This is a genomic window from Aeromicrobium ginsengisoli (genome assembly GCF_004134905.2).
GTDB lineage: Bacteria > Actinomycetota > Actinomycetes > Propionibacteriales > Nocardioidaceae > Aeromicrobium > Aeromicrobium ginsengisoli.
The window spans coordinates 1292043-1348248 of sequence record NZ_SDPQ02000001.1; the positions used below are offsets into that span (position 1 = coordinate 1292043).

53 protein-coding genes, 1 tRNA gene and 1 pseudogene (2 of these 55 only partly in view) are annotated in these 56206 nt (G+C 69.1%); 9 read left to right on the forward strand and 46 right to left on the reverse strand.

Translation table 11 applies throughout. The features are described 5' to 3' along the window. From ESP70_RS06455 to ESP70_RS06495, 10 genes and pseudogenes are all read right to left on the reverse strand, one after another. Positions 1-702: pseudogene (locus ESP70_RS06455) on the reverse strand (APC family permease) (it extends 684 nt beyond the left edge of the window). Next, positions 645-827: a hypothetical protein gene (locus ESP70_RS20300; RefSeq protein WP_223148617.1), complete on the reverse strand. Its 183-nt coding sequence runs from the start codon at positions 825-827 to the stop codon at positions 645-647. The pseudogene ESP70_RS06455 and the gene ESP70_RS20300 overlap by 58 nt, the downstream one beginning before the upstream one ends. A gap of 149 nt (positions 828-976) precedes the next feature. After that, complete coding sequence (gene mfd / locus ESP70_RS06460) at positions 977-4516, reverse strand: transcription-repair coupling factor (RefSeq protein WP_149688457.1); 3540 nt, start codon at positions 4514-4516, stop codon at positions 977-979. 2 nt (positions 4517-4518) lie between these two features. Further along, positions 4519-5085, reverse strand: a complete 567-nt coding sequence (gene pth / locus ESP70_RS06465; protein ID WP_149688458.1) for an aminoacyl-tRNA hydrolase — start codon at positions 5083-5085, stop codon at positions 4519-4521. Beyond that, complete coding sequence (locus ESP70_RS06470; RefSeq protein WP_149688459.1) at positions 5082-5759, reverse strand: 50S ribosomal protein L25/general stress protein Ctc; 678 nt, start codon at positions 5757-5759, stop codon at positions 5082-5084. Before ESP70_RS06470 ends, pth begins: the two co-directional genes overlap by 4 nt. A 249-nt stretch (positions 5760-6008) precedes the next feature. After that, positions 6009-6977 (reverse strand): ribose-phosphate diphosphokinase, encoded by a 969-nt coding sequence (locus tag ESP70_RS06475; protein WP_425458386.1) that lies wholly within the window; start codon positions 6975-6977, stop codon positions 6009-6011. A gap of 1 nt (position 6978) precedes the next feature. Next, entirely contained in the window at positions 6979-8442 is a 1464-nt protein-coding gene (gene glmU, locus ESP70_RS06480; protein WP_223148618.1) for a bifunctional UDP-N-acetylglucosamine diphosphorylase/glucosamine-1-phosphate N-acetyltransferase GlmU, read from the reverse strand. 26 nt (positions 8443-8468) lie between these two features. Next, a tRNA-Gln gene (locus ESP70_RS06485) sits at positions 8469-8550 on the reverse strand. Positions 8551-8593: 43 nt separating this feature from the next. Continuing rightward, positions 8594-9364, reverse strand: coding sequence for a methyltransferase domain-containing protein (locus ESP70_RS06490; protein ID WP_149688461.1), 771 nt, complete (start codon positions 9362-9364; stop codon positions 8594-8596). A 47-nt stretch (positions 9365-9411) separates the two neighbouring features. Then, on the reverse strand, positions 9412-10752 hold the full coding sequence (locus ESP70_RS06495) for an amidase family protein (protein WP_149688462.1): 1341 nt from the start codon (positions 10750-10752) through the stop codon (positions 9412-9414). Between the two features lie 64 nt (positions 10753-10816). Between ESP70_RS06495 and ESP70_RS06500 the strand changes: the two genes are divergently transcribed. Continuing rightward, on the forward strand, positions 10817-11305 hold the full coding sequence (locus ESP70_RS06500; RefSeq protein ID WP_149688463.1) for a MarR family winged helix-turn-helix transcriptional regulator: 489 nt from the start codon (positions 10817-10819) through the stop codon (positions 11303-11305). Positions 11306-11315: 10 nt separating this feature from the next. On the opposite strand, the gene ESP70_RS06505 is transcribed toward ESP70_RS06500, so the two are convergent. After that, complete coding sequence (locus ESP70_RS06505) at positions 11316-11579, reverse strand: DUF4242 domain-containing protein (RefSeq protein ID WP_149688464.1); 264 nt, start codon at positions 11577-11579, stop codon at positions 11316-11318. Between the two features lie 147 nt (positions 11580-11726). Here ESP70_RS06505 and ESP70_RS06510 point away from each other — a divergent pair, with 147 nt between their 5' ends. Together ESP70_RS06510 and ESP70_RS06515 are read left to right on the forward strand one after the other, a co-directional pair. Next, entirely contained in the window at positions 11727-13511 is a 1785-nt protein-coding gene (locus ESP70_RS06510; RefSeq protein WP_149688465.1) for an ABC-F family ATP-binding cassette domain-containing protein, read from the forward strand. A gap of 220 nt (positions 13512-13731) precedes the next feature. Beyond that, the gene (locus ESP70_RS06515) at positions 13732-14607 is read left to right on the forward strand and encodes a hypothetical protein (protein ID WP_149688466.1); all 876 of its coding nucleotides are present in this window, start codon (positions 13732-13734) and stop codon (positions 14605-14607) included. Between the two features lie 60 nt (positions 14608-14667). Here ESP70_RS06515 and ESP70_RS06520 read toward each other — a convergent pair whose 3' ends face one another. The 17 genes from ESP70_RS06520 to ESP70_RS06600 all read right to left on the reverse strand — a co-directional run bounded on the left by ESP70_RS06520 (position 14668) and on the right by ESP70_RS06600 (position 32232). Further along, positions 14668-15588 carry a 4-(cytidine 5'-diphospho)-2-C-methyl-D-erythritol kinase gene (locus ESP70_RS06520; protein WP_149688467.1) on the reverse strand — a complete coding sequence of 307 codons (921 nt, stop codon included), beginning with the start codon at positions 15586-15588 and terminating at the stop codon, positions 14668-14670. 115 nt (positions 15589-15703) lie between these two features. After that, positions 15704-16411, reverse strand: coding sequence for an aspartate/glutamate racemase family protein (locus ESP70_RS06525; RefSeq protein ID WP_149688468.1), 708 nt, complete (start codon positions 16409-16411; stop codon positions 15704-15706). Continuing rightward, positions 16408-17958, reverse strand: coding sequence for an NCS1 family nucleobase:cation symporter-1 (locus tag ESP70_RS06530; RefSeq protein WP_149688469.1), 1551 nt, complete (start codon positions 17956-17958; stop codon positions 16408-16410). Before ESP70_RS06530 ends, ESP70_RS06525 begins: the two co-directional genes overlap by 4 nt. 112 nt (positions 17959-18070) lie before the next feature. Beyond that, positions 18071-18367, reverse strand: a complete 297-nt coding sequence (locus ESP70_RS06535) for a hypothetical protein (RefSeq protein ID WP_149688470.1) — start codon at positions 18365-18367, stop codon at positions 18071-18073. A gap of 88 nt (positions 18368-18455) precedes the next feature. Then, on the reverse strand, positions 18456-19160 hold the full coding sequence (locus ESP70_RS06540; RefSeq protein ID WP_149688471.1) for a GntR family transcriptional regulator: 705 nt from the start codon (positions 19158-19160) through the stop codon (positions 18456-18458). 3 nt (positions 19161-19163) lie between these two features. Then, positions 19164-19634: a nucleoside deaminase gene (locus ESP70_RS06545; RefSeq protein ID WP_149688472.1), complete on the reverse strand. Its 471-nt coding sequence runs from the start codon at positions 19632-19634 to the stop codon at positions 19164-19166. Then, positions 19631-22339: a molybdopterin-dependent oxidoreductase gene (locus tag ESP70_RS06550; protein ID WP_149688473.1), complete on the reverse strand. Its 2709-nt coding sequence runs from the start codon at positions 22337-22339 to the stop codon at positions 19631-19633. Before ESP70_RS06550 ends, ESP70_RS06545 begins: the two co-directional genes overlap by 4 nt. Next, positions 22336-23136, reverse strand: coding sequence for an FAD binding domain-containing protein (locus ESP70_RS06555; RefSeq protein ID WP_149688474.1), 801 nt, complete (start codon positions 23134-23136; stop codon positions 22336-22338). Before ESP70_RS06555 ends, ESP70_RS06550 begins: the two co-directional genes overlap by 4 nt. 5 nt (positions 23137-23141) lie before the next feature. Continuing rightward, complete coding sequence (locus ESP70_RS06560) at positions 23142-23963, reverse strand: MurR/RpiR family transcriptional regulator (protein ID WP_149688475.1); 822 nt, start codon at positions 23961-23963, stop codon at positions 23142-23144. Positions 23964-23968: 5 nt separating this feature from the next. Then, positions 23969-25198 (reverse strand): allantoate amidohydrolase, encoded by a 1230-nt coding sequence (locus ESP70_RS06565; RefSeq protein WP_149688476.1) that lies wholly within the window; start codon positions 25196-25198, stop codon positions 23969-23971. A gap of 79 nt (positions 25199-25277) precedes the next feature. Continuing rightward, positions 25278-26492 carry a pyridoxal-phosphate-dependent aminotransferase family protein gene (locus ESP70_RS06570; protein ID WP_223148620.1) on the reverse strand — a complete coding sequence of 405 codons (1215 nt, stop codon included), beginning with the start codon at positions 26490-26492 and terminating at the stop codon, positions 25278-25280. Further along, positions 26489-27823 (reverse strand): allantoinase AllB, encoded by a 1335-nt coding sequence (gene allB, locus ESP70_RS06575; protein ID WP_149688477.1) that lies wholly within the window; start codon positions 27821-27823, stop codon positions 26489-26491. The genes ESP70_RS06570 and allB overlap by 4 nt, the downstream gene beginning before the upstream one ends. Then, on the reverse strand, positions 27823-28761 hold the full coding sequence (pucL, locus tag ESP70_RS06580; RefSeq protein WP_246161833.1) for a factor-independent urate hydroxylase: 939 nt from the start codon (positions 28759-28761) through the stop codon (positions 27823-27825). Before pucL ends, allB begins: the two co-directional genes overlap by 1 nt. Further along, positions 28761-29069, reverse strand: a complete 309-nt coding sequence (gene uraH, locus ESP70_RS06585) for a hydroxyisourate hydrolase (RefSeq protein ID WP_149688478.1) — start codon at positions 29067-29069, stop codon at positions 28761-28763. Before uraH ends, pucL begins: the two co-directional genes overlap by 1 nt. Next, positions 29066-29551 (reverse strand): 2-oxo-4-hydroxy-4-carboxy-5-ureidoimidazoline decarboxylase, encoded by a 486-nt coding sequence (uraD, locus tag ESP70_RS06590; RefSeq protein WP_149688479.1) that lies wholly within the window; start codon positions 29549-29551, stop codon positions 29066-29068. Before uraD ends, uraH begins: the two co-directional genes overlap by 4 nt. 120 nt (positions 29552-29671) lie before the next feature. After that, positions 29672-31147: an AtzH-like domain-containing protein gene (locus ESP70_RS06595; RefSeq protein WP_149688480.1), complete on the reverse strand. Its 1476-nt coding sequence runs from the start codon at positions 31145-31147 to the stop codon at positions 29672-29674. Between the two features lie 20 nt (positions 31148-31167). Further along, complete coding sequence (locus tag ESP70_RS06600) at positions 31168-32232, reverse strand: acetamidase/formamidase family protein (RefSeq protein WP_246161835.1); 1065 nt, start codon at positions 32230-32232, stop codon at positions 31168-31170. A 73-nt stretch (positions 32233-32305) separates the two neighbouring features. Between ESP70_RS06600 and ESP70_RS06605 the strand changes: the two genes are divergently transcribed. Continuing rightward, a complete protein-coding gene (locus ESP70_RS06605) occupies positions 32306-33004 on the forward strand; it encodes a YoaK family protein (RefSeq protein ID WP_246161839.1) in 699 nt (232 codons plus the stop codon). Positions 33005-33021: 17 nt separating this feature from the next. Here ESP70_RS06605 and rsmA read toward each other — a convergent pair whose 3' ends face one another. The 6 genes from rsmA to ESP70_RS20055 form a co-directional block, all read right to left on the reverse strand. Further along, positions 33022-33897: a 16S rRNA (adenine(1518)-N(6)/adenine(1519)-N(6))-dimethyltransferase RsmA gene (rsmA, locus tag ESP70_RS06610; protein ID WP_149688596.1), complete on the reverse strand. Its 876-nt coding sequence runs from the start codon at positions 33895-33897 to the stop codon at positions 33022-33024. Continuing rightward, complete coding sequence (locus tag ESP70_RS06615) at positions 33894-35018, reverse strand: resuscitation-promoting factor (RefSeq protein ID WP_188110518.1); 1125 nt, start codon at positions 35016-35018, stop codon at positions 33894-33896. Before ESP70_RS06615 ends, rsmA begins: the two co-directional genes overlap by 4 nt. Positions 35019-35079: 61 nt before the next feature. Further along, positions 35080-35949: a TatD family hydrolase gene (locus tag ESP70_RS06620; protein ID WP_149688484.1), complete on the reverse strand. Its 870-nt coding sequence runs from the start codon at positions 35947-35949 to the stop codon at positions 35080-35082. Continuing rightward, entirely contained in the window at positions 35946-37526 is a 1581-nt protein-coding gene (metG, locus tag ESP70_RS06625; protein ID WP_149688485.1) for a methionine--tRNA ligase, read from the reverse strand. Before metG ends, ESP70_RS06620 begins: the two co-directional genes overlap by 4 nt. A 32-nt stretch (positions 37527-37558) precedes the next feature. Further along, positions 37559-38386: a 16S rRNA (cytidine(1402)-2'-O)-methyltransferase gene (gene rsmI, locus ESP70_RS06630; RefSeq protein WP_149688486.1), complete on the reverse strand. Its 828-nt coding sequence runs from the start codon at positions 38384-38386 to the stop codon at positions 37559-37561. A gap of 142 nt (positions 38387-38528) precedes the next feature. Then, positions 38529-39473: a hypothetical protein gene (locus tag ESP70_RS20055; protein ID WP_188110520.1), complete on the reverse strand. Its 945-nt coding sequence runs from the start codon at positions 39471-39473 to the stop codon at positions 38529-38531. Positions 39474-39662: 189 nt separating this feature from the next. Here ESP70_RS20055 and ESP70_RS20060 point away from each other — a divergent pair, with 189 nt between their 5' ends. The 4 genes from ESP70_RS20060 (at position 39663) to ESP70_RS06650 (ending at position 43850) form a co-directional block, all read left to right on the forward strand. Next, positions 39663-41201: a dolichyl-phosphate-mannose--protein mannosyltransferase gene (locus ESP70_RS20060; RefSeq protein ID WP_188110521.1), complete on the forward strand. Its 1539-nt coding sequence runs from the start codon at positions 39663-39665 to the stop codon at positions 41199-41201. A gap of 114 nt (positions 41202-41315) precedes the next feature. Continuing rightward, positions 41316-42608: a PKD domain-containing protein gene (locus tag ESP70_RS06640; RefSeq protein WP_149688488.1), complete on the forward strand. Its 1293-nt coding sequence runs from the start codon at positions 41316-41318 to the stop codon at positions 42606-42608. Between the two features lie 76 nt (positions 42609-42684). Continuing rightward, positions 42685-43425, forward strand: a complete 741-nt coding sequence (locus ESP70_RS06645) for a MotA/TolQ/ExbB proton channel family protein (protein WP_149688489.1) — start codon at positions 42685-42687, stop codon at positions 43423-43425. Beyond that, on the forward strand, positions 43422-43850 hold the full coding sequence (locus ESP70_RS06650; protein WP_149688490.1) for a DUF2149 domain-containing protein: 429 nt from the start codon (positions 43422-43424) through the stop codon (positions 43848-43850). The genes ESP70_RS06645 and ESP70_RS06650 overlap by 4 nt, the downstream gene beginning before the upstream one ends. 88 nt (positions 43851-43938) lie before the next feature. Here the strand turns inward: ESP70_RS06650 and ESP70_RS06655 are convergent, their stop codons facing one another. From ESP70_RS06655 to ESP70_RS06680, 6 genes are all read right to left on the reverse strand, one after another. After that, on the reverse strand, positions 43939-44529 hold the full coding sequence (locus ESP70_RS06655) for a TetR/AcrR family transcriptional regulator (protein WP_149688491.1): 591 nt from the start codon (positions 44527-44529) through the stop codon (positions 43939-43941). Beyond that, a complete protein-coding gene (locus tag ESP70_RS06660) occupies positions 44526-45704 on the reverse strand; it encodes an NAD(P)/FAD-dependent oxidoreductase (RefSeq protein WP_149688492.1) in 1179 nt (392 codons plus the stop codon). Before ESP70_RS06660 ends, ESP70_RS06655 begins: the two co-directional genes overlap by 4 nt. Continuing rightward, complete coding sequence (locus tag ESP70_RS06665; RefSeq protein ID WP_056212108.1) at positions 45705-45872, reverse strand: rubredoxin; 168 nt, start codon at positions 45870-45872, stop codon at positions 45705-45707. Next, positions 45869-46102, reverse strand: a complete 234-nt coding sequence (locus tag ESP70_RS06670; RefSeq protein WP_149688493.1) for a rubredoxin — start codon at positions 46100-46102, stop codon at positions 45869-45871. Before ESP70_RS06670 ends, ESP70_RS06665 begins: the two co-directional genes overlap by 4 nt. Before the next feature lie 76 nt (positions 46103-46178). Further along, entirely contained in the window at positions 46179-47393 is a 1215-nt protein-coding gene (locus ESP70_RS06675) for an alkane 1-monooxygenase (protein WP_149688494.1), read from the reverse strand. A gap of 81 nt (positions 47394-47474) precedes the next feature. Next, positions 47475-48503 (reverse strand): acyltransferase family protein, encoded by a 1029-nt coding sequence (locus tag ESP70_RS06680; RefSeq protein WP_188110522.1) that lies wholly within the window; start codon positions 48501-48503, stop codon positions 47475-47477. An 87-nt stretch (positions 48504-48590) separates the two neighbouring features. Between ESP70_RS06680 and ESP70_RS06685 the strand changes: the two genes are divergently transcribed. Further along, a complete protein-coding gene (locus ESP70_RS06685; RefSeq protein WP_188110523.1) occupies positions 48591-49889 on the forward strand; it encodes a glycosyltransferase 87 family protein in 1299 nt (432 codons plus the stop codon). On the opposite strand, the gene ESP70_RS06690 is transcribed toward ESP70_RS06685, so the two are convergent. The 6 genes in view from ESP70_RS06690 to ESP70_RS06715 are tightly spaced (at most 58 nt apart) and all read right to left on the reverse strand, a layout consistent with a single transcriptional unit that may run on beyond the window. Continuing rightward, positions 49864-50763 (reverse strand): type II secretion system F family protein, encoded by a 900-nt coding sequence (locus ESP70_RS06690; protein ID WP_149688497.1) that lies wholly within the window; start codon positions 50761-50763, stop codon positions 49864-49866. The genes ESP70_RS06685 and ESP70_RS06690 overlap by 26 nt on opposite strands. Before the next feature lies 1 nt (position 50764). Continuing rightward, entirely contained in the window at positions 50765-51700 is a 936-nt protein-coding gene (locus ESP70_RS06695) for a type II secretion system F family protein (RefSeq protein WP_223148621.1), read from the reverse strand. Between the two features lies 1 nt (position 51701). Beyond that, complete coding sequence (locus tag ESP70_RS06700) at positions 51702-53129, reverse strand: TadA family conjugal transfer-associated ATPase (RefSeq protein ID WP_149688498.1); 1428 nt, start codon at positions 53127-53129, stop codon at positions 51702-51704. Then, positions 53126-54391 (reverse strand): CpaE/TadZ family protein, encoded by a 1266-nt coding sequence (locus tag ESP70_RS06705; RefSeq protein ID WP_149688499.1) that lies wholly within the window; start codon positions 54389-54391, stop codon positions 53126-53128. Before ESP70_RS06705 ends, ESP70_RS06700 begins: the two co-directional genes overlap by 4 nt. Further along, positions 54388-55101, reverse strand: a complete 714-nt coding sequence (gene cpaB / locus ESP70_RS06710) for a Flp pilus assembly protein CpaB (protein ID WP_149688500.1) — start codon at positions 55099-55101, stop codon at positions 54388-54390. Before cpaB ends, ESP70_RS06705 begins: the two co-directional genes overlap by 4 nt. Before the next feature lie 58 nt (positions 55102-55159). Next, positions 55160-56206: the 3' portion of a TadE/TadG family type IV pilus assembly protein gene (locus tag ESP70_RS06715; protein WP_149688501.1), read on the reverse strand. Its footprint extends 66 nt past the window's final position; 1047 of the gene's 1113 nt are visible here — the last part of the coding sequence; the start codon falls outside the window, past its right edge; the stop codon is at positions 55160-55162.

A 56206-nucleotide genomic window follows, 5' to 3' on the forward strand; every position in this document is an offset into this window, starting at 1 on the left:
GGTCTCCTCGCCGAGATTGGCCACGGCCTCGAAGCCGCTGTAGGCGAAGAACACGACCGCGGCGGCGATGAACACGCCGGTCACGCCGTACGCCGTGGGGTCCGCGCCCGAGATCCACTGCCACAGCGGCTGCTTGAGGCCGCTCACGTCCGGACCCTTCTCGGAGTGCGGGACGTACGGCTTCATGTTGGCGACCTTGACGAAGAACACGCCCACCGCGATGACGAACACGCAGACCGAGACCTTCACGACCACCAGCGCATTCGTCACGAGCTTGGACTCGCGGATGCCGATCGCCGCGATCGTGCCGATGACCGCGACGATCGCGACGGCCCCGAGGTTGACGACCGAGTTCTCCTCGCCGAAGTACGCATGCGGCAGCCCGAGCGCGTGCTGCAGGTAGCCGGACCAGCCACGCGCCACGACCGCCGCGCCGAGCGCGAACTAGAGGATCAGGTCCCACGCGATGATCCAGGCGAAGATCTCACCGATCGTCGTATACGCGTACGTGTAGGAGCTGCCGGCCGTCGGCACCGCGGACGCCAGCTCGGCGTAACAGATCGCCGCGAGCACGGCGACGAACCCGGCGATCAGGAACGAGACCATGATCGCGGGGCCGGCGTTGTCCTTCGCCTGGCCGCCGGTCAGGGTGAAGATCCCGTGCCGATCACGATGCCGATGCCGAATCCCATGAGGTCCCACGACGACAGGCGCTTGCTCAACCGGGAGTGATGGTCCTCCGCGGTCGGGTCGTCGTCGTTCTGGTGGATGACGTCGTCGACGTCCTTGGTGCGTACGAGCTGGGCCCACGTCCCCCGAAGTGTCATGCTCCAACGCTAGGCGGGCCGTTGCGATACGCAACCGCAGGGTTGGGGGCGGTGACCTGGTCGCCTGTCCGCGCGAGCGCCGGTGGGCCAGTTGCCTATCAGACCCCGGGATGGGCGACCAGGTCACCGCTCACGGGGTGTGTGCGAGCTCAGCCGACCGGCGCGGGTGCCGGGACCAAGGTGTCGATCACGGTGCGGGTCCACTCGAGCAGCTCGCGCCCGACGAGCGGCTTGCCGCCGACCGGGGCGGTCTTCGGCCGCGGCACCAGAGCCACTTCGGCGGCGACCTTGTAGGTGCTGCGGGGATAGATCCGCTGCAGTCGCATCTGGGCCGAGTCGGGCAGCTTGAGTGGCGCGAAGCGTACGTTCGGGCCTGCGGCGGTGACCTCGGTGAGGCCGGCCTCGCGCACACGTACGCGCAACCGGGCGACGTCGAGCAGCACCTCGACGGCTTCGGGCGGGTTGCCGTAGCGGTCGAGCAGCTCGGCGCGCAGCTCGTCGACGTCGGACAGGGCGCGTACGTCGGCCAGCCGCTTGTACATCTCGAGGCGGAGTCGCTCGCTCTGGACGTACTCGTGGGGCAGGTGCGCCTCGATCGGCAGCTCGATCTTGACCTCGCGCTCGGGCTCGGCATCGCCGCGGAACTCCGCGACCGCCTCGCCCACGAGGCGTACGTAAAGGTCGAAGCCGACGTCGGCGATGTGCCCGGACTGCTCGCCGCCGAGCAGGTTGCCGGCGCCGCGGATCTCGAGGTCCTTCATCGCCACGGCCATGCCGCCGCCGAGCTCGGAGTGCTGCGCGATCGTGGCGAGCCGGTCATGTGCCGTCTCGGTGAGCGGCTTCTCAGGCGGGTAGAGGAAGTACGCATAGGCGCGCTCGCGCGAGCGACCGACGCGACCGCGGAGCTGGTGCAGCTGCGACAGGCCGAGGGTGTCGGCGCGCTCGATGATCATGGTGTTGGCGTTGGACACGTCGAGACCGGACTCGACGATCGTGGTGCAGACCAGGACGTCGTAGCGCTTCTCCCAGAAGTCGACCATGACCTCCTCGAGCTGGTGCTCACCCATCTGACCGTGAGCGGCGGCGACGCGCGCCTCGGGCACGAGCTCCTTGATCTTGGCAACGGCCTTGTCGATGCTCTGCACCCGGTTGTGGATGAAGAACACCTGGCCCTCGCGGAGCAGCTCGCGACGAATCGCGGCAATGACCTGCCGGTCCTCGTAGGGCCCGACGAACGACAGCACGGGGTGACGCTCCTCCGGCGGCGTCGCGATCGTCGACATCTCGCGGATGCCGGTGATCGCCATCTCGAGCGTGCGCGGGATCGGCGTCGCGGACATCGAGAGCACGTCGACGGCGGCGCGCAGCATCTTGAGCGCCTCCTTGTGCTCGACGCCGAAGCGCTGCTCCTCGTCGACGATCACGAGGCCGAGGTCCTTGATGCGTACGCCCGGCTGCAGCAGGCGGTGCGTGCCGATGACCAGGTCGATCGTGCCGTCGGCGAGACCGGCGAGGGTCTCCTTGGACTCCTTGTCGGTCTGGAACCGCGACAACGGGCGGATCTTGACCGGGAACTGGCCGAACCGCTCCGCGAACGTGGCGTAGTGCTGCTGCACGAGCAGCGTCGTCGGGACCAGCAGGATGACCTGCTTGCCGTCCTGGATCGCCTTGAACGCCGCGCGCACCGCGATCTCGGTCTTGCCGTAGCCGACGTCGCCGCAGACCAGGCGGTCCATGGGGACCGTGCGCTCCATGTCGCGCTTGACCTCGTCGATCGTGACCATCTGGTCGGGCGTCTCCACGAACGCGAACGCGTCCTCGAGCTCGGCCTGCCACGGCGTGTCCGACCCGAACGCGTGACCCTTGGTGGCCTGACGTGCGGCGTAGAGCTTGATCAGCTCACCGGCGATCTGGCGTACGGCCTTGCGCGCCTTGTTCTTGCGGGTCGTCCAGTCGGAGCCACCCAGCCGGTCGAGCGAGGGCGACTCGCCGCCGACGTAGCGGCTGATCTGGTCGAGCTGGTCCATCGGCACGAACAGCCGGTCGGCGGGTTGCCCGCGCTTGGACGGGGCGTACTCGATGACGAGGTACTCGCGCGCCGCACCCTGCACGACCCGTTGCATGAGCTCGACGTAGCGGCCGACGCCGTGCTGCTCGTGCACGACGAAGTCGCCGGTCTTGAGCTCGAGCGGATCGACCTGCTTGCGCCGGCGGGCCGGCATCTTGCGCTCCGTACGATCGGCAGCGCGCTGGCCGACGAGATCGTCGTAGGTCAGCACGGCGAGGCCGAGCGGGGGCGAGACGAAGCCGTGATCGAGCTCGCCGCAGCTGACCTGCACGACGCCGGGCGAGGGAGCCGTCACCTCGTCGTCGAGCGCAGCCGCGACGTCGTTCTCGGCGAGCCACTCGATCGTGCGCTGCGCCTGGCCGTGGCCGGGGGCGACGAACACGACGCGCATGCCGGCGGCGACCCACTTCTTGATGTCGCCGAGCGCAGCCGTGGTGTCGCCGCGATAGGCGGCAGCGGCCTCCATGTCGACGGCACGGGTCTGGTCGTCCGTGTCGAGCCCGAACGGCGACACCGTGAACCATGTGTGCCCGAGGCCGAGGGTCTGAAGCTGGACGTCCTCGAGCGTGTGGAACGCCGCGGACCCGAGGTCGATCGGCGCCTCGGCGCCGGTCGCCGCGGCAGCCCACGAGGCCTGGAGGAACTCCTCGCTCGTCGCCACCAGATCCGCAGCGCGAGCGCGTATGCGTTCGGGGTCGCACAGCACGATCGCCGAGCGCTCCGGCAACAGGTCGACGAAGAGCTCCATCTCGTCCACGAGCACGGGCGTCAGTGACTCCATGCCCTCGACGGCGTGGCCCTCGGAGATCTTCGTGAAGATCTCGGCCAGCGACGGGTGCGCCTCGGCGAGCTGCGCGGCCCGGGCCCTGACCTCGTCGTCGAGCAACAGCTCACGACACGGCGGCGCCCACACGTGCGTGACCTCCTCGAGCGTGCGCTGGTCGGCGACGGCGAAGCGGCGGATCTCGTCGACCTCGTCGCCCCAGAACTCGATGCGGAGGGGGTGCTCCTCAGTCGGCGGGAACACGTCGATGATGCCGCCACGCACCGCGAACTCCCCGCGGCGCTCGACCAGGTCGACCCGTGAGTAGGCCGCAGCGGCGAGCTGCCGGACGACCTCGTCGAGGGCGATCTCGTCGCTCTTGTGCAGCTCGACCGGCGTCAGGTCGGCGAGGCCCTTGACCTGCGGCTGGAGCAGTGAGCGTACGGGCGCGACAACGACTCTGAGCGGACCATTGGATGTCGAGCCTGTCGAAGCATCCGTCCTATCGACAGGCTCAAGGACCGGGTGCACCAGTCGCCGCAGCACGGCGAGCCGCCGGCCGACGGTGTCCGAGCGGGGAGAGAGCCGCTCGTGCGGGAGCGTCTCCCACGCCGGGAAGTAGGCGACGGCGTCGGGACCGATCAGCTCGCCGAGCTGCGCCACGAGGTCCTCGCCCTCGCGGGCGGTCGCGGTGACCGCGAGCACGGTCGACTGCTGCGCGAGCGCCTGCGTCAGGAACGGCCGCAGCGGCTCGGGCGCCTGCACGTTGAGCGTGCTGAGCCCGTCGGATCGATCCTGGAGGGCTTGCTTGATGGTGGGTTCGTCGGCGACCAGCGCCGCAAGTCGTGAGAGAGCCATGCTTATCGGTTGAACGCGCTCTGCGTGAGTTCTAGTCCCTGGGTCATGAGGCTCTCGACCGCGTCGGCGGCCTCCTCGACGTACGTCGGCAGGTCCTTGCGCTCTGCCGAGCTGTAGGGCTTGAGCACGAAGTCGTGCACGCTCTGCTGCCCGGGTGGCCGGCCGATGCCGACGCGAACGCGATAGAAGTCGCCGGTGCCCAGCGACTGACGGATCGACTTGAGCCCGTTGTGGCCGTTGTCGCCGCCGCCGAGCTTGACCCGCAGCATGCCGTAGTCGATGTCGAGCTCGTCGTGGATCACCACGAGGTGGTCGGGCTCGACGTCATAGAACTTCGCGAGCGTCGACACCGGGCCGCCGCTCTCGTTCATGTAGGAGCGGCAGCGCCCGAGGATCGCGCGCTCGCCGGCCAGGCGACCTTCGATGACGTCGGCGCGGCCGGACTTGTGCTTCTTCCAGGATCCGCCCGTACGGGCGGCGAGCACGGCGGTCACGAGGTAACCGACATTGTGACGAGTGCTGGCGTACGTCGGGCCCGGATTGCCGAGCCCGACGACCAACCAGGTCACTCTGACTCTGAGCTCTCCGCAGCCTCGCCCTCGGCCGGTGCCTCGGCAGCAGCCTCGGCCTCTTCGGCGTCGGTCGCGTCGTGCTCGATGCCGGCCTCGGCCTCAGCCTCGGCGAGCTCGGCGTCGAGCTGGGCCTCGGTGGGAGCCGCGGTGATGTTGACGATGAGGATGTCCGAGTCGACGGCGAGCGTCGAGCCGGTGGGCAGCTCGAGGTCGCTGGCGTGGATCTGCGCGCCGGCGTCGAGGCCCTCGACCGAGACCTCGAAGGACTCGGGGATGTGGGTCGCCTCGGCCTCGACGGCGATCGTCGAGTTCTCGAGGATGACGAGGTTGCCGCTGATGGCGTCGCCGACGACGTTGATGCGGACGTCGACCGTGACCTTCTCGCCCTTCTTGACGATCAGGAGGTCGGCGTGCTCGATGAAGCCCTTGAGCGGGTCGCGCTGGACCTGCTTGGGGATCGCGAGGTGCTGCTCGGTGCCGAGGTCGATCGTCAGCAGCGCGTTGGAGTTCTTGAGCGCCAGCATGAGCTGGTGGCCCGGCAGGGTCACGTGGACGGGGTCCGAGCCGTGGCCGTAGAGGACGGCGGGCACGTTGTCGGCGCGACGGATGCGGCGGGCGGCGCCCTTGCCGAACTCGGTGCGCGCCTCGGCGGCGATCTTGATCTCAGCCATGGGGAAATGTCTCCTGAAGAGTGTTGCGTGAAAGTCGGCTGTCGCCAGGCGCTCAACACAGCACTCCGCGGAGCGCCCTGTCGATCACGGCCCGAAAGGACCCTCGCCGAGGCAACTTCGCAATCTTATCGCAGCGGCACCTGAGCGAGAAATCCGTTGAGACCGAGCATCTCGGCGGTTGAGGTGCGAGGCCGTCCGCGCACCACAACCAGCTCGACCGGCCGCGCGCTGAGCGCGCTCGGGCCTCGCTCAGTTCTTGAACAGCGAGGTGACGGAGCCTTCTTCGAAGACGGCTGCCGTCGCCTGGGCGAGCAGCGGGGCGATCGACAGCACCGTGAGCTTGTCGAAGCGCTGGTCATCGGCGATCGGCAGCGTGTTGGTCACGATGACCTCGCATGCCGTCGAGTTCTTGAGCCGGTCGACGGCCGGCCCGGAGAACACCGCGTGCGTCGCGACGATCACGACGTCCTCGGCACCGTCGGCCATGAGCGCCTCGGCGGCCTGGACGATCGTGCCGCCAGTGTCGATGAGGTCGTCGACCAGGATGCAGACCCGGCCCTCGACATCACCGACGACGCGGTTGGCCTTGGACTCGTTGGGCTTGCGGGGGTCGCGGGTCTTGTGGATGAACGCCAGCGGGGCCCCGGCCAGCGCAGCGGCCCACGACTCGGCGACCTTGATGCGACCCGCGTCGGGCGACACGACGGCGAGCGGCTTCTTGCCGTACTTCTTCTTGACGTGGCGGGTCAGGATCGGCATCGCCAGGAGGTGGTCGACCGGGCCGTCGAAGAAGCCCTGGATCTGGGCGGTGTGCAGGTCGACCGTCATGAGGCGGTCGGCGCCGGCGGCCAGGAACAGGTCTGCCATGAGGCGCGCCGAGATGGGCTCGCGCCCGAGGTGCTTCTTGTCCTGCCGGGCGTAGCCGTAGAACGGCAGGATCACCGTGATGCGCTTGGCCGAGGCGCGCTTGAGCGCGTCGATCATGATGAGCTGCTCCATGATCGCCTCGTTGATCGGCGCGGCATGGCTCTGCAGCACGAACGCGTCGCAGCCGCGCACGGACTCGTCGAAGCGTACGTAGATCTCGCCGTTGGCGAAGTCGTAGGCCGTCGTCGGGACGACCTCGATCTCGAGGAGGTCGGCCACCTCCTGCGCCAGCGTCGGGTGCGATCGCCCGGAGAACAGCAGCATGTTCCGGGTGGGCGTGCGTTTGGACAGGCTACTCACCGGAGGTCTCCTCTGCCGCGTGGTCCTGCGCCGCGCGGGCGGCACGGGCGGATGCGGTGTCCGGACGTTTGTCGGCCACCCACCCCTCAATGTTCCTCTGTGCACCGGCACTGACGGCCAGCGCCCCCGGTGGTACGTCCTCGCGAATCGTCGAACCGGCTCCCGTGAACGCCCCGTCGCCGACCGTGACCGGGGCGACGAACGTGTTGTTGGAGCTGGTCTTGGCGTGCTTGCCGATCGTGGAGCGGTGCTTGTTGACGCCGTCGTAGTTGGCGAAGATCGTGCCGGCACCGATGTTGGCGCCCTCGCCGATCTCGGCGTCACCGACGTAGGTCAGGTGCGGCACCTTGGCGCCCTCGCCGATCGTCGAGTTCTTGACCTCGACGAACGTGCCGATCTTGCCGCGCGCGCCGAGCTCGGCGCCGGGCCGCAGATAGGCATACGGGCCGACCGTGGCCTCGTCGCCGATCACCGCATCGGAGCCGTGCGTACGTACGACGGTCGCGCCGGTGCCGACCTCGATGTTGCGCAGCGTCGTGTCGGGTCCGATCGTGGCGCCCCGGGCCACGGCGGTGGCGCCGAGGAGCTGTGTGCCGGGCAGGATCGTGACGTCGGGCTCGAGCGTGACGGCCGAGTCGATCCACGTCGTGGCCGGGTCGACGATCGTGACGCCCTCGGCCATCCAGTGCGCCGTGATGCGGCGGTTGAGCTCGGCGCCGAGCCGGGCCAGCTGGGCCCGGTCGTTGACGCCTTCGGTCTGCCAGACGTCCTCGAGGACGTGCGCCCCGACCGGGCGTCCCTCGGCGACCGCCTTGCCGACGATGTCGGTGAGGTAGAGCTCGCCCTGCGCGTTGTCGGTCTCGAGCCGGGCCACCGCCGCGGTGAGGAACCCGCCGTCGACGACGAGGATTCCGCTGTTGATCTCGCGCACCGCCCGCTCGTCGTCGGACGCGTCCTTGTGCTCGCGGATGGCCGTGACCGCGCCGTCGGGACCCCGCAGGATGCGGCCGTAGCCGGTGGGGTCGTCGACCTCGGCGGTCAGGATCGTGACGGTGTGGCCCGCGGCGCGATGGCTGACGAGCAGCTCGGCGAGCGTCTGCGCCGACAGCAGCGGCACGTCGGCGTAGGTGACGATGACCGTGCCGTCGGGCGCGCTGTCGAGGGACTCGAGCGCGACGTGGACCGCGTGGCCCGTGCCGTTCTGCTGCTCCTGCACGGCCTGGACGATCGAGGGGTCGTAGGCCGTGATGGCCTCGGACACCTGCTCGCGGTCGTGGCCGACGACGGCGACCGTCGTGTGCACGCCAGCGCCGGCGACGGCGACCAGGGCGTGCTCGAGCATCGTCCGCCCGGCGATCTCGTGCAGGACCTTGGCACGCGCGGACTTCATCCGCGTGCCCGCTCCTGCTGCCAGCACGATCGCCGTCACTCGATCCTGATTGGGGCTCGTGCTCACCAGACTCCTTCATCGACGGACCTTGCTGGCTCCCCGGGTAGGAGTCGAACCTACGTCGCTTGTCCGCATTCAAAGTGCGGCGGGCCCTGCCGGCAGACCAACCGGGGATTGTCCCGTCACCGGGACTGCAGCAGCCCCAAGGCTACCGGAGTCAGGCTGCGCGACGGGCGACGGCGAACGTACGGCTGAACGGCAGCACCGTGCCCCACGGCTGGGTGGGATAGGCCTCGCGCAGAGCGGCTTTGTACGCGGCCACGAACTCCTCGCGCACACCGTCCGGCAACGCCTGCAGGATCGGCCGCGCTCCGGTGCCGGAGATCCAGTCGAACACCGGATCGGCGCCCTGCAGGACGTGGAGGTAGGTCGTCTCCCACGCATCGGTCGCCCAACCCAGGCTGGTGAACAGGTCGAGGTAGGCCTCAGCGTGCGTCCCGCGGTCGGCGTGGAGCCCTTCGGTGTGCTCGCCGTATGGCGGCCGCGACGAGATCTCGTGCAGCAGGCGGTGGCTCGGGGCGTCGTAGTTGCACGGCACCTGGAGGGCGAACGTGCCGCCCGGGGCGACGAGGTCGGTGAGCCGCCGGATCACGGCGAGCTGGTCGGGCACCCACTGGAAGAGCGCGTTCGACACGATCAGGTCGACGGGCTCCGCGGTGGTCCACGCGGCCACGTCGGCCAGCTCGTACGTCGTCCGGTCGTCACGGTGATCGGCGTCGGCCTTGTCGATCATGTCCGGCGAGGAGTCGACCCCGTGGATCGTCGCCTCGGGCCAGCGTGTGCGGAGCACGGCCGTCAGGTGGCCCGGACCGCAGCCGAGGTCGACGATCGTCGACGGCGTGCCCTGCACGCGGGCGACGAGATCGACGAAGGGCCGGGAGCGGTCGTCGGCGAACTGCAGGTAGCGGTCGGGGTCCCAGGTCGTCATGTCTCCGACCGTACGACGCACTTATCTTGATGTCAAGATACTTGACGTCAAGCGTTGAGGCGCTCCAGCTGGCCCGCCAGGGACATCAGCAGTGCGTCGGCGCCCCGCGTCGCGATGAGCTGCACCGCGAGCGGCAGCCGCTCGTCCGTCACGCCGGCCGGCATCGACACGGCGGGGACGCCGGCGTGGTTCCACTGGGCCGTGTAGGGATAGAACGCGTTCATCGAGAGCACTGTCGCGAGCGCACCCGTGCCGCGCCAGTGCTCGACCTCGATCGCGGGGCCCGACATGACCGGCGTCAGCAACACGTCGACGCCGAGATCCCGGTGGACCTTGTCGCCCCACGAGCGGCCCTGTCGCTTGGCCCAGTCGACCGACCTGCGACCGAACGGGCGGCCCAGGCGCGCGATGCCTTTCGTACGCTGCTCGAGCCGGCCCGGGTCGTCGGAGTCGTCGGCACTGTCACGGATGCCGGCGAGGTAGCGGACCGTCAGGGCCTTGGAGTCGAGCGTGTAGGGGATCTTGACCTCGGTCACGGTGTGTCCCGCGGCCCGCAGCTGTTCGGCCGTACGCTCGACCGCTGCGCGTACACGGGGATCCAGCGGCCTGGCCTTGGTCGCCGCGGCGGCGCTGAACGACATGCCGATGCGCAAGGGCGCCGGATCGGCCGCCGCCGCAACGACGAGTGACGTGCCGAACGTGCCGAACGCGTCGAGGAACAGCGCGCTGTCGGCGACCCTGGCGGCGAGGCAGCCCTGGGTCGACAGGTCGTGCCAGCCGCCCGAGCTCGGCATCGTGCCCTGGGTCGGCTTGAACCCGACGAGCCCGCAACACGCCGCCGGGATGCGGATCGACCCGGCACCGTCCGAGGCGGTCGCGATGCCGACGGCACCCGCAGCGACCAGGGCTGCGGAGCCGCCTGAGGAGCCGCCGGACGTGTGGGCGAGGTTGAGCGGGTTGCGGGTGATGCCGTGGGCCGCGGACTCGGTGAAGCCGAAGATCGCGAGCTCGGGCAGCGCCGACTTGGCGACGACGACCATGCCGGCCGCCTTGAGGGCCGCGACCAGCTCGGCGTCGTGGCCAGCCGGCATCACCATCGCCTTGCTGCCCTTGCCGGTCACCGTGCCGCCGATGTCGAGGTCGTCCTTGACCGCGATCGGTACGCCCAGCAGCGGCCCGCTCTCCCCTGCCGCCCGGCGGCGATCGGCCTCATCGGCCGCGGCGAGGGCCTCGTCGGCGTAGACCGCGACGGCGGCATTGATCGCCGGGTTCTCCCGGTCGATCGCGTCGAGGGTCGCCTGGGTGAGCTGCCGCGAGGTGAGCTCGCCGGACGCAAGGAGCTCGCCCTGTCGTGTCGGTCCGGCAGCAACGGCCCCGGCAGGAGTCATGCCGAGAGCGTAGTCATGATCAACAATCTCTACATCAAGAATCTTGACGAACTAGGATGGGCGTGTGGAAGACGACGTCGATCGGTTGATCGCAGCGTGGCAGCGGGAACGTCCCGACATGGACGTCTCACCCATGCACGTGCTGAGCCGGGTCACCCGGCTCGCGCTTCACCTCGACCGTGCCCGCAAGCAGGCGTTCGCCGACCACGACCTGGAGCCGTCGGAGTTCGACGTGCTCTCGGCCCTGCGCCGTGCCGGCAAGCCCTATCAGCTCTCGCCCGGCCAGCTCGTCCACGAGACGCTCGTGACCAGCGGCACCATGACCAACCGCGTCGACCGGCTGGTGGGCAAGGGCCTGGTCGAGCGGCTCCCGGACCCGGCCGACCGTCGAGGCGTCCAGGTCAGGCTCACCACGTCGGGCAAGAATGCCGTCGACGGAGCGCTCGATGCCTTGCTGGGACACGAGCAGAAGCTCCTCGCCGGGTTGTCGGCCGACGAGGCCACGGCACTGGCCGGTGCCCTGCGTACGCTCTCGGTGCCCTTCGACCGCTGAGCGCCAGAGATCAGTGGCCGGGGATGACGCCTTCCTGGACCGGGATCAGCTGATCGGCGAGCAACCCGTGCGCCTCGCGGTGCACGCGCTCGGCCGACTCGGCATCGGGCGCGTCGACGAGGCAGAACACCTTGCCGGAGTCCTCGTCGAACCAGTACTGCTTGTAGTCGACGCCGTACTGGCCCTGGATCTCGAGATCCTTGGCGTGCGCGCCTGCGACGGCGTCAGCGGTGAGTCCTTCGACCTTGTTGTGGACATCCATGAACAGTGCCATCGGAGTTCTCCTTCGGTGAATGAGTCACCCACCATCGTGCGCCTGCGGCCCGCCCGAGGGACATGGCTCGGAAGAACCAGCCCGTACGTGTGTCCGTGGGCGCGAAGCGTGGTCGGGCGACCGCGCTGCGCCGCCTAGACTTCTCCGGTGGCACATCTCCTCGGCGTCGAGTCCATCGCGCTCGACTTCCCGACCAAGACCGTCTTCGAGTCCGTGACGATCGGCATCGACGAGGGCGACCGGATCGGCATCGTCGGTCGCAACGGCGACGGCAAGTCGACGCTCCTGCGCATCCTCGCCGGCCGCATGGAGCCCGACTCCGGCCGCGTGACGACCCGCGGCGGCGTGCACATCGGGATGCTCGACCAGACCGACACCCTCGACCAGACGCAGACCGTCGGCCACGCGATCGTCGGCGACAAGCCCGACTACGAGTGGGCCGGCGATGCCAAGATCCGCGACGTCATCGCAGGCCTCGTCTCCGACATTCCATGGGACGCCACGGTGGGCAACCTCAGCGGTGGTCAGCGGCGACGGGTGGCGCTCGCCGCGCTGCTGGTCGGCGACGACGACGTGCTGTTCCTCGACGAGCCGACCAACCACCTCGACGTCGAGGGCATCACCTGGCTCGCCGGCCACCTCAAGACGCGCTGGTCCTCGAACGCGGGCGGGCTGCTGGTCGTGACGCACGACCGGTGGTTCCTCGACGAGGTCTGCAATGCCACGTGGGAGGTCCACGACGGCATCGTCGAGCCGTTCGAGGGCGGCTACGCGGCCTACATCCTGCAGCGGGTCGAGCGCGACCGGCATGCCTCGGCGACCGAGTCGAAGCGGCAGAACCTCATGCGCAAGGAGCTGGCGTGGCTGCGTCGCGGCGCCCCTGCGCGTACGTCGAAGCCGAAGTTCCGCATCGACGCCGCCAACGAGCTGATCGCCAACGAGCCGCCGCCGCGTGACCCCATCGTGCTCAAGCAGATGGCGACCTCGCGGCTCGGCAAGGACGTCGTCGACATCCTCGACGTCTCGGTGTCGTACGACCACGAGGTGCTCAAGCACGTCGAGTGGCGCGTGGGACCCGGCGAGCGTACGGGCATCCTGGGCGCCAACGGCGCGGGCAAGTCGACGCTGCTGGGCCTCGTCACGGGTGCCGTGCAGCCGACGTCGGGGCGGGTCAAGCGCGGCAAGACCGTCAAGGTCGTCACGCTGACGCAGGAGCTCGACGAGCTCAAGGACGTCGGGGCCGACCGGGTCAGCGACGTCGTCGGGCGGCAGCGCACGGCGTACGTGTCGGGCGGCAAGGAGATGACGCCGTCGCAGCTGCTCGAGCGGCTCGGCTTCTCCAACGAGCAGATGGCGACGCCGGTGCGCGACCTGTCGGGTGGGCAGAAGCGGCGGCTCCAGCTGCTGCTGATCCTGCTCGACGAGCCCAACGTGCTGGTGCTCGACGAGCCGACCAACGACCTCGACACCGACATGCTGGCGGCGATGGAGGACCTGCTCGACTCGTGGCCCGGCACGCTGCTGGTCGTCTCGCACGACCGCTACCTGCTCGAGCGCATCACGGATCAGCAGTACGCGATCCTCGACGGCCACTTCCGGCACCTGCCCGGAGGCGTCGACCAGTACCTCCGCCTCCGCAAGGAGCAGGACTCCCCCGCCGCGTCGAACCCCTCGACGGCCGGGCACACCGCGAGCACGCCCAAGCTGTCGAGCGCCGAGCTGCGCAACACCAAGAAGGAGATCGGCTCGATCGATCGCAAGATGGAGAAGCTGTCGACCCGCATCGACGCGCTACACGTCGAGATGGCGCAGCACGATCCGACGGATGGCGCCGGGTTGGCGGAGCTGATGAAGGCCGTCGCCGAGCTCGAGCAGCAGGTCGCGGAGCACGAGCACCGCTGGCTCGAGCTGACGGAGCTCGTCGAAGGCTGAGCCGTCTTGGGACGGACGATGAGGGTTTGCGGTTGCTGAAGCTGCCCGTTCCCCTCATCCTCCGTCGGGTGCGGGACCGACGATGAGCGTTCCGGGTAGCCGCGACCACCACTAACCCTCATCCTCCGTCTCTCCACAGGGTGCTCGACCCGTGAACTGTTGTCGACAGGCTTCGCTCCTCGGCTCGACGCCACACCTGCGCGACAACGAGGGTCGGACGATGCGAACTGTCCTACGCACCTCCGAGGCGGTCGCCCTTCACGGCCGCGGCAAGGTGCGGCATGCCATCTCGTCCGGCCGCTGGCAGTCGCCGTGCCGCGGAGTCGTCGTCACCCACAACGGCAGCCTCGCCAAGGACGAGCTCGACCTCGTCGCACTGCATCTGTGTGCTCCAGGCTCAGCGCTCGGCGGCTTGACCAGCCTGACGTACGACGACTTCAACGGATTCAAGCAGCCGGACACCTTCATCGTCCTGCCAGAGGGAGCGGACCGACCCGACAAGCGACCGGGCCTCGTCACTCACTGGAGCACCGAGCTTGGCGACGCCGACGTACATCCACTCCGCGAACCCCGCCGCACTCGACCGGCTCGAAGCCTGATCGACGCCGCCAGCTGGTGCGACAGCGATCGGTTTGCGCGCACAATCGTCATTGCGGGCATGCAGCAGGGTCTTGCGAATGCCCGGCTCATGCACCAGTCCCTGGAACGGCGAGGCACCTGCAAGCGACGTGCCCTCATCGTCGAGTCTGTGCTGGACGCCGACGGCGGGATCCAGTCGTTGCCGGAGCGTGATTTCGACGAGATCCGGATCGGCGCGAAGCTCCCGAGGCCGACCCGACAGGTGCGCGTCAAGGGCCCCGACGGCCACTACTTCCTCGACGCGACATGGGACGAGGTCAATCTCACGGTCGAGGTCCACGGTGCGCCGCATCGCGAGATCAGCCAGTGGGATGCCGATGTTCGCCGCGGCAACGAGGTCGCCATCGACGGTCGCCGACAGCTCGTCTTCACGTCGTACGCGATCCGGCACGAGAAGCCGGTCGTCGCCGATCAGCTCACCCGGATGTTCTGGGCGCGCGGCTGGCGTGCCGCCTGACGGACGATGAGGGTTCGTGGTTGTCTCGACGACCACAAACCCTCATCGTCCGTCCCGGGGTCAGCTCGTGCTGCGAGCTCCGGTGACGGGGCCGCGGGACTGGACGACGTCGGCGCATCCCGCGGCGCTGCTGAGGGCGAACGCGATGTCGAGGCTGTGCTGCTCGTCGGAGGCGAGGAACAGCGCCGTGGGACCCGAGCCCGACAGTATCGCGCCGAGGGCTCCGGCCTCGATGCCGATCTCGAGGGTGTCCTGCAGCTCCGGACGCAGCGACAGCGCCGCCTCGGTCAGATCGTTCGACAGCGCATCGCCGAGCGCCTCGGCGTCACCGGCGCGCAGGGCGGCGAGCAACGCGTCCGGCACGACGGGATCGGGTACGCGTGACCCGTCGTTGAGCCGGTCGAACTCGGCGTAGACCGCCTTGGTCGAGAGCCCTTCGTGCGCCATGGCGAACACCCAGTGGTACGACCCGCGCGCCAGCACGGGGCTGATGGTCTCGCCACGCCCGCCACCGATCGCGTTGCCGCCGTGCAGGAGGAACGGGACGTCGCTGCCGAGCTGCGCGGCGATCTCCTCGAGCTCGGCGCGGGACAGCCCGGTCGCCCATACGTCGTTGCAGGCGACGAGGGCCGCCGCGGCATCCGCCGAACCACCGGCCATGCCACCCGCGACCGGGATGACCTTGCGGATGGCCAGGTCGACGCCGGTCATGACGCCGGTGGTCTCGCGCAGCAGGCGCGCAGCCTTGACCGCGAGGTTGTCATCGTCTTCCGGCACCAGCACCGACTCGGACCTCACGTCGAGCTCGCTGTGCACCGCGACGGTGATCGCGTCGTCATCACGCGATGTCGCCCGGACCTCGTCGTGCAGGTCGACGGCCTGGTAGACCGTGGCCAACGGGTGATAGCCGTCCTCACGGACCGGGCCCACGCCGAGGCACAGGTTGATCTTGGCGGGGACTCGGACGGTGGCGGTGCTCACCCGCCCAACCTAGTGGCACGTGGTGTCCTTCGGCTCGCTGGCGCTCGCCTCCCCCTACTCGCAGAGCTCGTGGGGGGACCCCCACCGGCGCTCCGCGCCTAGGACCTGGATGGCGCTACGCGCGAAGAGGCTTCACCGGTGGCGGGGCGAACTCTCGGTGCGCCGACGTCCGCAGCCCCAGACGTACGAGCGCCTCGGCCTGCACCGTCGCGGCGGCGACGCCGTCCAGCACCGGCACACCGAGCTCAGCCTGGAGCTGCGCGCACAGGTCGGCCATCCCGGCACAGCCCAGGACGATCACATCTGAGCCATCCGTCTCCAGCGCAGCGCGCGACGCCGTGACGACCGACGCGTACGCCGCGGGGTCCGTCTCGAGCTCGAGCACGGGTATGCCCGTCGCGTGCACACCGCGGCAGTGCCGCCCGAGACCGTACGACTCGGCGAGGTCCCACGTGTGCCCGACCGTACGATCGAGGGTCGTCACGACGCTGAAGCCGCGGCCGAGGTAGGCCGCCGTACGCATCGCCGCCTCCGCGATCCCCACGACCGGGCCGGCGGCGACCTCGCGTGCGGCGAGGAGCCCGGGATCCCCGAAGCAGGCGATGACGTAGGCATCGACGCCGGTACGCTCCCCCGCCGCGATCTCGGCCAGCACGCCAGGGACGCTCATCGCGTCGTCGAAGTGGCTCTCGATCGAGACCGGCCCCTCGACAGGACTGACAGCCTCGACGGTGACGCCCGGGCCGGCAACGGCCCGGGCGCACTCGCCGATCGTGGTGGTCATCGTCAACGTCGTGTTGGGGTTGATGACCAGGATCCTCACGAAGCTGTCTCGCCGATCAGCGCCAGCGGACGATCACCGGAACCGGCGACGTTCTGCATGCGCGCCAGCACGATGTAGATGACGTAGCCCGCCGCGCATCCGACGAACCAGCTGTATGCCGGCAGCCACGTCACGACATCGAAGACCTTCGGCACGACGACCGACCCGACAGAGATGATGCCCGACGCGATGACCGCCTGCACCGCGGCGAGGTTGTAGCCCTTGGTGTACCAGTACTCGCCCGACTCCGACATCGTGAACAGGTCGTCGACGACGATCGTCTGCCGGCGGATGGCGTAGAAGTCGGCGATCAGGATCCCGAACAGCGGGCCGATCAGGGCACCGAGGATGCCCAGCGTCCAGAAGATCGCGTCCGAGTTGTCGTACCAGTTCCACGGGGTCACGAGCACCGAGCCGATGGCCGCGATCATGCCGCCCATGCGCCAGGAGATGCGCTGCGGGCTGACGTTCGAGAAGTCGAACGCCGGCGAGATGAAGTTGGCGACGATGTTGATGCCGATCGTGGCCACGACGAACGTGAAGCCGCCGAGCAGGATCGCGAACGTGTTGTCGATCTTCTGCACCGTGACGATCGGGTCGGTGATCAGCTCGCCGTACAGCGGCACCGTCGCCGCGGCCGTCAGGACCGTGAGCAGCGAGAACACGATGAAGTTGATCGGCAGCCCGAAGAGGTTGCCCTTCTTGACGTCCTCGAACGAGGTCGCGTAGCGCGAGAAGTCGCCGAAGTTGAGCATCGGCCCCGAGAAGTACGCGACGACAGACGCCACCGCTCCGGTCAGACCCCAGACGAGGGACCAACCCGACAGGTGGTGCGAGGACAGGTTGAGGTCGATGTTGAAGTCGACCTTGAACAGCATGTAGAGGCAGAGCGCCATCATGACGACGTAGACCGCCGGTCCGGCGAAGTCGATGAACTTGCGGATGACCTCCATGCCGCGCCAGAACAGCGCCGCCTGCAGGACCCAGAGGATCGCGTAGCTGATGTAGCCGAGGTAGGACAGGCCGAGGAATCCGTGCTTGTCGACGTCGGCGAGATCCGCGAGACCGGGCCACAGCTTGAGGAACACGATGTTGAGCGACTCAGCCGCCAGGAACGTCTGCACCCCGTACCAGGCGACGGCGATGAGGCCGCGAATGATCGCCGGGATGTTGGCGCCGAGGACGCCGAACGATGCCCGGCTCGTGACGGGGTAGGGCACCCCGGCCTGCTGGCTCGGCTTGGCGACAAGGTTGCAGAAGAACTGGACGATGCAGATGCCGACGATCAGGCAGATGAAGACCTGCCAGGCATTGAGCCCGATCGCGAAGAGCGTGCCCATCGTGATGTAGCCGCCGACGCTGTGCACGTCGGACATCCAGAACGCGAAGATGTTGTAGCTCTTCCACGTCTGCTCCTCGAGCGGAGCGAGGTCCTCGTTGGTCAGACGCGGGTCGTAGTACGGCTCGGCGGCTCCTTGACCCGGCGGGTAGCCGGCGGCCTCGACGATGTCTCCGGGCAGCGCAGGCCCGGGCTTGATGTCGGTCATGGTGTGCTCCTGGTGTCGGGCGAAGTACTGATGCCCAGACGCTAGGAGCGCCGTGTTTCAAGCGTCTCCATGAACCCGTCAAGCCGGTGTTACGGGACAGATATAGGAAAACTCAGAAGGTCTTGTCCTCGACGACGTCGAGGTTGTAGAACGTCGGCGGCCCGTCGACGAGCTCCATCATCTTCTGCGAGAACTCGTTGGTCTCCGGGAGGTTCGAATTCTCCATGGCCGACTCGTACGAGTCGAAGAAGACGATGACCATGAAGCGGCTCGGGTCGTCACGGTCCTGCGTGCGGATCGACCGGCGCACCGTGAATCGGCCCTGCGTCCGGTCCTCGAGGTCGGCGCTGAGCGCCTCGATCTCGTCGCCGCGGCTGGTGTGTCCCTCGATGATCTGGATGAATGCCATGTCGTGCTCCTTTGCGGAAGTCCCCCACTCGCAAGGTAGGACTGCGACGCGAGCATGGCCATGGCCCGATCAGGCCAATCGCCCAGCGTCAGCCGGTGAGGAACACGTCGGGATCATCGGCGAACACCGCGATCGCCTCGCGCAGGTGGGCGTAGTGCTGCGACGACTCCGCCAACAACAGGTCGGCGTCGCGGGCCACGAAGGCCTCGACCATGCGGTCGTGGTCGTCATAGAACTGCGTACGCCCGACGTCGTCGATGCGAGCCATCGGCCGGGCCGGCTCGGTGATGTTCCACGCCGACTCATACATGCGCAGCAGCCGTTGCATGCCCGAAGGGACGATCAGCGCCATGTGGAAACGGCGGGACTCGGCGTGGTACGCCCGCTCGTCGTGGGTGCGCGTGGCGGTTGCCATGGCCTCGTGGATCTCCCCGACGAGCCGGTCGTCCTCCGGCGTGGCGTGCTGCACCGCTGCCCGCAGAGCCGAGGCCTCGAGCGCCTGACGTACGTCGTACAGCTCCCTGAACTCCTCGAACGTCAGCTTCGCGACGCTGTAGCCGATGTGCGGCCGGTGCTCGACGAGGCCCTCACCGATCAGGATCTTGAGCGACTCGCGCACGGGGTTCTGGCTGACGCCGAAGACCTTCGCCACCGCGTCGATCGGGATCGTCGTGCCGGGCGGCTCGTCACCGTCGAGAATCGCCCGACGCAGGTCGTCCAGCACGTGCGGCTGCTCGCCGTCGCTTGCGGTGTTGACGAGCCTCGAGGCGAAGATCGAGCGACGGCGCGTCATGGCTCAGTACGCCGTGCGGTGGCTGTTGGCGAGCCAGGCGTCGAACGGTGCGGGGGCGTCGTCGGGCCGCACCTCCTCGATCAGCGTCGGCCATGTGGAGCGGTCCCGCGCGAACAGCTCGTAGAACTCGCGGTCGTCGAACCCGCCGCGCGCCGCGTCGTCGCGGTCCGCGGCATAGACCACGCGGTCCAGCCGCGCCCAGAGCGCCGCGGAGACGCACAGCGGGCACGGCTCGCACGAGGTGTAGAGCGTCATGCCGGCCAACGAGAAGTCGCCCGCGGCCCGGCACGCGTTGCGGATCGCCTGCACCTCGGCGTGCGCCGTGGGATCGAGATCGCGAGTCACCCGGTTCTGCCCCGTGGCCACGACCTCGCCGTCGCGCACCACTACGGCGCCGAACGGTCCGCCGCCCTCGGCGACGTTCTGCACGGCCAGGTCGATCGCCCGGGCGAGCCAGGCTTCGTCGGTCGTCATGGGGACTCCTGTCGGTCGTCGTGAAGCAGGCGCCAGATCCGGTCACGGCTCATGGGCAGCTCGTACGGTCGTACGCCCACGGCATCGCGCACCGCATTGGCGAGCGCGGGTGCCACGGGGTTGTAGGGCGCCTCACTCATCGACTTGGCACCCTTGGGCCCCAGCCCGTCGACGGTGCCGGCGAAGAGCACCGTCGTCGGCGGGATGTCGGCCATCTGCGGCACCCGGTAGGTGCGGAACGACCGGGTCAGGACCTCGCCGTCGCGGAGCATCATCTCCTCGTACAGCGCCGACCCGATGCCCTGCGCCGTGCCACCCTCGATCTGGCCGCGCAGCTGCTCGGGGTTGATGACCACGCCGGCGTCGGCGGCCTGGACCGAGTGCAGGATGCGGACCTCCCCGGTCGCCGGGTTCACCGCGACCCGGAAGCCGTGCACGTTGAACGCGACGGATCGCGGCGTGCCGTCGTGGGAGCCGTCAGCCGACAGCGAGTCGACGATGATCTCGTCGAAGCCGAGGACGCGTCCGTCCGGAAGGGCGACCCCGTCGGCGCCGAGCACGCAGGACCCGGTCGCCACGCCCGCCCGGCGAGCTGCCAGCGAGAGCAGCTCGCGGTGGAGGCGTTCGGCGGCGATCTGCACCGCCTTGCCCGCGACGACGGATCCGGTGGACCCGTACGCGCCGGTGTCGTAGCCGGCGGTGCCCGTGTCGGACTGGCGCACGTGCACCCGGTCCGGCGTCGTGCCGACCTCCTGCGCGACGAGCTGGACGTGCACCGTCGTCGTGCCGTTGCCGAACTCCGCCGTGCCGACGTCGACGGCGTACGTCCCGGCCGTGTCGACCGAGACCGTCACGTGCGAGTGGTGCCCGCGCGGCGGGATCGTGGCGATCATCGCGAGCGCCATGCCGGTGCCGGTGGGCCAGCTCTCCGGCGCAGGGGCACCCCCGCCGCCGGCCAGCTCCGCCTCGACGAGGTCGAGGCACTCGTCGAGCCCGTAGGAGCCGTACGTCAGGTCGTCCTCCTCGAGAGCCGCCACGACGAACGGGTCGCCTGGCACGACGACGTTGCGACGCCGCAGCTCCACCGGGTCGATGCCGAGCTCGCGCGCCAGGTCGTCCATCGCCGACTCGATCGCGAAGATGACCTGACCGAGTCCGTAGCCGCGGAACGCGCCCGACGGCAGGTTGTTGGTGTAGACCGCTTCGGCGTCGACCCGCTTGTTGGCGCAGCGGTAGACCGCGACCGACTCGTGACAGCCGTGGAACATCACACCCGGGGCGTGGTTGCCGTATGCGCCGGTGTCGGTCAGCACGTCGACGTGCATCGCCGTCAGCACCCCCTCGGCATCCGCGCCGAGCGCGACCTGCACCCGCATCGGGTGGCGGCACGGCACGACCGTGAACTGTTCCTCGCGGGTCAGCTCCAGCTGCACGGGCCGACCCGTGCGCAGCACCGCCAGCGCGACGAGGTCCTCGACCAGGAGCTCCTGCTTGCCGCCGAACCCGCCGCCGACGCGGCCGACGACGACGCGGACCTTGTCGACGGGCAGGTCGAGCATGCGGGCCAGCTCGGTGCGGACGAGGAACGGCACCTGCGAGCTCGTACGGACGACCAGCGACCCGTCTTCGGCGAGCCAGCCGCGGGCACCGTGGGTCTCGAGCGCGGCGTGTGAGACCCGCGCGGTCTGCCAGGTGCCGGAGACCGTCGCGTGGGCAGCAGCCATCCCGGCCGCGACATCGCCGTACTCGTCGTGCAGCTGCGCCACGACGTTGCGCTCGGGGGCGCTGATCCGCGAGACCAGCGGGTCCTTGTCGCCGTGCAGCTGCGGCGCACCCGGGCTGCGCGCCGCCTCGGGGTCGAACACGGCGGGCAGCTGCTCGTACGTCACGTCGATCAGCCGGCAGGCCGCCTCGGCGATGCCGACGGACTCGGCGATCACGACGGCGACGCGCTGGCCGCGGAACCGGACGACGGGGTCGAGGATGCGGGTGTCGTCGGGGTCGTCGAGCCGGTTCTCGTGTCGGCCGGTCGAGTAGAGCAGCGGCGGCACGTCCTCGTGGGTCAGCACCGCCACGACGCCGTCGAGCGCCTCGGCCAGCGAGACGTCGATCGACGTGATCCGGGCGTGGGCGTGCGGGCTGCCGAGCACCTTGAGGTGCAGCAGGTCGGTCACCGGCTCGTCGAGCGTGTAGCGCTCCCGCCCCGTCACGATGTTGTGGCCGGCCGGAGCGGCGACGGATCGCCCGTACGCCTCGCCGGCGGGCACCTTCTCAGTGTTGGCGGTGCCTGCGATCGCGTCGCGGATCGAGCGATAGCCCGTGCAGCGGCACAGGTTGCCCTTGAGCAGGCGCGGCAGGTCCTCGTCGGCGGGTTCGTCCAGCGTCGACGCCGTGACGACCATCCCGGCGGTGCAGAACCCGCACTGGTACCCGGCCGCGTCGACGAAGCGCTGCTGCACGGGGTGCAGGCGCTCGGGGGTGCCGAGGCCGGCGACCGTGGTCACGTCGGCGCCGACCGCGCGCGCCGCCGGGAAGATGCACGAGTGCGTCGGCACGCCGTCGACCAGCACCGAGCACGCCCCGCAGTCGCCCGCGTCGCAGCCCTTCTTGACCTCGACGTTGCCCTGCTCACGCAGGTAGGTCCGCAGGCACTGGCCACCACGGGGCACGGCCTCGTGGGCGACGCCGTTGATCGACACGGTCATGCGAGCTCCGCGCAGACCTCGGTGGCGAGCTCCAGCGTCACCGCGGCACGCCAGTCGGGCGACCCGTGCGGGTCGGCGTACCACTCGTCGACCGTGTCGAGCGCCAGGCGTACGTCGGCGGTCGTGGGGGTCGTGTCGAACCGGAAGACGTACGGGCGCGGGGTTGCCGCCGAGACCGCCAAGGTGAACCCGCCGTCACCGTCCAGCCGCCCGATGACGACCGCCGACGACCGGCCCATCGGGGTCAGCGCGATCTTGCGGAACGCCGTACGCCCTTGCAGAGCCGCGATCGGGTAGTCGACGGACCGCAGCACCTCGCCCGCCTGCAGGGAGGTCAGGCCTGGACCGCGGACGAAGGCCGCGACCGGCTCCCGGCGCTCGCCCCCGTCCGGCGTCCACACCACGGCCTCGGCATCGAGCGCGGTCGCGAGCGAGATCATCGCGCCCGCCGGCAACGCGAGGCAGAGGTTGCCGCCGACGGTCGCGGTGTTCCAGATCTTGAACGACATGAGGAATGCGTCCGCGCACTGCCGGAACAGCGGGCTGGCGACCCACGCGGGCGGCGCCGGCGGCTCGAGCAGCTGCGCGATCGTGCAGGTCGCCGCGACGCTCAGCCCGTCGGCGGTGATCTCCCAGGGCTGCCAGCCCATGGCGGTCAGGTCGACGAGGCCCGTGACGCCCGGCTGCGGCTCGGAGAACAACCACGAGCCGCCACCCAGCAGCGTCTCGCCGGCCGCCAGGCGGAGGTCGTCGCGCGTGTGGGCGGGCCGCAACGCCTCGACGGTGTGCAGGTCCATGGTCGTCAGCGATTCTCGATCTCGCGCAGTGCCCGGTAGGACGCATCGATCGCGGTCGCCCGCTGCTCGGCGGGGCGGCCGATGAGGTCGAGCACGCGATCAGCCAGCACCGCGACGACGCTCATCGCCACGGCGTAGCTGTCGAACGCGAGGTCGGTCGCCAGCGGACACTCGAGCCAGACCATCGTGCGGCTCGCGAGGCTGCGGGCGGACGGGTCGGCGAGCAGCACGGTCAGCGTACCGGACTCCTCGAGGATGCCCAGCAGCCCTTCGATGTTGTCGGGTCTGCGGCGGAACGCCACGACGACCGCGACGTCCTGCTTGCCGAGCCCGATGAGCTCGTCGGACAGCGACTGCCCGGGCTGCGGCACGAGCGTGACCCCGAGCCGGGCCTGACCCAACGACTGGCGCAGGTGCAGCGCGACGGGATAGCTCGATCGCAGTCCGAGCACCACGACCCGCTGGGCCTCGGCGATGAGCTTCGCCGCGGTGTCGAGGCCGCTCTCCTCCAGGCCGGCGAGGGCCTTCTGCAGGTTGGCGACCTCGTGCTCGAGGTGCGCCGCGAGGCTGGGCGCTCCCTCCAGGGTCACCGGGACGCCGTGGCTGCGGAGCGTACGCAGGTGCTCACGCACCTCGGTGAAGTCGTCGAACCCGAGGTGCCGGAACAACCGGCTCATCGTGGCCTTGGAGACGCCGGCCAGCTCGGCCAGCTCGGCCGCACGATAGATCGCCAGGTCGTCGAGGTGCGCCAGCAGCACGTCGGCGGCGCGGCGCTCCTGCGGCGACAGCTCGGCATACTGCTCGGCGATGCGTTCGTCGATCCTCATGTCGGTCATCCTCTCGTCTGCGCAATCGTGAGAACGGCCGTCTCGAGAGCGTCGAGGCCGCGGGCGACGTCGATCTCCCGCACGCCCTCGTCGGGGTGGTGGCTGATGCCGTCTAAGCAGCGGACGAACAACATGCCGATGTCGGTGACCGCGCCGACCACCATGCCGTCGTGACCGGCCCGGCTCCACAGACCCATCGGCTCGGGATCGCCGGTCGAACGGATGCCCGCGACGATGGCGTCGGTCAGCCAGGACGCACATGGCATCGACGGCGCCGTGTGGGTCTCGACGGCCTGGAACGCCAGACCTCGCGCGCCGCACAGCTCGCGGATCGCGTCGAACATCACGTCGCACATCGCGTCGCGCTCCGCGTCGCTCTCGGCGCGCAGGTCGAGGCTCAGGTCGGCGCGGCCCGGGATGACGTTGACCGCTCCCGGAAGGACCTCGATCCGGCCCACCGTCGCGATGCAGGTCGATGCCTTGGCGAGCCGTTCGATGGCGCTGATCGCCTCCGCGGCGCCGACCAGGGCGTCCCGCCGCCGCTCGTACGGTGTGCCGCCGGCATGCCGCGCCTCGCCGAGGATGCTGAGCGTGAAACGACGGGCGCCGGCGATCGACGTGACATAGCCGAGAGACGCGTCGGCGGCCTCGAGGTAGGGGCCCTGCTCGATGTGTGCCTCGAGGTAGCCGACCAGCTCCTCAGGCGTACGCGCCGCGTCGCCGACGCGGCTGGGATCGAGCCCGAACTCGGTGAACGCCTCGCGCAGCGTCAGTCCGTCCTGGTCGCGCAGGGTCCACCAGTCGTCGTCCCACGTGCCCGACGCGGCGCAGCTGCCGAGAAGCGCCTTGCCGAACCGGGTGCCCTCCTCGTCGCTGAAGCCGACGACCTCGACCGCGAACGGGAAGTCGTCGATCCGGTCGCCGATGCGCTCGACGACCGCGATCGCCATGACGACCCCGAGCATCCCGTCATAGCTGCCGGCGTCGGGCACGGTGTCGAGGTGCGATCCGAGCAGCAGCGCCGGCAGGCCGGGCTCGCGCCCCTCGCGGCGGCCGTACTGGTTGCCCGCGGCGTCCTGCCACGTACGCATGCCGGCCTTCTCCATCCAGTCGGCAGCGGCGGCGTTGGCGGCGGCGTGCTCGGGCGAGAGGTAGACCCGTTCGAGGTGGGACGGGTGCGCCGAGTAGCGGTCGAGCTCCGCACACCGCTGCATGACCTCGTACGCACTGGTCATGCCGCCACCCCCGAGAAGAACCCACGATACGGAGGCGTCGGCATGAGTCCTGTCCAATGATTCGCTCGGCGAGCCTCGCTCATGCGTACACCTCCTGAGCAGCGCCGACGCCACCGCCCGGGGTGACGGGTGCGCCGCCGGCGCGCAGCACCTGCTCCAGCGCTGCGAGAGTCAGCAGCACCGCGTCCTTGCGAGCGTTGAAGCCCATCGTGCCGATGCGCCACACCTTGCCGTGCAGCGGACCGAACGACGTGCCGATCTCGATGCCGTAGTCGACGAGCATCGAGGCCCGTGCCGCGTCGCCGTCGATCCCGTCGGGGATGTGGACCGCGACGACGTTGTTCATCTTGTGGTCGACGTCGCCGAAGACCGTCATGCCCAGCCCCTGCACACCGGCGAGCATCGCGGCGCCGTGCAGCCGGTGCCGCTCGACCGCCGCGTCGATGCCCTCTGCGGCGAGCAGCCGGGCGCACTCGCGAGCGCCGTAGAGCATCGAGGTCGCCTCGGTGTGGTGGTTGAGCCGCTTCTCGCCCCAGTAGTCCATGATCATCGCGAGGTCGAAGTAGTTGGAGCCGATCCGGCGGCCCACCTCCGGGTCGTCGTCCGTGCGGATGCCGGCCTCGATGTGCTTGCGGCCGTTGATGACGCCGGCGGCGCGGTCGGAGATCGTGATCGGAGCGCTGCCGGAGGGCCCGCCGAGACACTTCTGCAGCCCCGCCGTGACGATGTCGATGCCCCAGTCGTCGGTCGCGAGCTCGTTGCCGGCGATCGAGGCCGTGGCGTCGCAGTAGAACAGCACGTCGTGGCGGGCGCAGATCTCACCGAGGTCCGCCAGCGGCTGGCACATCGTCGTGGCGGTGTCGCCCTGCACGATCGCGAGCACCTTGGGGCGTACGTCGAGGATCGCGGCCTCGATCTGCTCGGGCGCGAACACCTGGCCCCACTCGACCTCGACCGTGTGCACCTCGGCCCCGCAGCGCTCCGAGATCTCGGCGAGCAGGTGGCCGAAGCGGCCGAACACCGGCACGAGGACCCGGTCGCCGGGCTCGATCAGCGAGACGAGCGCGGCCTCGATGCCGGCGCGCGAGGTGCCGTCGACGAGGAACGTCTGCTGGTTGGCGGTGCGGAACACCTCGCGGTAGAGCTCCATGGTCTCGGTCATGTAGGCCGTCATCGCCGGGTCGTACTGGCCGATCAGAGGCGCCGACATCGCCCGCAGCACGCGGGGGTCGGCGTTGATCGGCCCCGGTCCCATGAGCAATCGCGTCGGCGGGTGGATCTGCTCGTACGTCATGCGGTTCGCCTCAGCTGCTGTCCGAAGGTGTGGTCGACGCGGTCGACGTCGATCGCGTTGCCGCGGATGACCGAACGCACGACCCGGCCGCCGTAGCGCAGCCCGTCGTACGCCGTGATGGGGTTGCGGTGCGCGAGCCGTGCCGCCTCGACGCGGAACTCGGCACCGGTGTCGTAGACCGCGAAGTCGGCATCGGCGCCCACCTCGATGCGGCCCTTGCGGCCGAGGCCGACCAGGTCGGCGGTGTTGCGCGACATCCAACGGCTGAGGTCGGCCAGGGGGATCGCCCGGCGCCGGGCCTCGTGGGCGAGCACGCTGAAGCCGACCTGCAGGCCGGAGACGCCGCCCCACGCCTGCTGGAGGTCGCCGTCGCCGCGATTCTTCTCCTCGGCGGTGGCCGGCGAGTGGTCGCTGACGATGCAGTCGATGATGCCGTCGCGCAGCGCCTGCCACAGGGCCTCGCGGTTGCCGCTGTCGCGGATCGGCGGGCAGCACTTGAACTGTGAGGCGCCGTCGGGGATCGTCTCGGCCGAGAAGCTCAGGTAGTGCGGGCAGGTCTCGACCGTCACGGGCAGTCCTTCGTCGCGTGCAGCCGCGATCAGGTCGAGGGCCTTGGCGCTCGACAGGTGCAGAATGTGCACCCGTGCGCCGGTCTCGCGGGCGCCGTCGAGGACCTGCCGGATCGCGGCGGTCTCGGCCTCGTCGGGCCGCGAGAGGACGAAGTCGGCGTACGAGCGGCTGGACTCCGACGGCGCTTCAGCCAGCACGCGGGCGTCCTCGGCGTGCACGATCATGAGCCCCCCGAACCGGCCGATCTCGGTCAGCGCCTCGGTGAACTGCGCGGGGTCGAGCGGCGGGAACTCCTCGACCCCGGAGTCGGCGAGGAAGCACTTGAAGCCGAACACGCCCGCGTCCCACAGAGGCTCGAGGTCGGCGACGTTGCCCGGCACCGCGCCGCCCCAGAAGCCGACGTCGACCATGAGCTGATCGGCGGCCGCCTCCTGCTTGAGCTTGAGGTGCTCGACCGTCGTGGTCGGCGGCACGCTGTTGAGCGGCATGTCGACGAGCGTTGTGGCTCCGCCGAGGGCCGCCGCCTCGGTCGCCGACCTGAAGCCCTCCCACGTCGTGCGCCCCGGCTCGTTGATGTGCACGTGCGTGTCGACGTTGCCCGGCACGACGTACGCCGAGTCTGGTGCGCGCAGGACGATGCCCTCGGGCGCTTCGTCGTACGCACCGATGGCGGCGATCGTGCCGTGCTCGACGCTCACGGTCGCCGGGACGAAGTCGCCGTCGACCAGCACGCGCCGGGCCTGGATCGCGTCGATCCTCATCAGCAGAACCCCGGAATCGTGGCCCAGGCGGCCGGCGCCGGGGTCGCACCCTCGCGCTCGACGGTCGCCTGGATCAGTCCGTACGGACGATCGGCGGCGAAGAACACCTCGTTGGGGTTGTCGAGCCCGAACGGCTCGAGGTCGACGAGGAAGTGGTGCTTGTTGGGCATCGAGAACTTGATCTCGGCGACGTCGGGGAACGCCTCGAGCGCGGCCTTGCCCATCTCGAACAGCGTCTGCTGCAGCGCGTACGAGTGCAGGCTCGCGAACGTCGCCAGCAGCGTGTCGCGGATGCCGTCGTAGAGCGCATTGAAGTCCAGGTCCGTGGACGTGTAGCGCCACCACGCGGTGACCGACGTGGCGAGGATGCGGTCGGTGGTCTCGGCGAGTGTCGTGTACTGGTCGCGCGGGAAGCCGTGGAACTCCGAGCCGGTCGACTTGAGCACGGTGCAGTCGGTCAGGCCAGCGACGACGTGCGTCGTGTCGCCGTCGATCTGCACGACGGCCGTGCGGGTCTCCTGCCCCGTGCGCACGAAGGCGTGGTCGTGCGGCTGGCCGTCGACCGGGATGCGCTTCCAGGCGTACTGCTCTGCTTCCCAGCGCCCGCCGCTGACCCACGGATATGCGTCGACGAAGTGCCGGCCCAGGGTCAGCAGGAACTGCTCCGGTGACCCGATGCCGTGCTGCTTGGCGAACGCATAGACGGTGTTCTTCTGGCTGTCGGTCGCCACGACCTGCGAGTTGTCGCCCTGGGTGTGGCACGCCTCGAAGTCGCCACGCAGCTGCGAGGTGACGTTGAGGTCCTCGATCTCGTGCCTCCCCCCGCTCCCTGAGCCTGTCGAAGGGTCACGCGTGATGCGGACGAGCCGGACCTCGGCCTTGCCGTACTGGTTCGCGCCGAGCACGATGCGACCGCTCATGGGCTCAGTGTCAGCCATCAGGACCCCTTGTACGTCGTGTAGGAGAACGGGCTCAGCAGCAGCGCCACGTGGGCATGCGGTCCGCCGAGGTCGACCACGAGATGGATCTCGGGATAGAACGTCTCGCGCTCGGCGGCGCCGAACCAGGAGCCGGTGGCGAACGTCAGCTCGTACGTCCCGGGGACCAGGTCGCCGGGCCAAGTGATGCGGCCGTCGTCGTCGGTCGTCGCCGAGAGCGCCACCTCGGCGCCGCTGAGCGTGACCGCGAGACCGGCAGCGGGTGCGCCGAGCGCGGCGTCGAGCACGTGCGTGGAGCAGGTCGTCATGCGGTCAGCATCCCTTCGAGCCGCAGCACCGCGATCTCGCGGAGCTGTTGTGCCACGACGGCGTTCTCGGTCTCGGCGTCGTGGCCGAGCCGGGTCGTGAGCTGGTCGAGGACCTCGGTCGCCGACCGGCCGGCAGCACGGATCAGGAAGATCCGGCCGAACTTCGCCTCGTACGCCCGGTTGCCCGCCGCGATCTCCTCGTCGAGTCCGGAGACCGACGACTGCTCGTTGCGGGACATCTGTGCTTCCGCACCGGCACCGTCGGCACGCTCGCCGATCCGCGGGTGCTGCGCCAGAGCGGCGTCGACCTCGGCGTCAGACCAGCCCTCGGCCGCCACGTCGGCGATGCCGATCAGCTCGCCGAGGTCGCCGTAGGGCCGGCCCGCCACGATCTCGTCGATCCAGGCCGGGATGTCAGCGCACGGGCGCAGCAGCTCGCCAGCCGCTTCGGGCATCAGGGCGTTGAACTCGGCGAGCCTCACGTCACGAAACGTTAGTCCACATTTGTAAAGGACGTCGGCACAAAAATTTCAGCAAGGTTAAGACCCCGGGGTCCACCGGTCGTTGAGCTTGTCCAAACGACGACCACCCTCTCGCCGAGGTCAAGGACCGACAAGCCCCGCGGCCAGGGCGATCAACGCCTGGTCGCTGCCGGCTGGACCGACGAGGCAAGCGCCGGCCGGCAGCCCGGCGGCTGTCGTGACCGGGATGCTGACGGCAGGCAACCCGCCGATGCCGGCGATGCAGGTCAGCTGCATCGTGGCCTGGCGTACGGCGTCCAGCGCACCGGTGTCGTTGACCGGCGGGGCGACGGACGACGCCGAGGGCAGGAGCAGCACGCGATCGCCGAGCCGTTCGCGGATCTCGAGCCGGATGCGGGTCACGTCCTTCGCCGCCCGGGCCGCCTCGTCCGACGTGATCGACGACGCGCGCTCGAACCGAGAGCGTACGTCCGCTCCGAGCGTGTCCATCCGGTCGGCGAGCCACTCACCGTGGACCTGCCACGCCTCCCACGCCTGCAGCGTCTGGAACGCCGTGAGCCAGCCGGCCATGTCGGGCCACTCGAACGGCGTACCGCCGAACTCACCGAGGGCAGCCGCGACGCCGGGCTCGGCCAGCGCCGTCAGCGTCTTCGCCACCACGACGTCACCCACCGCAACGGTGTCCGGTGGCAGCACCATCGAGGCGACCCGCGCGAGCAGCGAGGAGTCACGGGTCAGCCAGCCCACCGCGTCGAACGTCGGTGCCAGCGGCAGCACGCCGCCGGTGGGCACGACGCCATGGGTCGTCCGGATGCCCCACAGCCCTTGGTATGCCGCCGGGACGCGGATCGACCCGCCGGTGTCGGTGCCCAGGCCGATCGACGCGTGCCCCATCGACACCGCCGAGGCCGAGCCCGACGACGACCCGCCGGAGATGCGATGCGGTGCCTTGGGGTTCGGCGGCGTCCCGTGGTGCGCATTGGTGCCGGCGAGGCTGTAGGCGAACTCGTCCGTACGCGCGATGCCCCGCACCGCGGCTCCGTTGACGAGCAGCTGCTGGACGACCCAGGCGTGCTCGGCCTCGGGCGTCGCGTGGTGCAGCCACTCCGGGTTGCCGGCACCGACGCGCTGGCCGGCGACGGCATACAGGTCCTTGACCGCGACCGTCTCACCGTCCAGGGCACCCGACCCGGTCTTGGGCACCAACGGGTCACCGACGACCCGCCAGATGCGCGGGTCGAACGCCGGCGCGGCGACGCTGACGTGCGCGGCCGTGACGACCCAACGCTCGTCAATGCGGGCCCAGAGCTGCGTCTGCTGACCACGGCCGCCCGACACCAGCTCGGTGATCGCGACCACGAGGGCGTGCGATGCGTCGATCGTCTGCACGTGGGTCTCCACGATCGTCCGCTTCGGCGCCCCGCCCCGCCCACCACGAAACGCGCTGATCCGGTCGTGCCCGACGAGCAGGCCCGCGGCATCGCCTCGGAGCGTCTCGTCGCCGGGAGCGAACAACCGGTCGAGGGCCTCGAGGTCGTTGGACATCAACGCGCGCTCGTACGCCCAGAACGCGTCCATGACCCCGGTCGAAGTCATGTTCGCTCGCTGGCGCTCGCTCATGCGAAGTCGCTCGTGCGGATGCGCGCGTGGACGCCCTTGACCAGGTCCACGACCTGCGAGATGTCGAAGTCGGTCGCGGCGCTCAGATAGGCGTACGCGTGCCGCGGGTCCATGCCGAACCGGGCCTGGAGCAGCGCGATCGCCGCGCGTACGCAGTTCTGCATCGCGACGTCGAGATCCTCGTCCATCCCGGTCGGCACGAGGAAGTCCGACGTCTCGACCATCGGTCCGACGAGCTCGCCGAACGAGGCCACGGCATCCTCGCGGGCGATCACGTCGAAGCCGAGTCGGACCCGCAGCGACGCCTCCATGGCGGTCAACGCGACCTCGCCATCGCCCTGCGCGAAATGCGGGTCGCCGACGTACGCCAAGGCACCGGCCACCTGCACAGGCAGGTAGAGCGTCGACCCGACGGTCAGCAGGTTGATGTCGATGTTGCCGCCGTGGGGCCCGGGCGGGACGGAGTGCGGCCGTACGTCGCCGGCCACCGCGACGCCCATGATCCCGAGGAACGGCTTCAGGTCGAACGCGACGACCTCGTCACTGCCCGGACGCAGCGGCAGCGTGCCGACGGCCCGGCCGTCACGTTCGGTGACCTCTGCGAAGACGCTGAAGACGTCGCCGTCGAGCGGATACTCCCCCGGCAGCGCTCCCCTGCCGTGACGGTTGGAGATCACCCCGTACGGCACCCGCGGGGTCGTCTCCAGCACGCGGATCGCCAGCAGGTCACCGACCTCGGCGCCGCGCACCTCGATCGGCCCGGTCGTCACGTGCGGTCCGTCGACGCCCCACGTGCGCGGGTGCTCCGATGCCGCGAGGGCGATCGCGTCGTCGAGCACCCCGTCGACGCCGTGAGCCCCGAAGTACGCCTTGGGGTCACGCCCCTGGTCCTCGAGGATGCCCTCGTGGCTGATCGTGTCGATCACGAGCTCAGCGCCCGGGTCGACCGAGATCACGGGCCGGTCGGCCGCGCACGGCAGTCGGCCCCACAGGACGTGGTCGGGCGTCGAGGGCAGATAGGTCGCGCCCTGAGGGACGCCGTCGCCGGTCTGGAGGATCACCGGCGTCAGCGTAGCCACGCCATATTTCAGCCCTGTGACATCGCGGTGTGGACCCGGCCGCCATGATGTGGTGGTGATTCGACGCGTAGCCGCCTTCCCGCGCGATGGCTTCCACCTCGGCCTGATGCTGGCACTGACGTTCTCGACCGGGGTCATCGACGCCGTCGGCTACCTCGGCCTGGACAAGGTCTTCACCGGCAACATGACCGGCAATGTCGTGATCCTCGGCATGGCCCTCGTCGGCGGCAGTGGCCTGCCGGTGCTCGGCCCGTTGCTGGCCCTCGCCGGGTTCATGGCCGGCGCGGCGCTCGCCGGTCGCGTGCTCAAGCCCGCCGGACCCGGCTGGACCACACGGACGACCGTCCTGTTCGGCATCGTGACGCTCGTGATGATCGCGACCGCCGCGGTGCTCCTCGCGATCGAGGACGACTTCGGGCGTCCCGTCGGCGTGACGATCACGACGGTGCTCGGCGCGGCGATGGGCATCCAGGCCGCGACCGCCCGGTTCATCGCGGTCAAGGACGTCACGACGGTCGTCGTCACCTCGACCATCACGGGACTCGCCGCAGACTCGGTGCTGGGCAGTGGCAAGGGGGGCGGCAGCGCCCGGCGGGCGTCAGCCGTGGTGCTGATCCTCGCCGGCGCGTTCGTCGGCGCGGCGCTGCTGAAGTGGCACCTCGGCGGCGGGTTGCTGCTCGCCGGCGCCATCACGGCCGTCGTCACGCTCCTCGGCGCGACCCACGCCCGCCACCACGTCGCAGCGGCCCGCTGAGCGGTGGCCTGGCCCGCTCAACCAGCGGGGGTGAGGAACTGACCGAGGCGGAAGAACTCCTCGACGCCGAGCTGCTCGCCGCGCGCCTGCGGCGAGATGCCGGCCGCGACGAGGGCTTCCTCGGCCGCCGGGCCCGACCCGGCGAGCTCTGACAATGCAGCGCGCATGGTCTTGCGGCGCTGGGCGAACGCGGCGTCGACGACCGCGAACGTACGCAGGCGTTGCGCCTCGTCGCCCGGCGGCTCGCGCCGCGTCCAGGCGACCAACGCCGACTCGACGTTGGGCATCGGCCAGAACACGTTGCGCCCGATCGACCCCGCGAGCCGCAGCTCGGCGTACCAGGCGGCCTTGACGCTCGGCACGCCGTACGTCTTGGACCCCGGCCCGGCTGCGAGGCGGTGCGCGACCTCGGCCTGCACCATGACGAGGCCGGTCGAGATCGTCGGGAACCGTTCGAAGAACGTCAGCAGGACCGGGACCGACACGTTGTAGGGCAGGTTGGCCACGAGCGCCGTGGGCGTCGGCCCCGGCAGCTCCGTGACCTGCATCGCGTCAGCCGTGACGAGATTGAAGTGCGCCGCCTGGTCGGGGGCGTACTCGGCGATCGTCGAGGGCAGCTGCGCCGCGAGCACCTCGTCGAGCTCGACCGCCGTGACGTGCGACGCCACCTCGAGCAGCCCGAGTGTCAGCGAGCCGAGGCCGGGACCGATCTCGACGACGACGTCATCGACGCCGATCCCGGACGTGCGCACGATGCGCCGCACGGTGTTGGCGTCGATGACGAAGTTCTGCCCGCGTTGCTTGGTCGGGCGGATGCCGCAGGACTCGGCCAGGCGTCGGACGTCAGCCGGCCCGAGCAGCCTGCCGGGTCTCGGGGGGGTCGAGCTCGTCAGTTGAACCTCGCCCCGGCACAGCCCCACTGGCCCCAGCCGGACCGGGCCTGCAGGATCTCGGCGCGCTTGATCTGCTCCTCGCGACTGGCGTCGCTCGGCAGACCGGAACCGCCGACGCTGCGCCACGTCGCGAGACTGAACTGCAGCCCGCCGTAGTAGCCGTTGCCGGTGTTGATCGACCAGTTGCCGCCGGACTCGCACTGGGCGATCTTGTCCCAGACGCTGTCGGACGGCGTCGTGCTGGTGCCCTTCTCGACGATCTGCGGACGCGGCTCGGACAGCGACCGCGAGACCAGGACGATGCGCTCACGCAGCTTGCCGTCGGCATAGATCAGCGTGACGCGCTCGCGGGCCTTGCCCTTCTTGCCGGGCTGGATGACGTTGGTGTCGCCGACCGAGGACTCGGGGTCCTCGCGGACCGTGGTCTTGAAGTTGACGGGGACGGTCTCGGTCTTGGTGACCTTCTTGATGCGCACGACGCGAAGCTGCGCATCGGGCTTGACGAATGCGTCCCTGCCGGGCTTGACCTCGTCGTCGGAGTCCAGGGTGATGTCGGCCTTCTTGAGGATGCCGGCGACGGTCGGCTCGTTGGAGGTGACGGTCCGCTTCTTGTGGTCGGCGATGACCGTGAGCGACTTGGAGCTGCTCACCACGAGCTGCGCGCCCTTGCGGGGAATGACGCTCGAGGTCTTCGCCGAGAGGTAGGACCCCGACTTCGGCTCGACGCCGAGAGTGTCGAACGCGTCGCCCACCGTGCGGTCGTAGACCGTGTGCTCGGTGACGGTGCCGTCGACCGCGAGGGTCACGGGCTTGGCGTACGAGACGGTGATCTTGTCGCCGTCGGAGATCGCGTCCGAGGTCGGCTTGCTCAGCCGGTCGGCGGGACGCAGCGTGATGTTCTTGGACTTGAGCACGTCGCCGACGTTGTCGCTGAATGTACGGATCGTGTTGCTCTTGCCGTCGACGGTCAGGGTGACCGTGTGGCTCAGAGCGCCGTAGGCGGCGGTGCCTCCCGCGACGACGAGGACAATCGCGAGGTTGAGGGCGATGAGGGGAAATGACTTGCGATGACGACGCTTTCCGTGGGTGGACGTGCGTCGGGCGGTTGAGTCTGGCTGCACAGAATTCCTTGACAGTCGGTGACGGGGCCGACTTTCAACCATACGGATGCCCCTTCCTGGGTCAAATTCTGTGAGGCCAGTCACCACCGAATGCAGAAACCGTGTTCGCATCGATGTTCCGACACATTTCCTCGACCGTTTTGCCTGCAATTCCAGCCATGAACCGAACCGTGAGCGGAATCAGGAACGAGGCGTTCGGGCTTCCGCGATGCGGTGTCGGTGTGAGGAAAGGCGCATCGGTCTCGACAAGGATACGGTCCGGCGGCGTGATACGAAGCGCTTCGCGCAGGTTCTCAGCGTTCTTGAAGGTCACGGTGCCGGCGAACGAGAGGTAGGCCCCGCGGTCGAGGCACTCCCGCGCGAACGCCGCATCGCCGGAGAAGCAGTGCATCACGGTACGTTCTGGCGTGCCCTCGTCGTCGAGCACCTTGAGCACGTCGTCGTGGGCGTCGCGGTCGTGGATCACCAGCGTCTTGTCGTGCCGCTTGGCCATGCGGATGTGCTCGCGGAACGACACGTGCTGCGCCTCGCGGCCGCTCTCGCCGGTCCGGAAGTAGTCGAGCCCGGTCTCCCCGACGGCCCGCACGTGCGGCGACTGCGCCAGCGCGTTGATCTCGGCGAGCGCGTCGTCGAGGTCACCCTGCTCGGCGTGCTTGGGCGCCTCGTTGGGATGCAGCGCGACTGCGGCAACCACCGAGTCGTACGCCGTGGCGGTCTCGACCGCCCAGCGTGAGCCCTCGAGGTCGCAGCCCACCTGGACGATGCGGGTCACCCCGACGGCGGCCGCCCGGTCGAGCGCCTCGTCGACCGGGATCAGCAGCCCCCCCTCGACCCCTTTGGCGTACGCCCGGTGGTCGAGGTGACAGTGGTTGTCGACGACCGGCGACGGCAGCGGCTCCGGAGCCTCGGGCCAGCCCTCGGTGACCGTCACTCGGCCGCGGCCTCGATGCGGGGGAACAGCGACGCCGGCTTGGTGATCGTCGCTCCGACGGGCAGCTGGCTCCACGCGGCGACCGCGTCGATCCGCTGGTCGGCCAGCGCGCCCAAGGTCGGCTCCGCACCGAGCGAGTCCCACAGCACCGCCGATGCCTTGGGCATCACGGGGTTGAGCAGCACCGCGAGAACCCTCAGGCCCTCGGCGGCGGTCGCCAGGATCGTCGCGAGCCGGTCGCCGGCTGACTCGTCCTTGGCGACCTGCCACGGCGCCTGCTCGGTGAGGTAGCCGTTGAGCTCGTCGACGATCTGCCAGACCGCGGACAACGCGTCCTGCGGCGCCACGGCCTCGATCGCGGCGTCCGCCTCGGCGACGGCCTCGGCGACGAGGTCGATGACCTTCTGCTCAGCAGCGGTCGTCTCGCCGGCTGCCGGCAGCAACCCGTCGAAGTACTTGCCGATCATCGCCGCCACCCGGGAGGCGAGGTTGCCGAACCCATTGGCGAGCTCTGCGTGATAGCGGGCGTGCATGTCCTCCCACGAGATCGACCCGTCGCTGCCGAACGTCAGAGCCCGCGCGAAGTAGTAGCGGTAGGCGTCGGAGCCGAACGTGTCGACGATCTCGTCGGGGCGGATGCCGTTGGCCTTGGACTTGGACATCTTCTGCCCGCCGACGAGGATCCAGCCGTGCGCGAACACCTGGTGCGGCACGGGCTGCCCGGCGGCCATCAGCATCGCCGGCCAGATCACGGCGTGGAACCGGGCGATGTCCTTGCCGACAATGTGGATGTTGGCGGGCCACAGCTCCTTGAAGCGTTCGTCGTCGACGCCGTAGCCCGCGGCCGTCACATAGTTGAGCAGCGCCTCGATCCACACGTACATGACGTGCTTGTCGTCCCACGGCACCTGGATGCCCCAGTCGAACGTCGACCGCGAGATCGACAGGTCGCGCAGCCCGCGCGAGACGAACGAGATGAGCTCGTTGCGCACCGACTCGGGCTGGATGAAGTCGGGGTTGGCGTCGTAGAAGTCGAGCAGCTTCTGCTGGTAGTCGCTCAGCCGGAAGAAGTAGTTCTCCTCCGTCATGTGCTCGACCCGGCTGCCGTCGAGCTTGGAGACCTTGAAGCCCTCGTCGTCGCCCTCGCCGTCGGCCACGTCGTCGTCACCGACGAACTCCTCGGCGCCCACGCTGTAGTAGCCGCTGAACGAGCCTTTGTAGACCGCGTCGCGCTCGTAGAGCGCCTGCCAGAACGCCTTGGACCCGTCGATGTGCCGCTGCTCCGTCGTGCGGATGTAGTCGTCGTTGGCGATGTCGATCGTCTCGAGGAGCGGCTTCCACTCCTCCTCGACGAGCTTGTCGACCCAGTCCTGCGGGGACACGCCGTTCTGGTCGGCCTTGCGGAGGACCTTCTGGCCGTGCTCGTCGGTGCCCGTCAGGTACCAGACGCTCTCGCCGCGCTGCCGGTGCCAGCGCGTGATGATGTCACCCATGACCGTCGTGTAGCCGTGCCCGATGTGGGGCGCGTCGTTGACGTAGTAGATCGGCGTGGTGACGTAGAACGTGGAATCTGACACGCCCTCAATCCTAGGGCGTGGCCTCCGGTGCCCTACGAGTGCGCAGCGTCGTAGACGTCCTTCTTGCGTACGCCCGTCTCGCCCGCGACCTGCTCGATCGCATCCTTGCGGCTGAGCCCTTCGGCCTGGCGGGCGGCGACGAGCTCCCGCAGGTCTCCCGGCCCGTACGTCCGGGTGTCCGGAGCGGCCCCGCCGACGACGATCGTCACCTCGCCGCGCACACCCTGCTCCTGGCCGGCCGCCCAGTCGACGAGCTCGGTGAGGGTGCCACGGGCCACCTCCTCGTACGTCTTGGTGAGCTCACGGCACACCGCGGCCGACCGGTCGGCGCCGAGCACCTCGGCCATCGCCCGCAGCGACGCCTCGGTGCGGTGCGGCGACTCGAAGAACACCATCGTGCGGCGCTCGGTGAGCAGCTCGGTCAGCGCGCGCGTACGTTCGCCGGCCTTGCGGGGCAGGAACCCCTCGAAGCAGAACCGGTCGACCGGCAGCCCCGACACCGCGAGCGCGGTCAGCACCGCCGAGGGGCCGGGGATCGCCGTCACCGCGACATCGGCGGCGATCGCCGCGACGACCAGCCGGTAGCCGGGATCGGACACGCTCGGCATACCCGCATCGGTCACGAGGACCACGGTCGAGCCGTCTGCCAGCAGCGCGGCGAGCTCAGGGGTGCGGCGCTCCTCGTTGCCCTCGAAGTAGGACACGATCCGCCCGCCGATCTCCACACCGAGCTCCGACGCGAGTCGTTTGAGGCGGCGGGTGTCCTCCGCGGCCACGACGTCGGCCGTCGCCAGTGCCTCGCCGAGCCGGCCGCTGGCGTCGGCGACCTGGCCGATCGGGGTCGCCGCGAGGATGAGCATGCGGCCAGCATGTCAGGTTCCCTCGGGCGGTGGATTCGCCACACATAGGCGGCACCGCCATTTCGTCGGTGGCGATTCCACCTATTGCGGGCTCATACGGTGGAAGATCCACCGCCGAGGGGGACGTTGACGCGACGAGGTCTCAGGCTGCAAGAGGCATGGGCACCGGGCGCCTGAAGAGCGACTGCCAGTGCCGGCCGAACTCTGGCGCCGGTCCCGCATAGCCCCGCGCCACCAGAGCGCGATGCACCTCGAGCACGAGCGACCGGGGGTGACGCAGCTTGCGTTGAGTCACCTGGACGTACTCCCAGCCGTCCTTCCGGAACCCCGCGTACCGATCGATGTCGCCCTCGAACTGGTCGACGTCGAACGCGTGCTGCCGCCCTTCGTACTCGATGAGCAGCTTCCACAGCAGATAGACGAGGTCACCGCAACCCAGGAAGACACCGTCGTCATCCACGACATCGAGGTTGACGGCCGGGCGGGGCAACCCGGCGAACTCGAGCACGACCCTCGTCTCGGACTCAGTGAGCGACCGGGAGCCGGCATCCAGCAGGGGCAGCACCGCGTTGGCGGCTCCGGCACCGGGTCGCCATGGATCGGCGTGGATGCGCGACAGCAGCGACCCGATGGTCACGTGTTGACGATGCAGCAGCCAGTCCCCGATCTTCACGAGGTCGATCGTCCGAAGCGTCGAGGCAGCTCCGACGTAGGCCGCCTCGACGCACACCCCTGCAGAGCCCGCCGGCGGCATCGCCACGGTTCGATGCAGGAAGATGCCGGGCACGTCGAGGTGCAGGTCGCGACCGACCGTGAAGTGGAGTGGACTGCTCGGACCGTAGTCGAGGCCCAGGCGACGGAGCCGCGTCAGGTGACTGGCGCGCGCGTCATCAGGGAGTGCTGCCTCCGCCGCATCGATGAGCTGCAGGGCGGACAGGGGCGTACCCACCACGGTGTAGACCGCAGGGAACAGCGCCTCGAACCGCGGGTGCTCGAGCATCCGCGGCGTGATGCCGGCGCTCAACGCCTCGTGACGACTGAAGGCGCGGCCTTGCAGATGGGTGGGCAGGGGTCGAGGCGTACGCATCCATCGATCACAGCCGGACGGTGCTGCCTCAACCAGGTACGAGCCGTCGGTTGTGGACACTCCCGGCCGATTCGCCGCCTGTGCATCGGTGAGCATTCCACCGTTTCGCGGCTCATACGGTGGATCCTGCACCGACCAGCCCTGAAGGTGGAGAATCCACCTCTCAGGGCGCTCCCCTACGCTTGGCGCGTGACGTTGCTGGCGAAGGTCTCCGACCGCGCATGGGGATGGATCGGGCCGATCGCCGTCACACTTCTCGCGTTCGTGCTGCGGGTCTGGAACGTCGGCAGGCCCCGCATCCTGATGTTCGACGAGACCTACTACGCCAAGGATGCGTGGTCGCTCCTCCAGCACGGCTACGTCCAGGACTTCACCGAGAACGCCAACCAGGAGATCCAGAGCGGCCGCACCACCGGGCTGATGACCGGCGACCCGACGTGGATCGTGCACCCCGACGGCGGCAAGTGGATCATCGCGATCGGCGAGAAGATCTTCGGGCTCGATGCGTTCGGCTGGCGCATCGCCGCGGTCGTGATCGGGTCGCTGACCGTGCTGGTGCTCGCCCGGCTGGTCCGCCGCATGACCGGCTCGACGATCATGGGCTGCGTCGCCGGACTGCTGCTGACGTTCGACGGGCTGCACTTCGTGATGTCGCGGGTTGCCCTGCTCGACGTCTTCCTCGCGTTCTGGGTCGTCTGCGGCGTGGCGTGCATCGTCGCCGACCGCGACTGGATCCGCGACCGGCTCGGCCGCTACCGCGCGTTCCGGCCGTGGCAGCTCGCCGCCGGCGTGTGCTTCGGCATGGCGTGCGGCACGAAGTGGAACGGGATCTTCGTCCTCGCCGCGTTCGGCCTCATGGCGGTGATCTGGGAGGTGCTCGCCCGCAAGCGCGGCCACGACCCGGCGGCGCGGTCCAACGGCTGGGTCGTCACGACTCTGCGGGTGGGCGTGCCGGCGTTCGCCTCGATCGTGCTGCTCGCCGGCATCGTCTACCTCGCGACCTGGACCGGCTTCTTGATCCACCATCATGCGTACGAGGCGAGGTTCGGCCACGGCTACGGCGAGTCGTCGGCGCCCTGGGGGGCATATGTCGACAAGCCGACCCCGGGCTTCCTCGGCGAGACCCGCGACGCGTTCCGGTCGCTGTGGCACTTCCACGTCATGAACTGGAACTTCTCGGCACACGAGCTCGACAGCGCCAAGCCGCACCCGTACGAGTCGAACCCGATCGGCTGGCTCGTGATGGAGCGCCCCGTCGTCATGGAGTACAAGGGCAACTTCCCGCTCTCGGACTGCCACCCCGCGCCTGGCGGGTCATGCGTCCGCGAGGTGACGATCATGGGCAACCCGATCATCTGGTGGTCCGGCGCGCTGGCCCTGCTGGCGTCACTGGCCGCCTGGATCGTCACCCGGAGCTGGCGCTGGGGCGTCCCGGTCGTCGCCGTGCTGGTCAGCTGGCTGCCGTGGTTCTTCTTCACGGCCCGGCCGATCTTCTCCTACTACGCCGTGGCGATGATCCCGTTCACGATCATCGCGATCGTGCTGGTCATCAACGAGCTCGCCAGCGCCGCCGCGACCCCGCGGCACCGCTATGTCGTCGGCCTGTTCACGGGCGTGTTCCTGACCGCCGTTGTGGTGTCGTTCTGGTTCTTCCACCCGGTCCTGACCGGCAAGATCATCCCGTACGACTCGTGGCACGCCCGCATGTGGTTCGACCGCTGGATCTAGGGCGTTGGTCTGGACGCCATCTGGAGTTCGTACGATCAATCCTCCGAGGATGAGCGCGAGACCCTTTCGCACTTCATACTTGATAGTCGACGACGATCTCTGGAGGGAGAGCCCGTGAGGAGTCTGCTGTCCGCACCGCGGCCGCGACGCCGTGCTGCGCTGGCGGCGGTGCTCTCGATCATCGCGGTGCCCCTCGTGGCGGCGTCGACCGCCGAGGCGGCGGACGCCTGCGATCCGGCGCAGGCCTGCGTCATCGTCAAGGTCGTCTCGACGTCGGACGGCAAGGGCACGACGCTGGAGACCCGCTACTTCAACGCGAGCGAGCTCCAGGCCTGGGGCGACGGCCTCGTCACGGCCCCGCCCTATCTCACTCGCGGCCAGAGCGGGAAGGTCTCGCCTCGGCCCCGGCCCGCCACAGCCCTGCCTCTCCGCACCCTGCTCTCGTCGCCGGTGTTCACGAAGGATCCCGAGACTGCTGTGACGTTCTCCGAGTCCAACGGCACCTCCGCGCCGACGGTGCTCGACAAGCCCGACTTCAGCGACCCCGCGACGGCGACCGACAAGGACCCATATCCCTTCCTGGACGACCTGCAGCCCGCGCTCTACGTCACGGGCACCGGACAGATCGGTTACGTCCGGCCGCTGCGCGACGAGGATGACGTCAACTCCACCGACCAGTTCAAGGTCGACCCGGGCAGCAGCGTCACGCTCACGATCCACACCACCGGCAAGCTGCTCCAACCCGTCGCCCACGCCAGCAGCACGTCGGTCGACACCAAGGCGACCGTCTCGTTCTCCACGACGTACGCCCAGAAGTTGCGCACCAACATCATCAAGTGGCGCTGGACCTTCGGCGACGGCGAGACGCTGCACTCCGCCCAGGAGAAGCCGACCCACCGCTACGCCACCAAGGGCACCTATCCGGTGTTCGTCGAGGTGCGCGGCACTGACGGCTCGTACGGGCGATCGGCGCCCATCGAGATGAAGGTCGCCAAGCCGCCCAAGCCGCCGAAGACCAGCGGGGGCGGCGGCACAGGTGGCGGCACGGGTGGCGGCGGCACCGGCGGTGGCTACATCCCGCCCTACATCCCCGCTCCCCCGAGCATCGACAACCCGCCATCGGTCGACAAACCGCCGACGACCGACCAGCCGACCACGCCGGTCGACGACGGGCTCCAGGAGGTCGAGGGCTTCGTGCTCGCCGGCGCCGGGGCCGAGCAGGGCGAGAGCATTCCCGGCACGCAGGCCCAGCCGCAGCCGACCAAGGCCAGTGAGCTGTCCACCAGCCGCAAGATCAGCGGAGCTGTGATCGGCGGCCTCGCCGTCATCCTGCTGCTGGGACTCGGCGCCGAGATCGAGACACGATGGGCCAGCACGAGGCTGGCCCACCTGAGGAGACGTACATGAGCGAGCGCAGCGAGCGAACAATTCAAGCAATCATGCCGGCGCATCCGTACCGTGCCTTTCCTACGGAGGCTCCGGCATGACCGACGGCATCTACAGCATCATCTTCCACGTCGCGGAGGCGCTGGAGCTCCCGGTGGTGATCCTCGCGCTGCTGGCGCTGGCCGCCGTGCTCGTGGAGACGGGGATGTTCATCGTCGAGCTGGTCAAGCGCCGCCGCCGTACGTTCACCGCGCTGGCCCGCTCCGGCGCATCGGCCCGCGAGGCCGTCGACGCCGGGCGTACGACCGAGGCGTCCGCGTTGCTGCAGACCGTGGCGTGGAGCAGTGCCGTCGGTGCCGCGTTCAGCGTCATCGTCAAGGAGGTCGGCAAGACCGGCGCCGACACCCGCATCGCCAAGGAGCTCGCCGACTTCGACTTCTCCCGGCAGGGCCGCCTGTCCCGCACGCGCCTGCTGGTGCGCGTCGGCCCGGCGCTCGGCCTGATGGGCACGTTGATCCCCCTGGCGCCCGCGCTCGACGGCCTCGCCCGCGGCGACGTCGACGCGCTCACCGAGAACCTGCGGCTCGCGTTCTCGATCACGGTGCTCGGCATCCTGATCGGCGTGCTCGCCCTCGGCCTGTCGCTCGTACGCGAGCGGCTCTACGGCCAGGACTTCTCCGATCTCGAGTACATCGCTGCGGTGCTCACCGACGACGGCACGGGCGCCTCAGCGGTCAACCCGGTGCCGACGAAGCCGACGCCGGCCGCGACGCTGCGCGATCCCGCACCGCTGACGCCCAAGGCCGACCTGCCGCCGCTGACGGAGACCACCTCATGATCCACGTGACGCCTCGCGCCCGCATCTCCCGCGACAACGCCGGCGACCCGCTCGACGGCCTGGTCAACATGTTCGACATCGGCATCGTCCTCGCGGTCGCGTTCCTGCTGGCGGCGCTGTCGTCGCTCGGCCTCGAGGGCGCGGTCAGCGACAAGGGACTGGTCAAGCCCGCGCTCGGCGAGGTCACCACCAAGCCCGGCGAAGAGGTCAAGGATGTGCCGCCCAACGGCACCAAGACGGTCGGCCGCGGCACACCTGTCGGCACGGTCTATCGCCTCGCCGACGGCCGCCTCGTCTACGTCACGCAGGACGCCGCAGGCAGTACGACGGCGACGCCCTCGCCGTCCGACGCGACGCCGAGCGTGCCGACACCGAGCACCCCGACCGTCCCGACGCCGAGCTTCCCGACGACGCCGACGCCTTAGTCACCCTGCGGCGGTGGATCTTCCACCGTTTGAGCTCCCACAAGGTGGAGAAGTCACCGCTGCGACCCAAAGGTGGAGAATCCACCGCTCAGGCGCCGGCACCCTTCAACGCGAGCCCGGTGATCCAGGCGATCTCGGCGGCGGCCTCCCGGGCCGGCTTCGAGGGGCGGGTGATCGCCGACAGCACGAGGCGTACGACAACCTCGACCGCGACCTCGAGCTCGTCGTCGGTGAACGGCGTCGGCGGATAGAGGTCATCGACGCACTGCTTTACGACCTCTACGGCAGCCTCGACGATCTCGCCGGACTCCGTCGTCAGGATCTGCAGGAAGTCGGCGTCCTGCTCCTCGGGCAGCGACGTGACGATCGTGCGGACCAGCAGGCTCTGCTCCCCCATCAGCAGGGCACCCTCGCAGGCCGCGCGGATGCCCTCGACGAGCGTCGTCTCCGCCGACATCCGATCGCGGACGACGTCGAGGAACCGAACCAGCTCACGCATCGCCAGCTGTTCGGCGAGCCCGTGCTTGTTGCCGAACTCGTTGTAGACGGTCTGCCGGCTCACGCCCGCCCGCTCGCCGATGCGAGCCATCGTGACGCTCGACCAGCCGGTGTCCTCGATCATGGCCTGCGCGGCATCAAGCAGCCGCTCGCGGACCGGCGCGACGGCGGTGGTCGTCATGATTCGGCCCCCAGCACGTCCTCGAGACGCTGACCGGCAGCGATCCACTTCTCGGCGGCCCGGATGTCGCGCGGCCGGCCGATCCCGACGGCACCGCGTACGACGCCCTCGTCCAGCAGGTAGGCGATGAAGTCCCGGTCGTCCAGTGAGCCGTGCACCACGAGCTCGTGGGACGTCTCGGGCCACCCGGTCACCTGCAGGTTGTGGCCGTACTGGTCCGACCAGCACCACGGCACCTCGACGAACGGCTCCTCAGCGCCCGCCATGACCTTGCCGATCGCACTCCCGTGATTCTGCGCGCCCTGCCAGTGCTCGACGCGGTGCCGGCCGCCGAGCACGCCGTTGGGCTGGTTGGCGACATCGCCGGCCGCGAACACGTCGGGCGCCGACGTGCGGCCGAACGCGTCGACCACGATGCCGTTGGCGACCTGGATGCCGGCCGCCTCGGCGAGCTCGACGTTGGGCTCCATGCCGACGGCGACCACGACGACCTTCGCCGACCACGTACGCCCGTCCGTCGCGCGTACGACCGTCTCGCCGCCTTCATCTTCGATCGACGCCACCTCGACGCCGGTGTGCAGATCGGTGCCCTCGCTCTTGTGCAGGTCGACGTAGAGCTCGCCGAGCTCGGGCGGCAACAGGCGCGGCAGGGGCAACGCCGCCGTCTCCAGCAGCGTCACCTCGCAGCCGGTCGTCCGCGCGCTCGCGGCAATCTCGGAGCCGATGAGCCCGGCGCCGACGACGATCAGGTGGTGCCCAGGTGCGAGCTCGGACTGCAGGCTCGGCGCGTCGGCAAGACTGCGGAGCGTACGAATGCCGGAGGCCGACCAGGGGTTGCGCGCGCGTCCACCGGTCGCGAGCAGCAGCTGGTCGTAGCCGACCTCCTCGCCGTCAGCGAGGCGGACGACATGCGCGTCGACGTCGATCGCCTCGACCGTGACGCCGGTGCGCAGACTGACCGACTGCTGCTCGTACCACTCGGGCTTCTTGATGCGGATCTCGTCGGGCGTCTTCTCGCCGCGGACGATCTCCTTGGACACCGGAGGGCGGCGATAGGGCAGCTCGGGCTCGGCGCCCAGCAGGTCGATCTCACCCTCGTAGCCGCTGCGCCGCATCGCCGCGGCCGCGCTGACCCCGGCGATGCCAGCCCCGACGATGACCGTCCGGTGGGTCATTCAGACCAGCTCGAGCATCGTGAAGTCGGCCTTGGCGGCACCGCAGTCGGGGCACGTCCAGTCGTCGGGGATGTCCTCCCACTTGGTGCCCGGAGGGATGTCCTCCTCGGGCCAGCCCTCCGCCTCGTCGTAGATGAAGCCGCACTGCTGGCATTCCCAACGCTTCATGGCTTGTCTCCCTTGGCTCGGGTCTCGGCAGCGATGATGTTGCCGTCCTGGTCGTTGTGCTCGAACTCCTCGATCGGCAGGAAGTCGACCTGCTCACGTACGCCGCAGTCGGGGCACGTCCAGTCGGCGTCGATCTCCGCGAACGGCGTGCCGGCCGGCCAGCCCTCCCTCGGGTTGCCCTGCTCCTCGTCATACACGTACTCGCAGTTGGGGCAGATAAACAAGCTCATGCCGTCACCTCCACCAGAAGCCCACGATACGGAGGCGCCGGCATGACCACTTCATTGTTCACTCGCTGGCGCTGGCTCATGCTGCGACCTCCTCGTCCTTGCTCGTCCCGACGCCGTACCTCCGCACGTACGCCTCAGCGGTGCGCGGGTGCAGGTTGGCGCGGCCGATGTCGCCGTCGTAGTGACCGAGCACCCGCTGGTCCATGACCTTGCGCCACACCTGCGGGATCCAGGTCAGGACGATCATGCCTGCATAGCCCGTGGGCAGGACCGGCGCCTCCTTGAAGTCGCGCAGCGCCTGGTAGCGGCGGGTCGGGTTGGCGTGGTGGTCGCTGTGTCGCTGTAGGTGGTAGAGCAGCACGTTGGTGCCGATGTTGTTGGAGTTCCAGCTGTGGCTCGGGTTGACCCGCTCGTAGCGGCCGGAGTCGAGCTTGGCCCGTTTCATGCCGTAGTGCTCGAGGTAGTTGACCGACTCCAGCAGCCAGATGCCCGCTGCCGCCTGGATGACGAGGTAGGGCAGGATCTCCCAGCCGAACGCGATCGTCAGCCCGCCCCAGAGGACGACGGAGAACATCCAGGCGTTGAACAGGTCGTTCTTGATCGACCAGTGCGTCTTCTTCTGGCGCTCGAAGCGCTTCTTCTCCAGACCCCAGGCGCTCGTGAGGCTGCCGAGGATCGTGCGCGGCATGAACTCCCAGACGGTCTCGCCGAGGCGGCCGCTCGCCGGGTCCTCCGGAGTCGCGACGCGTACGTGGTGGCCGCGGTTGTGCTCGATGAAGAAGTGGCCGTAGAACGTCTGCGCGAGGGCGACGCGAGCGAACCAGCGCTCGTGCTCCTCCTTCTTGTGGCCGAGCTCGTGCGCGGTGTTGATGCCGATGCCGGCGACCATGCCGAGGCCCAGCGCAAGGCCGATCTTCTGCACGACGGTCAGCGGGTCGTCGATGCCGGGCAGTGTGCCACCGCCGAGCAGGAAGGCGCCCCAGATCAGGCCGGCGATCTGCACCGGGATGAACGCGTAGGTCACCCAGCGGTAGTAGCGGTCCTCCTCCAGCGCCTCGATCAGCTCGTCGGGCGGGTTGTTGGGGTCGAGACCGGCCAGCAGGTCGAACAGTGGGATCAGCACGAACACGAAGAACGGGCCGAAGAACCACACGATCGTCGCGCCGGTCCACGCGTAGAGCCCCCACATCATCAGCGGGATCAACGGGATGATCGCGCCCATGATCCACAGGTAGCGCTTCTTGTCGCGCCACTGGATGACCTGGCCGTCAACGGTTGCCTGGATCGTCATGCTGGTTTCCTCCTCGTACGCCTTGGGAGAGGCGCTTTACAAGAAGGTAGCAAATGTAAAGTCGAAGCGCAATGGTCCGATTCAGACGATGGCCTCGTCGGCCAGGCCGGTGACCGGACGGCTCTCCCCGAGCCGAGCGCGCAGCCTGGCCTGGAACGGTGCCAGCGCACGATGGAGGGCAAACGCGATGCCGAGCGACAGCGGACCCATCCAGAGCGACTGGATGGCGCCCCACAGCTCCTCCGTCAGCTGCAGCAGCGGGAAGTGGACGAGGTACCACTCGTACGACACGACGCCGACCGCCACCATGGGCCGCGAGGCGAGCGCCCGTGCCACCGGGCCGGAGGCGTCCGAGGCGATCGCGCCGATCACCAGCACGGCACCGACGACGGCGAGCGTGTACGGCAGCGCGTCCCACAGCACCGGGCCGACGCCGGCCCCGACCAGGACGAGCGTGAGGCCGAGCACCAGCACCGCTCCCGGTCGCCGGACCCGGCGACCGTCCAGCCAGTACAGACCCAGCGCACAGCCGATCAGCAGTCCCGACGGCCGGGCGACGAAGCTGCCGGGGACGAGGTAGATGAGGCCCTGCGTGACGACGCCCAGCACGCCGACCAGCGCTGCGCACTGCATCAGGGTGAGCCGGTCGCGGAAGAACTTCGCCAGCACGATCGGCCACAGGAGATAGAACCACTCCTCGAACGCGAGCGTCCACGTGTGGAAGAAGAACTGCCCGGTCAGCAAGGGTGTGAGGTAGAGCAGCGCGGCGATCGCGCCGACCAGCTCCCACCGACCCGCCACGACCACCGCAGCCGGCGTCATCACCACCACCGTCACGACCAGTGCGGGCATCAGCCGGATCGCGCGCCGGGCGTAGAACCGGCGACGGGAGAAGGTGCCCGCCCGCATCTGCTCGGCGACCAGGGCCGTGATGAGGAAGCCCGACAGCACGAAGAAGACGTCGACGCCGAGGACGCCGAACTCGAGCGGCCCTCGCTCGACCCCCGACGCATGGTGCAGCACCACGAGGACGATCGCCAGGGCGCGCAACCCGTCCAACGCCGGCAGATAGCCGAGTCGGGCCCGAGGGGCGGGGGTCGCTGCTGGCATCTCGTCACGATATGACCATCGCGCCGGCCGGAAGGCCCGAATGCGCAAAGCCGCACGCGCGCCCGCAGGCTCACCTACCGTGGGTTGGTGCACCGTGGAGGGCGTGAGTCGCGACCGTCGGACGTACCGGAGGCCGAGTCGTCGGCGCCGGTACGCGTAACGCTGCGCCAGACGCTGGGGCTGTGGCTGCTCTTCGCGCTGGTCCTGGCCTGGCCGTTCGTCCTCAACGCAGCGTGGGGCGTGCATGTGGGGTTCGGCGACGTGCACCTCTACCGGCTGTGGGCGCTCGACGGCGTCGAGCACGGGCGCTGGCCGGTGCTCGACTTCGACTGGATCTACCCGCTCGGAGCGCTGGTGCCGATCGCCCTGTTGTCACCGTGGGCCCATGACCAGATCTACGAGTCGCTCTTCATCGGGCTGACTCTGATGATGGTCGCCGTGATCATGATGGCGGTCCGTGACCGCATCGGCGTACGGGCAGCGGCGTGGTGGCTGCTGTTCTTCCTGCTGCTCGGCCCGGTCGCGATCTCTCGGCTCGACGGCATCGCCGCGGCGCTGGCAACCGTCGCGCTCCTCGTGATCGTCAGACGACCACGGCTGGCGACCGTCCTGGTGCTGGCCGCTGCCTGGGTCAAGGTGGCTCATGCAGCGTGGATGATCCCGCTCCTCGTCTGCTCGCGGCGCAGGCTCCGCGACGTCCTGGTGCCCGCACTCCTCATGACCTTCCTGATCGGCGCGATCGCCGTCGCCCTGGGCGCGCAGTCGCATCTGTTCAGCTTCGTCGACGGCCAGTCCGGCCGCCGCCTGCAGATCGAGTCGGTCGCCGCGACGCCGTTCCATCTGCTCAACGCGTTCGGACGACCCTCCGGGCTGTACGGCAACATCCAGCTGGCGGCCTGGGAGTTCATCGGTCCCGGCGCGACACGGGTCGCGCACATCCTCGACGTGCTGATGCCGGTCACCGTTCTGGCCGTCGGAGCGCTCACGCTGGCGGCCGTACGCCGCAGCCGCATGCCGAACCACGAGCTGCTGCTGCTGTCGCTGCTCGCGACCACGCTCGCGCTGCTGGTCTTCAACAAGGTGGGGTCGGCGCAGTACGTCGTGTGGCTCAGTTCCCCCGTCGTCGCGTCGTTCGCGCTCGGCGCCGACCGTGACCGGGTGTGGCGAACGATCCGCGGCCTGACGCTGGTGGTCGCCGCCGGGACGCAGCTCATCTATCCCATCGGCTACGACGCCTTGATCGACGGGGACGCCTGGGCGGTGGTCATCCTCGTCCTGCGCAACGCCGCACTGGTCGCTCTGCTGTTCGTCACGTGCCGGACCCTCTGGGCGGCAAGCCGCCCGGACCGCGCGGCTCTGTCTACTTCAACTGACCGAGATTGTTAGCGAGCTCGATGAACGCAGGTGCCAGCACGACGATGAAGAGCACCGGGAAGATGCACGTCATCAACGGGAACAGGATCTTGACCGGCACCCTGAGCGCTGTGGCCTCGGCGCGCGCCTTGCGGCGGAAGCGCATCTCCACGGACTGGTTGCGCACGACCGTCGCGATCGAGACGCCGTACTGCTCGGCCTGGGTGATCGCCTTGACGAAGCTGCGCAGGTCGTCGACGTCCGTACGGTCCGCGAGCGCCTGATAGGCCTCCCGCCGGCTCATGCCGAGCCGCATGTCCTGCACCGTGCGCACGATCTCGTCGGCCAGCGCGCCCTGCCGGCGCTCGCCGATGCGGGCGAAGGCCGATTCGAAGCCGAGCCCTGCCTCGATCGAGATCGTGACCTGGTCGAGCACGTCGGGCAGCTCGTGGAGTATCTCCAGCTGACGCGCCTCGGCCCGGTTCTTGACGAACACGTCCGGCAGGAAGAAGCACGCCACGACCAGCGCGATCCCGACCGCCCACATCATCTTTCCGCCGCCGTCCGAGACGAGCGTGAACAGGATGAGGAGTCCCACCAGCGCCAGCACCGGCTTGAGCACCAGGACCCGGCTCAGCGTCAGCCCTTCGGGACGGCCAGCGAGCATGATGTTGCGCTCGATCTTCGACACGGCGGCTGCCGAGGCCAGCACCTTCATGACGCCAGACCGGGCGCCATCGTGCGCCAGCAGTTCAGGTCCTGCGCTTTCAGCGGGGCCGCTCGAACGGCCCGAGGTGCTGACCACAAGCCGGGCCTTGACCGTCTTGTCGGTGCCACCGACGACTCCCAACGCGGACGCCAGGAGCAGGCACGCGCCGAGCATGAGCAGGATTCCGAGAGGCAGCATGTCAGAACTTCACATTCACGATCGCGCGCATCCACAACCCGCCGATGATGTAGAGCACCACTGAAGCGCCCAGCAACGCCCATCCGAGGCTGGTGCCGATCAGAGGCGCCATGTAACCCGCGTTGATCCAGTAGTAGAACGCGGCGAGGGCGATGGGCAGGATCATCAGCACGATCGCCGAGAGCTTGCCCTCGGCGGCCAAGGCGTTGACCTGCTCACGCAGCTGGTTGCGCTCGCGCATCGTCGCACCGACCCGGTCGAGCACCTCGTTGAGGTTGCCGCCGGTGTCGCGGTGGATCGCGACGGCTTCGGCCACCCACCGGAAGTCGTCGCTCGCCATCCGGTCTGCGGTCTGCTCGATGGCCACGACGAGATCCCGGCCGATGCGGTTCTCGTTGATGATCCGGGCGAACTCCTCAGCGGTCGGCGAGTCGGCGTCGCGCGCCACGGCGTCGAGCGCCTGCGGGAAGCTGAAGCCGGCCCGCAAGGCCGAGGCAATCATCTGGACGGTGTCGTCCAGCTGCTTGGTGAACAACGCACGTCGACGATCCGTCAGGATGAACAAGTAGACCTTGGCACCTACCGGCACCAACAGGGCCAGGACAAGCCCGAACCAGAACGATCCAGTGAGCAACGTGATGACCGACAGCACGCTCGCGGCGACGGCGGCCACGAGGACCACGACGTTGCCGGGCGTGATCCGCAGCCCAGCCAGTTCGAGCTCCTTGGCGCCGAACGGGGTCCAGGAGCTGCGGCGCAGCAGGTCGTCGACGCGCTCGACCAGCTGGTCCGACGAGAAGTTGAGGCCCGACTTCTGGTCGGTGCCGCCGAACGTACGGCGCGAGGCCGGGACACGGGAGACGGGCGCCGCGAGCACGGCGTAGGCCAGGGCCGCAATCGCGAGGAGGACACACACCCCTCCGGTCAGGATCAGCACGTCATCCTCCCTGCATCGCGAGACTGTCGAAGTTGAAGTTGATGCCCATCTCCTCGAACTTGTCGGTGAACCGTGGCCGGATCCCGGTCGAGATCTGGGTGCCACGGAACCGGCCGTGCACGTCGACCCCGGCCGCGTGGTCGAAGACGAACGCGTCCTGGAGCACGACGGTGTCGTTCTCCATGCCGAGGACCTCGGTGACGGCCGTGATGCGGCGCGAGCCGTCCCGGAGGCGGCTGAGCTGGATGATCAGGTCGACCGCGGACGACGCCTGCTCGCGGATCGCGCGGGCCGGCAGGTCCATGCCGGCCATCAGGACGAGCGTCTCGAGGCGCGCGATGGCGTCGCGCGGCGAGTTGGCGTGCAGCGTCGAGATCGAGCCGTCGTGACCGGTGTTCATGGCTTGCAGCATGTCGAGGCTCTCGCCACCACGGACCTCACCGACGACGATGCGGTCGGGGCGCATGCGCAACGCGTTGCGGACGAGCTCGCGGATGTTGATCTCGCCCTTGCCCTCGATGTTGGGCGGCCGGCTCTCGAGGCTGACCACGTGGTCCTGCTGGAGCCGGAGCTCGACCGCGTCCTCGATCGTCACGATGCGCTCGTCGGCAGGGATGAACGATGAGAGGACGTTGAGCAACGTCGTCTTGCCGGTGCCCGTGCCGCCGGAGACCAGGATGTTGAGCCGCGCCTGCACACACGCGTACAGGAGCTCGGCGATCCCCTTGGTCATGGTGCCGAAGTTGACCAGGTCGGCCACCTCGTACGGGGTGTCGGAGAACTTGCGGATCGTCAGGGACGAGCCGTTGACTGCGAGCGGCGGGATGATCGCGTTGACACGCGAACCGTCCATCAGGCGCGCGTCGACCAGTGGTGACGACTCGTCGACGCGGCGACCGACCCGGCCGACGATCCGGTCGATGACCCTTCGGAGGTGCTCCTCGGAGTTGAACCGCATGCCACTGAGGCTGAGCTTGCCGAACCGCTCGACGTAGATGCGGTCGTATCCGTTGACCATGATCTCGGTGACGTCGTGATCGGCGAGGAGCCGTTGCAGTGGTCCAAGTCCGAGGGCGTCATCCTCGATGTCCTGGATCAGCCGGCGGCGTTCCTCGGAGGTCAGCGAGAGCGGTTCCTCGTCGACAATGCGGGAGAGCTCGTCGCGCACGAAGCGCCGCAGCTGGTCCTCGGTCAGCGTGGAGTCGTTGATGCGCACGCCGATGCGGTCGAAGAGCGTCTCGACCGCGCGTGCCTTGACCGCGTACAAGCCCTCGGCCAGACGCGAGTCGGCCGACGAGACGTCTTCCGGGTCTGGCGTCGGCTCGGCGATCACGCTCTGGGCAGCAACCGGTGGTTTGGCGGCGAGCTTCTCCGGGATCACGTCGCTCTTGGCCCGAGCCGCCTCGAGTCGTTCACTCAGGCTGGTCATGGCTTCCTCCGACGGCCCATCTTCTTCTTGCTGGGTTTGGCTTCGGCGTCGACCACAGCGACCGGTGCGGGCGGTGCAACCGGTGCGGGCGGAGCAGCGGGCGGGACGCCGTCGAAGACGGCGTCCACGAGCCTGGTGATGGCCTTGGCCACCGGGCCGGGCTTCTTGGCCATCATGAGCGACTCGCCACGGTTGCCGGCCACTGTCACGTCGCCCGACCGCGGCACGCTGACCGCGACCGGCAGGCCGATGACGGTCTCCACGTCTTTCACCGTGAGGCCGGCATTGCGATCGGCGAAGTTGAGCGCCACGTGCCGGCGCGGAGGCAGCAGATCGAGCTCGCTGAGCACGTCGAGCTCCTTGCGCACCGCGCGGATGCTGGTGACGTCCATGCTCGAGACGATGATGACCTCGTCAGCCTTCTCCAGCGCGGCAAGCGTGTGCTCGCCGAGTCCGGCGCCGGTGTCCACCACGACGTAGCGGAACTGGCTGGCCAGCTGGTCGATCAGGTGCTTCACGTCGGCGGACCGCACATGGTCACCCACGGTCGGCGAGTCGTCGCCGGCCAGGACGTAGAAGCCGCCCGCATGGGCCGTGAGGAACGTCTTGAGGATCAACGTGTCCATCGCTGCAGAGGTGCCGAACGCATCGGCGATGCTGTGTGCCGGGTCGAGATCGAGGAGGGTCGCCGCGTCGCCGAACTGGATGTCGAGGTCGACCAGCACGGCATGGGACGGAGCGCGACGTCCGAGCCCCACTGCGAGGTTGGTCGCGATCGTGCTCTTGCCGACGCCGCCCTTGGGCGAGATCACCACGATCACGGTCGACTGGGCGATGTCGGCCACCACGGTCGGAGCCAGGTGCGGCTTGAGCCGGCTGCTCAGGTTGTCAGCGGCACGGTGGACGATGGCCAGCAGCTCGTCGTCGGTGACGAGCGGCGAGATGATCTCGCGCACACCCGACCGCATGGCGTTGAGCGCCGTCTCGGCATCGGGCTCACTGATGAGCATGAGCTCGACCCCGGGCAGCACTCGGTCGATCAGGCTGCCGATGCTCAGGGCTTCCTGGAGCGGCATCGCGTCGCCGATGATCACGATCTCGGGAAGGGCGCCGAGATCCCGGGTGAGCAGCGTCTCGATGTCGCCCTCGCGCGCGTGCTTCTCGACGATCTCCTTGTCGACGGAGGCGACCTGGTGGCCGGGCAACGCGCTGATGCGCCGGGTGATGGCCGCTGTGCCGGCCAGGATCAGGATCTGGGTCATTTCGTGATCTCGCTCTTCGTGACTGAACCGCCACTGCCGGTCGCGGTGTCCTTGTTCTGCTTGGTGAGCCAGAGCTTGCCGAACTCGGCAGCGTTGATGATGCGCCCGGCATTGCGGGTCGTGACCGCGAGCGTGATGAACTGGCCCGAAGCGCCGTCGTCCTTGCCGCCGGTGAGCCCTCCACTGACCCGCGTCACCTTCACGAAGTTCTTGGCCAGTTGGGTGAAGCCGCCGGTGTCGTTGGTCTGATAGCTCGCGACCACGCCGACGAGGTCTCCGGGCCTGAGCACACCACCCGCCGCGCGGGCCACGTCGAGCGGGACCGTGACCTCCTGATAGCCCTTGGGGACGACCGAGACAGCCGCCGGGCCACTGTCCGGCTTGGGTGAACCCTCTTGGGCGAAGCGGGTCAGCAGCAGCTGCTCCCCCGGCTCGAGTGCCACCGTGGTCGAAAGCCCCGACACCTCGCTGAGGTCGGTCACTGCATCCTTGGCGATCGCCTTCTTCGGCAGCTCGACGAGCTCGACGCTCCCGGAGATGTCTGACGCCTTGGTGTCGGCGGGGATCGTCTCCGTGACCTGCAGGACCGATCGGAGCTCGGCACCGTCGAAGGCGCGGTCATTGGCGTTCTGGGTGTAGCTGATCAGCATGACGATCCCGATCAGCGCCAAGAGCGCTGCCCCCGCCACCGCGATTATCCTCTTGTTCATGCCGTCCTGTCCTGTTGATGATTGGCGTCCCCCGGGGGACGGGTGAAGGCGTGCACGGTCAATTGATCAGCTTCACGACGGAGCCGATGTTGGGCCCGCCGACCTCGTAGTCGCCGTCAGGGCTGATGTCGTTGACGAACGCGCCCCAGATGCCGACCTTGCCTGCGGTACAGCTGCCCAGGCAGCCGTTGCTGCTCGTTCCCAGTCGGACACCGCTGATCTTGAACGGCGCGAAGCCGACGATCCTGAAGTCGAATGCCGGTGCGTTGTCGACGAACTTCGACGTCGGAGCGGTTCCGTTGGCCTCGGTCTGGACGCCGCCGTAGTTGAAGTTCCGGGTCGGCGCATAGATCGCGAACAACGTGACCTGGCCCGGCACGAACTTGTCGGCACCTGAGCTGGCGGCGTACTTGTCGGTCTGCTGGCTGTTGAGGCCACAGAGCTGGAAGTCGGCCTGGCTGTTGCCGATCTCGAGCTGGGACTTCCCGTTGTTGACGGATCCGTTGCACCCGCCGTTGGTCGTCTTCCACATGCCACCGATCACCATGCGGGTCGAGCTGCTCAACCCGGTCACATTGACGCCGGTCGGGATCGTCCCGCAACCAGAGGTGAGGTTGTTGTCGTCCTCGAGCTTGCTCTGCGGATCCTTCGCCTTGTACTTCTGGATCTCGTCGTTCGAGTTGGTGTCGATGAAGGTCGGGACGTTCACGGCGGCTTTGGTGTACTCGCACAGCGAGACGAGGAATGGCATGACATTGCCACTCGTTGGGCTGGTGTTCCACGACGCCGTCGAGGTCGCCCGCACGGCCTTGGAGCCGATGCCGAGCAGCCCGAAGAAGATCGTCTTGGCGTTCTTGGTGTTGGTGACCGTGACCGAGGTCGAGCCGATCGACACCGACGGCGCACTGTCGCTGCCGCCACCATTGGCGTTCGAGCTCAGATAGCTCGCCGCCAGGCCGGCGTTGCAGGCGCCGGCCTTGCAGCTCTGCGCCACGGCCAAGGCTCCGGCGTCGGCGCCGTGCTGCACGCGGGCCCGCTGATAGGCCATCGTCGAGGTGTCGATGCCTATGCCGGCGGCCGCCAGCAGGCACACCATCAACGCGGC

Bases quoted from the DNA above. Each gene is read 5' to 3' on its own strand.
- ESP70_RS20300 (WP_223148617.1), bottom strand. From the start codon at position 827: ATGACACTTCGGGGGACGTGGGCCCAGCTCGTACGCACCAAGGACGTC.
- mfd (WP_149688457.1), bottom strand. From the start codon at position 4,516: ATGGCTCTCTCACGACTTGCGGCGCTGGTCGCCGACGAACCCACCATC.
- ESP70_RS06470 (WP_149688459.1), bottom strand. From the start codon at position 5,759: ATGGCTGAGATCAAGATCGCCGCCGAGGCGCGCACCGAGTTCGGCAAG.
- ESP70_RS06490 (WP_149688461.1), bottom strand. From the start codon at position 9,364: ATGACGACCTGGGACCCCGACCGCTACCTGCAGTTCGCCGACGACCGC.
- ESP70_RS06495 (WP_149688462.1), bottom strand. From the start codon at position 10,752: ATGACTCCTGCCGGGGCCGTTGCTGCCGGACCGACACGACAGGGCGAG.
- ESP70_RS06505 (WP_149688464.1), bottom strand. From the start codon at position 11,579: ATGGCACTGTTCATGGATGTCCACAACAAGGTCGAAGGACTCACCGCT.
- ESP70_RS06515 (WP_149688466.1), top strand. From the start codon at position 13,732: ATGCGAACTGTCCTACGCACCTCCGAGGCGGTCGCCCTTCACGGCCGC.
- ESP70_RS06530 (WP_149688469.1), bottom strand. From the start codon at position 17,958: ATGACCGACATCAAGCCCGGGCCTGCGCTGCCCGGAGACATCGTCGAG.
- ESP70_RS06535 (WP_149688470.1), bottom strand. From the start codon at position 18,367: ATGGCATTCATCCAGATCATCGAGGGACACACCAGCCGCGGCGACGAG.
- ESP70_RS06540 (WP_149688471.1), bottom strand. From the start codon at position 19,160: ATGACGCGCCGTCGCTCGATCTTCGCCTCGAGGCTCGTCAACACCGCA.
- ESP70_RS06545 (WP_149688472.1), bottom strand. From the start codon at position 19,634: ATGACGACCGACGAAGCCTGGCTCGCCCGGGCGATCGACCTGGCCGTG.
- ESP70_RS06550 (WP_149688473.1), bottom strand. From the start codon at position 22,339: ATGACCGTGTCGATCAACGGCGTCGCCCACGAGGCCGTGCCCCGTGGT.
- ESP70_RS06555 (WP_149688474.1), bottom strand. From the start codon at position 23,136: ATGGACCTGCACACCGTCGAGGCGTTGCGGCCCGCCCACACGCGCGAC.
- ESP70_RS06560 (WP_149688475.1), bottom strand. From the start codon at position 23,963: ATGAGGATCGACGAACGCATCGCCGAGCAGTATGCCGAGCTGTCGCCG.
- ESP70_RS06565 (WP_149688476.1), bottom strand. From the start codon at position 25,198: ATGACCAGTGCGTACGAGGTCATGCAGCGGTGTGCGGAGCTCGACCGC.
- ESP70_RS06570 (WP_223148620.1), bottom strand. From the start codon at position 26,492: ATGACGTACGAGCAGATCCACCCGCCGACGCGATTGCTCATGGGACCG.
- allB (WP_149688477.1), bottom strand. From the start codon at position 27,823: ATGAGGATCGACGCGATCCAGGCCCGGCGCGTGCTGGTCGACGGCGAC.
- pucL (WP_246161833.1), bottom strand. From the start codon at position 28,761: ATGGCTGACACTGAGCCCATGAGCGGTCGCATCGTGCTCGGCGCGAAC.
- uraH (WP_149688478.1), bottom strand. From the start codon at position 29,069: ATGACGACCTGCTCCACGCACGTGCTCGACGCCGCGCTCGGCGCACCC.
- ESP70_RS06595 (WP_149688480.1), bottom strand. From the start codon at position 31,147: ATGACTTCGACCGGGGTCATGGACGCGTTCTGGGCGTACGAGCGCGCG.
- rsmI (WP_149688486.1), bottom strand. From the start codon at position 38,386: ATGCTCATCCTCGCGGCGACCCCGATCGGCCAGGTCGCCGACGCCAGC.
- ESP70_RS20055 (WP_188110520.1), bottom strand. From the start codon at position 39,473: ATGCGTACGCCTCGACCCCTGCCCACCCATCTGCAAGGCCGCGCCTTC.
- ESP70_RS06645 (WP_149688489.1), top strand. From the start codon at position 42,685: ATGACCGACGGCATCTACAGCATCATCTTCCACGTCGCGGAGGCGCTG.
- ESP70_RS06650 (WP_149688490.1), top strand. From the start codon at position 43,422: ATGATCCACGTGACGCCTCGCGCCCGCATCTCCCGCGACAACGCCGGC.
- ESP70_RS06655 (WP_149688491.1), bottom strand. From the start codon at position 44,529: ATGACGACCACCGCCGTCGCGCCGGTCCGCGAGCGGCTGCTTGATGCC.
- ESP70_RS06660 (WP_149688492.1), bottom strand. From the start codon at position 45,704: ATGACCCACCGGACGGTCATCGTCGGGGCTGGCATCGCCGGGGTCAGC.
- ESP70_RS06665 (WP_056212108.1), bottom strand. From the start codon at position 45,872: ATGAAGCGTTGGGAATGCCAGCAGTGCGGCTTCATCTACGACGAGGCG.
- ESP70_RS06670 (WP_149688493.1), bottom strand. From the start codon at position 46,102: ATGAGCTTGTTTATCTGCCCCAACTGCGAGTACGTGTATGACGAGGAG.
- ESP70_RS06675 (WP_149688494.1), bottom strand. From the start codon at position 47,393: ATGACGATCCAGGCAACCGTTGACGGCCAGGTCATCCAGTGGCGCGAC.
- ESP70_RS06680 (WP_188110522.1), bottom strand. From the start codon at position 48,503: ATGCCAGCAGCGACCCCCGCCCCTCGGGCCCGACTCGGCTATCTGCCG.
- ESP70_RS06690 (WP_149688497.1), bottom strand. From the start codon at position 50,763: ATGCTGCCTCTCGGAATCCTGCTCATGCTCGGCGCGTGCCTGCTCCTG.
- ESP70_RS06700 (WP_149688498.1), bottom strand. From the start codon at position 53,129: ATGACCAGCCTGAGTGAACGACTCGAGGCGGCTCGGGCCAAGAGCGAC.
- ESP70_RS06705 (WP_149688499.1), bottom strand. From the start codon at position 54,391: ATGACCCAGATCCTGATCCTGGCCGGCACAGCGGCCATCACCCGGCGC.
- cpaB (WP_149688500.1), bottom strand. From the start codon at position 55,101: ATGAACAAGAGGATAATCGCGGTGGCGGGGGCAGCGCTCTTGGCGCTG.